The organism is Streptomyces sp. NRRL S-378, assembly GCF_000720645.1.
Classification (GTDB): Bacteria; Actinomycetota; Actinomycetes; order Streptomycetales; family Streptomycetaceae; genus Streptomyces.
Map to the genome: position 1 here is coordinate 1 of NZ_JOBX01000001.1, position 55,257 is coordinate 55,257.

A 55,257-nucleotide genomic window follows, 5' to 3' on the forward strand; every position below is an offset into this window, starting at 1 on the left:
TCACGTCGAGGAGCAGGACGTCCTTGACCTCACCCTTGAGGACACCGGCCTGGAGGGTGGCGCCGATGGCGACGACCTCGTCCGGGTTGACGCCCTTGTTGGCGTCCTGACCGCCGGTCAGCTCCTTGACGAGCTCGGCGACGGCCGGCATGCGGGTGGAGCCGCCGACCAGGACCACGTGGTCGATCTCGGACAGCTGGATGCCGGCGTCCTTGATGACGTTGTGGAACGGGGTCTTGCAGCGGTCGAGCAGGTCAGCGGTCAGCTGCTGGAACTGGGCGCGCGTGAGCTTCTCGTCCAGGTGCAGCGGGCCCTCGGCGGACGCCGTGATGTAGGGCAGGTTGATCGAGGTCTCCGTGGAGGAGGACAGCTCGATCTTCGCCTTCTCGGCGGCCTCGCGCAGACGCTGGAGCGCCATCTTGTCCTTGGACAGGTCGACGCCGTGGCCGTTGGCGAACTGCTTCACCAGGTAGTCGACGACGCGCTGGTCCCAGTCGTCACCACCGAGGTGGTTGTCACCGTTGGTGGCCTTGACCTCGACGACGCCGTCACCGATCTCCAGGAGCGACACGTCGAAGGTGCCGCCACCGAGGTCGAAGACGAGGATGGTCTGGTCGTCCTTGTCGAGGCCGTAGGCCAGGGCGGCGGCCGTCGGCTCGTTGACGATGCGCAGGACGTTCAGGCCCGCGATCTCGCCGGCCTCCTTGGTCGCCTGACGCTCGGAGTCGTTGAAGTAGGCCGGGACGGTGATGACCGCGTCCGTGACCTTCTCACCCAGGTAGGCCTCGGCGTCGCGCTTCAGCTTCTGCAGGATGAAGGCGCTCATCTGCTGCGGGTTGAAGTCCTTGCCATCCAGGTTGATCTTCCAGTCAGTGCCCATGTGGCGCTTGACGGAGCGGATGGTCCGGTCCACGTTCGTGACCGCCTGGCGCTTGGCCACCTCGCCGACGAGGACCTCGCCGTTCTTGGCGAAGGCGACGACGGACGGCGTGGTCCTGGCGCCCTCGGCGTTGGTGATGACGGTGGGCTCGCCGCCTTCCAGAACGCTGACGACGGAGTTAGTGGTGCCCAGGTCGATGCCGACCGCACGTGCCATTTCGATTCCTCCAGCTGACTTGAGTGGAACGGACTCAACCATGCCGCATCGCCGCGCATGCGTCAACAGAACTGAGTCGGGTCGGCTCAACCTTTAGCCGCCACTTACGCGCAACCTTGGGTTTTCCCGGCGGCGGGGCGGCCGGACGAGGGACCCGCGCCGCGCGGCACGCCGGGGTCGCGACGCCCGTGCGGCAGCGTGCTGGCATGCCGCTCACACTCACCGCCGCCCCACTACGGGTACGGGTACCCGCGGCCCCGCCGGCGAAGCGGGTGCTCGACCTCGTCGGGGCGGTGGCCCTGCTCGCCGCACTCGCCCTCCCGCTCGCGGCCGTCACCGCACTGCTGTGCGCGGTCCGGGGCGGCCGCGCCTTCGTACGGGAGCCCGCGGCCGGCCTCGCCGGGCGGCCGTTCCGGACCTGGCGCTTCGCCACGGCCGGGGCGGGGCGGACCGGCGCGCTCCTGGAGCGCTGCGCCGTCGACGGACTCCCCCAGCTGCTCAATGTGGTCCGCGGGGAGATGTCGCTGGTCGGCCCGCGCCCCGAGGCCCGTACGGACCGCCCCGACCGGCTCCTGGTACGCCCCGGAATGACCGGGTTGTGGCAGGTGGGGGCGCGCTCCGACCTCCCCTGGGAGGAGATGGCGCTGCTCGACCGGCATTATGTGGAGAACCACTGGCTCGGGATGGACCTCGCGATCCTTGCCCAGACCCCGCGGGCGGCCTACCGACAAAGGCTCGCCTGAGCGACACAGATCACCGCACGCTCAGCTACATTGCGGCGTCGGGAATGGGTAACCTCAAGCCTTGACTTCATAAGTTACCGCTTAGTAAGTGCCGCCCGAGGAGCCCTCCCATGCAACTCGCCGCGATCATCGTGTCGCTGGTCCTGACCGTGGTCGGCGTCGCGCTGCTCGCACGAGCCGTGGCGCAGATCTACCGCTTCGTGAAGATCGGCCAGCCCGTGCCGGCCGGCAGCCGCACGGACGACCCGAAGGCCCGAACGCTCACCCTCGTCCGGGAGTTCCTCGGCCACAGCCGCATGAACCGCTGGGGCATCGTCGGCTTCGCGCACTGGTTCGTCGCGATCGGCTTCCTGACGCTCCCGCCGACCCTGGCGCAGGCCTACGGCCAGCTCTTCCAGGCCGACTGGACGCTGCCGGTCCTCGGCGGCTTCCTGCCGTTCGAGCTGTACATCGAGTTCATCGGCCTGATGACCGTGGTCGGCATCCTGGTCCTGATCGCGATCCGCCTGCTCAGCCTGCCCTCGCGGGCCGGCCGCAAGTCGCGCTTCGCGGGCTCGAAGGCCTGGCAGGCGTACTTCGTCGAGTACATCATCCTCACCATCGGCCTCGCGATCCTGTGCCTGCGCGGCCTCGAGGGCGCGATCCACCACGTGGACAGCTGGGAGCCGGCGTACTTCATCTCGTACCCGCTGGTCATGGCCTTCGACGGACTCTCGGCGAGCGCCCTGCAGAACGCCATCTACTTCACCGCGATGATCAAGATCGGCACCTCGCTGATCTGGATGATCGTGGTCTCCCTGAACACCAACATGGGTGTCGCCTGGCACCGCTTCCTCGGCTTCCCGAACATCTGGTTCAAGCGCAACGCCGACGGCGCGTCCGCGCTGGGCGCGCTCCAGCCGATGACCAGCGGCGGCAAGGAGATCGACTTCGAGGACCCGGGCGAGGACGACGTCTTCGGCGTCTCTCAGGTCGAGCAGTTCTCCTGGAAGGGCATCCTCGACTTCTCCACGTGCACCGAGTGCGGCCGCTGCCAGTCGCAGTGCCCCGCCTGGAACACCGGCAAGCCGCTGTCCCCGAAGCTCCTCATCATGTCGCTGCGCGACCACGCGCACGCCAAGGCCCCGTACCTGCTGGCCGGCGGCGGCAAGACGATGGAGGGCGAGGAGAAGGCGTCCGAGGAGCAGCTGGCCGGTGTGCCGGCGACCGCGCTCGCCGAGGCCGAGCGCCCGCTGATCGGCACGGCCCTGGAGAACGGCGTCATCGACCCGGACGTGCTGTGGTCCTGCACGACCTGCGGTGCGTGCGTGGAGCAGTGCCCGGTCGACATCGAGCACATCGACCACATCGTCGACATGCGCCGCTACCAGGTGATGATCGAGAGCGCCTTCCCGTCCGAGGCGGGCACGATGCTCAAGAACCTGGAGAAGAAGGGCAACCCCTGGGGCCTGGCGAAGAAGCAGCGCGTCGAGTGGACGAAGGAGGTCGACTTCGAGGTCCCGATCATCGGCAAGGACGCGGAGGACCTCTCCGAGTTCGACTACCTCTACTGGGTCGGCTGCGCCGGCGCCCTGGAGGACCGGGCCAAGAAGACCACGAAGGCCTTCGCGGAGCTCCTGAACATCGCGGGCGTCAAGTTCGCGATCATGGGCGGCGACGAGAAGTGCACCGGTGACTCGCCGCGCCGCCTGGGCAACGAGCCGCTGTTCCAGCAGCTGGGCCAGGAGAACGTGGCCATGCTGAACATGGCGTTCGGTGAGGACGACGAAGATCCTTCGACCCGCAAGCCGAAGTCGGCGAAGCGGATCGTCTCGACCTGCCCGCACTGCTTCAACACCATCGCGAACGAGTACCCGCAGCTGGGCGGCGAGTACGAGGTCATCCACCACACGCAGCTGCTCCAGCACCTGATCGACGAGGGCCGGCTGACGCCGGTCACGCCGGTCGACGGCCTGATCACGTACCACGACCCGTGCTACCTGGGCCGCCACAACAAGGTCTACACGCCGCCGCGCGAGATCATGTCGGCCGTGCCGGGCCTGCGCCAGCAGGAGATGCACCGCCACAAGGAGCGGGGCTTCTGCTGTGGCGCCGGTGGCGCGCGGATGTGGATGGAGGAGCGGATCGGCAAGCGCATCAACAACGAGCGCGTCGACGAGGCCCTCTCCCTGAACCCCGACATCGTCTCCACCGCCTGCCCGTTCTGCCTGGTCATGCTGACCGACTCGGTCAACGGCAAGAAGAACGAGGGCCAGGCCAAGGAGTCCGTGCAGGTCGTGGACGTGGCCCAGCTGCTGCTGGAGTCCGTCAAGGCCCCGGGCCCGACGGAGGAGGAACTGGCAGCCCTGGCGGCCGAGGCCGAGGCGGAGGCCGCTGCGGCAGCCGCCGCGGCGGAGGCCGAAGCCGCGGCCGAGGCGAAGGCGGCCGAAGAGGCCAAGGCCAAGGCGGAGGCGGAAGCCCAGGCGAAGGCCGAGGCCGAGGCGAAGGCCAAGGCGGAGGCGGAGGCAGCGGCGAAGGCCGAGGCCGAGGAGGCGGACGCAGCGGCGAAGGCCGAGGCGGCTCCGGAGGCCGGGGCCGAGCCCACGGCGACCGCGGACGCCGAGCCGGAGACCGAGGCCGACGCCGGGACCGCGGCGGAGGCCGACGCCGGGACCGCGGCCGACGCGGATGCCGAGACCAGGGCAGCGACCGACGCCGACGCCGGGACCGAGGCGGCGACGGACGCCGGGGCCACGGCGGACGGGGCGGACGAGGCGAAGGCCGAAGGCGCCAAGTAGGCAGGCCCTGCACCCGCAGGCGGCACGACACACCGGAACGGCCGGCCCCACTCGGGGGCCGGCCGTTCCGGCGTCTCCGGCCGGCCTCCGGTCAGCCCCGGGCCGGCAGGACGGCGAAGCCGAGCCCCGCCGCACCGGCCGAGGCAGCGCCGCCACTGCTGGCGACGACCCGGGCGTGGCCCTGCGTCGGCTTCGGTGCGTCGACCGTGTACCTCTCGATCAGCCGGCCGCCGAAGTCGTACACCCAGCTGTTCCCGCCGCCCTTGCCGTCGATGACGACGAACTTCACGCGCTTGCCGTCGCGGACGAGCCCGTACGTCCAGCCGTCGTTCTGCAGGGCCGGACGCTGCAGGTCGGCGGAGCCGAGGACGTGCCCGTTCGGCGTGGAGATCACGGCGTACTTGGCGCGCGGGCCGTCCACCAGCTTGGCGATCCGCCCGTCCGGCATCCCGACCCGCACCGAGCTCTCCACCCTGACGTGCTTCCCGGCCTGCGGCACCGGCTTGGCCTTCGGCACCGGCTTCGGCGCCCCGTCCATCCACGACGTCACGGTGCCGTTCGGGCGGAGCACGACGTGCAGGCCGTTGCTCTGCCCGTACGACGCCGCTGCGCCCCGGCTGACCAGCGTGTCCAGCTTGGTGGAGCCCGTCAGGATGTCGGCCTCGAAGTGGCTCCTGCCGACCTTGTGGACCTTGGCCACGGACCCGTCCGCCAGCCTCACGGCCGTGACGAAGGTGCGGACGCCCTTCCGGTCGGCCGGGGGCTCGGCGAGCGGCTGGACGGGAGGCACCACCGGCGGCTGGGTCCGGGGCTCCACGCACGGCTCCACGGACGGCTGGACGGACCGCTCCACGGACGGCTGGACGGACGGCTCCACCGAACGCTGCTCGATGCCGGGCAGCACCTCCGGCTCCGGCACCGCCCGGGAGTCCGCGAAGGCGGATCCGACCGGGAGCGCCAGGACGGTGGCCGCGCCGGCGACGGCGGCGGCGGCGGCGGTACGGAGGGTGGTGGTGCGGTGGATGCTGCGCATGATGGGGGCTCTTCCTCGTGCTCGTTCGTACTCGTTCGTGCTGAGTGGAGGCGACGGACACGAAGCTACGGGCCCGATATGTGGGTACTCCGTAGAGAACGTAACGAAGAGCCGCAGAACGCTCCGCAAGTACGTAAACCGGACACGCGACAGAGGTGGTTCGGAGGTGGGGACAACCCCCCGGGGATCCCCTAGGGGATGTCACAGGTCAGCCGCAAAGGGTGCTTGTTCCCCCCGCCCGGCCACCGGGGCGCTCCGGACCAGGTACGTTCGATCACGTGGCTGGATTCAGGATCGGACGCGGCCGGGACGACAACCGCGGTCCGCAACAACCCCCGCAGCAGCAGCAGTCGTACGGTCAGCAGCAACCGCCGCCGTACGGCCGGCCGGCGTACCCTCCCGTCGGCGGGCCGCCACCGCAGCAGCAGTGGCCGCAGCAGAACGCCGGGAGCCACGGCGAGCCGGAGTACTTCGACCCGTACGGGCAGCAGCACCCGCCCGCGCAGCAGCCCCCGTACGGCCAGGGAGGCGGCGGGCACTACTCGAACGACAACCCCGGGCACACCCAGGTCTTCGCCGTCGGCGAGGACCCGTACAGCCAGGGCGGCACCTACCAGGCGGGCGCCCTCGCCGCGGCGCCGTCCGGTCCGCGGCTGCCGTGGAAGGAGCTGCTCCGCGGCATCGTGACGCGGCCCGGCCAGACCTTCCTCCAGATGCGCGACTACCCCGTCTGGGGTCCGGCGCTGACCGTGACCTTCCTCTACGGACTCCTCGCGGTCTTCGGCCTCGACGACGCCCGCGACGACGCGATCAACGCGACCCTGTCGAAGGCCGTCCCGATCGTGCTGTCCGCCGGTGTGGCCTTCGTCATCTGCGGTCTGCTCCTGGGCGCGGTCACGCACACCCTGGCCCGCCAGATGGGCGGTGACGGCAGCTGGCAGCCCACCGTGGGCCTGTCGATGCTGGTCATGTCCATCACGGACGCCCCGCGTCTGCTCTTCGCCGTGTTCCTCGGCGGCGACAACATGATCGTGCAGGTACTGGGCTGGGCCACCTGGGTCGCCGCGGGCGCGCTCTTCACCTCGCTGATCAGCAAGTCGCACGACCTGCCGTGGCCGAAGGCGCTGGGTGCCTCCGCGATCCAGCTGGTCGCCCTGCTGTCGATCATCAAGCTGGGCACCATCTAGCGGACACACGCATGCGAGGGGCCCCCGGCCATCAGCCGGGGGCCCCTCGCGCATGCGGTGGGACGAACCGCGATCAGGCGTCGAGGACCTGGCCCTCTCGCTTGACGACCGGCGGCTCGACCGACCAGGGGAAGTTGATCCACTCGTCGGTCTTCTTCCACACGTACTCGCACTTCACGAGGGAGTGGGACTTCTCGTAGATGACCGCGGAGCGCACCTCGGCGACGTGGCCCAGGCAGAAGTCGTGCACCAGCTTCAGCGTCTTGCCGGTGTCGGCGACGTCGTCGGCGATGAGGACCTTCTTGTCGGTGAAGTCGATCGCCTCGGGCACGGGCGCCAGCATGACCGGCATCTCCAGCGTGGTGCCGACGCCGGTGTAGAACTCGACGTTCACCAGGTGGATGTTCTTGCAGTCCAGGGCGTACGCCAGACCGCCGGCGACGAACACACCGCCGCGGGCGATGCTCAGGATGATGTCGGGCTCGTAGCCGTCGTCGGCGATGGTCTGCGCCAGCTCGCGCACGGCGGCGCCGAAGCCCTCGTAGGTCAGGTTCTCGCGTACGGAGTCGCTCATGCCTCGTGCCTCACCTGGGTGCGGTGGAAGTTCTGGAAGGAGCGCGAGGCGGTCGGCCCGCGCTGCCCCTGGTACCTGGAGCCGTACCGTTCGCTGCCGTACGGGAACTCCGCGGGCGAGCTGAGCCGGAACATGCACAGCTGCCCGATCTTCATGCCCGGCCAGAGCTTGATCGGCAGCGTGGCCAGGTTCGACAGCTCGAGGGTCACGTGCCCCGAGAAACCGGGGTCGATGAACCCGGCGGTCGAGTGCGTCACGAGGCCGAGGCGGCCCAGGCTGGACTTCCCCTCCAGCCGGGAGGCGATGTCGTCGGGCAGCGTGATGACCTCGTAGGTCGACGCCAGGACGAACTCACCGGGGTGCAGGATGAACGCCTCGTCCCCCTCGGGCTCGACCATCCGGGTCAGGTCCGGCTGCTCGACCGCGGGATCGATGTGGGCGTAGCGGTGATTCTCGAACACCCGGAAGTACCGGTCGAGACGCACATCGATGCTGGAGGGCTGCACCATCGCCTCGTCGAACGGGTCGATGCGAACCCGTCCGCTGTCGATCTCGGCCCGGATGTCTTTGTCAGAGAGAAGCACGCCCCGAGGATACGCAGAGCGCGCGGGCCTCCCCCAATCGAGAGGGACCGCCCGCGCGCCCGGCCCTACGTCTACCGCTTGACCGCACCACCGACAGGCACCGCCTGGCGCAGGCGCGCGCACCGCGGACACCGCAGCAGCCGCCCGGGCCCGATCCGGCCGGCACCGAGGTGCTGCAGCGGGAAGGAGGCGGTACTGAAAACGTGCCCTTCGGCACAACGGACGACGGTGTGCTCCATCGAGTCCCTTTCCCCAACGAGCCGTACTGCGACGAATCGCCACATTAGGGGATGATCGACACCCGCTCCAGCCGCCGCTCCGCCACCCCACGGTACGCCCCAACTCCCGCAGCCACACGCCTTGGTGCACACGACAGACAACAACGACCCCGCGGCGAACGCACCGGGGGTCGATCATGGGGTAGAGTGTGCAACGGTAGGGATCCAGGAAACTGGTCCACTGCGCGGATGTAGTTTAATGGTAGAACATGAGCTTCCCAAGCTTATAGCGCGGGTTCGATTCCCGTCATCCGCTCCATAATAAAGCCCCAGGTCAGCGACCTGGGGCTTTGTCATTGTCTAGACCTCTCCAACCCTGCCGTGCCCTCCGCGTGCCCCAACTCCCGCAAATGTCCTGGCCTCCGCCGCCCACACCCGCGATCAGCTGGGGGAAGCCGCAACAGCCTTCGAGCGGGCAGCCCGCTCCCACGTACGCGCCGAACGCGGCCACGACCGCGCCCTACGCCAAGCCGCCCGCGACGTCATCCACAGCGGACCCGCCCTCGGCCGAGGCGAGGACGGCGCCACAACCGCGATGCTGATCGACATGGCGTTCTTCCTCACCACGGCCGCCGCCACCTGGCACGCCAAGAGGAACCACGCAGGCCAGCCTCATCCGCCAGGCGGTACCCGACTGGGCCGAGCAGATTCTGGCCGAGCCCGGCTGGCCTGCGCTGGCCGCCACCCTCACAGAGGCCCGCAATGCCGGCCACGACCCGGCCGCAGTGCTCTCCGACGCCGCCCGCCACCGAGGGCTCGAACCGCCACCTCGATCAGCGAGGTCCGCGTCCGGGGCCTACGCCAACGAAGCCCGCATGGTCGGGGACCTCATCCCTCACATGACCGCCGAGGACCACTCCGAATACGAGCGGCTGTGCGCCATAGCTGCATCCGCCGGCGGCTTCTTCCTCCCCGACGAGGACTGACAGGCGACACCACCCGGAGCCAGCACTCTTCGTGCTGGCCCCGGTGGCATGCTCGCGCAGTGGGCGACTACACCGCGGCCCCGTCTCCGAGAACGCTGGCCTCCAACGCCCCTCGCAGAACGTGGGCGATCTCCTCGGGCTTGAGGTCGATTCCGTCGAGGCCCTCGACGGTCAGCGGGATCTCCTCCAGCGCGTACTCGCCGCGGCCCTCGGCGCTGAACTCGGGCCCGGTACGGTCCTCGAAGGACCAGGTCGCGATGCGGGCGAGGTAGAAGAGCTGGCGTTCGTCGTCGGACTCCATGGTGTGGAGGAGGCGGACGATGTCGGCCTTCCCGGCGATCTCCTCGTGGATCTCCCTGTGGAGGGCGGCCTCGCGGGATTCGTCGCTCGGCTCGACGCCGCCGCCCGGGAGCACCCAGTACTCAGGGACGTCGGGCTTGGTGCGGCGGATGACCAGCATCGTGTCGTCAGCGGTGACGAGGACGGCGCGGACTCGTTCCTTCATGTCGGTCTGTCTCCTTGCTTGTTGTCAGTCCCAGTGCAGCAGCCAGCCGCCGTCGACGTGGACGGATTGCCCAGTGATGAACGAGGCAGAGGTCACAGCACCCGCCCGGCACTCGGCTCGAGTCAGCACGGTCATGCCGAGTTTGACCCCGCCGCCCTACAGTTCCGCGAGGATCTGGCGGATCCCGTCGAGGGGGGAGGCTTCGGCGACGACGAACACGTCGAGGTCGCTCCACCCGTGCCGGTACTTGCAGCGAGCGCCGCTACCGGTGACGGCCAGCAGGTCGATCAGCGGCTGCGGACCGGTGGTGCGGTCGAGGAACTCGGCCAGGTAGGACTCCAGGTGGACCGGGAGCCCGAGCGCGTTGACCGGCATGGTGCTGGGCTGGTGCTCAGGCCAGCGGCGGTCAAGCGCGATGCGGTCCAGCCGGCGTTCCAGTTCCAGCCGCGGCCCGTCGTTGCCGATGGCGTCGTGGGCGATGGGGGCGATGGGGGCGATGGGGGCGATGGGGGCGATCCTGTCCGCACCCCGCGCCCTCTTGACGACGTCGCGCTCGGCGACGTCCTGGGCCCCGGCTGCGCCCCGCCGCGTGCGGGTGTCTTCGGAGGCGTCCAGGTAGGCGATGGTGAGCTGGGATCCGAGCATGCGGGCGAGTTCGGCGGTCGAGTCGAAGTCGTGCAGCGACTCGATGCTGACGGAGTCGAGGAAGTGGTGGGCCTGGCAGGACCGGTCCAGCGCGTCCACGATCAGCTCGGCCTGGACGACGGAGCCCAGGCGGTACGGGTCGGGGATGCCCGCCCGGCTGGCCGCGTCCTCGATGAGGTTCAGTGAACGGTGGTCCGCCCTCCCGGGACAGGGCCCAGTACCGCGCCTCGTCCGCGGAACCTTTGCCGAGATCATCACTGCGGCCGGGCGCGGGCCGCGGATCGACCCCCTCGACGTGATCAACGCCCGGACGCCGGCCTTCGCGAAGGAGGCCGCCCCTCTCGGCCCCGCCGACGTCGCGCACAGAGGTGCCGCCGGACGACGGGCGGAGCGACGCCGGCCCTCTCCGACCGGGGCATCCGGCCGCGGCACTCGTCGATCAGATGGTGGATCCGGCCCACTCCGCCAGCGGCTCAGACTGCCCATCTCCCGCAAATAGCACGCCCATTGACGGAACGGCCGAGCACGACACAAGTGATCATGTTCACGCTTATCGGATTTGATCACCGCCTCCACTTCCGTACATGATGACGCGTCAGACCGACCAACATGTGAGATGGGAAGTAAAAAGTGCAGATCAGCACCAAGATAAAGGGCGCGGTCGTCGCCGCCGGCTTCGTCCTGGCCGCTTCCGTTCCGGCCGTGGCCGCCACCTCTCAGGTGAGTGGTGGCACCTGGACGTACGGCACCAACAGCTCGGACATGGTGTATTCGAACTACTACCACCCGACCCGCTGCCACGGCTCGTCGGCGCAGGGCAAGTACCTCGCCCAGAGCGGCAACGTCGACAAGGACAGGACGTCCTACGCGTCGGCGCCCGAGGCCTGGAGCGGCAACAAGTCGTACTACCGGTCCAACTGCGAGTGACGTTTCCGCACCTCGCCGGCACAGCAGGAGACCGGCACGTCTCCCACCGCCGCCGGGCGTGCTTGCTTCACGCCTGATCCCGCGACTGTGCCCACGACCGCGTGATCACAACACTCCCAGCCAGGAACGGTATTCACCATGCAGTCCAACAAGCTCAAAGTGGCCGCCGCGGCCGCCCTCTTCGTGATGGGAGCGGCCGTTCCGGCCGCTGCCACGCAGTCCGACGTCAGCGGTGGAACGTGGTACTACGGGACCAGCGGTAACAACGTCTACTCGAACTACTTCCACGTGAAGAACTGCCACGGTTCGTCCGCCCAGGGCGCCTACCTCGCTCAGAGCGGCAACGTGGACGCGGGCAAGACGTCCTATGCGTCGGCGACGAAGGCCTGGAGCGGCAACAAGTCGTACTACCGGTCCAACTGCAACTGACCTGCGCCGTCGTAACAGGGCCGCGTAGGGCGCGACGTGGTGTGGGAGAGGCCTGGCCAAGAGGCCTCTCCCATACCTCCGACCCTACCTGTTGCGGAATTCTTCCTTCCGACCACTCTGTCTGGGCAATCGATGCTGCATCGAAGTATTAAGTTCATCTACGCCGCCGTGCTCGCATTCTCCGCGCTGGTGGCGTTCTTGTTCATCAGGGGGTTGGACGAGCAGTACGTGCTGGGACACTCCGCGGTGGTCTGGGTGACCGATTCCAATGATTCGACGACCGCAGCGAGCGTCGTCGCGCACATCGAGTCCTTCGCCTCCAAGAACCAGGTCAGCGTGGCCCGCGACGTACCCGACTTGCGGAACCCGGACGGCATACGCCACCTGTACATGGCGACGGGAGCCCCGGAGTCCCTCGCCGGGTCCTGGCTGAAGCAGGGATATCCGTCGTTCGGCCGTGACTACCTCACACAGGTGCACGAACTCGCAGACATCGCACAGCGAGACCCCCGCGGCTTCTACTACGTCTTCGGAACGCACGACACCGCCGACGCACTGGCACGCGAGCTGTCGGCGCTGGGTCTGGACGCGAGCGTCCACCGCCCCCTCTCGTTCGAGCAGCTGACGACCATGTACTCGGACGACGTCCTCGTCTGGGCGGTCGCGGTCGTGGCACTCGCCGCCATGACGATGACTGGCGCCGGTGTCCTGCTGAATGCCAAGTCGTACGGTGTACTGCGGCTCCAGGGAATGTCGTTCACCGCCATCCTCCTGCGTGACCTGCGGCAGCTCACGATGTTCGGCGCGATCGCCACGAGTGTGACGGGCACCGGCGCCCTCGTCTTCCTCGGCCTGTACAACCGCTGTGCGTGGCTCGGCGTGTTCGGAGCGGTGACGCTGTCCGTCGCCGGCTTCCTCGTGCTCCTCATCCTGGCCACGCACGCCGCGATGCTGGCCATGACCTTCAAGACCGGTGTCCTCCAGGCCATCAAGGGCGAACTGCCCGCGCGAGCTGCCACGACATGTGCCTACCTGATCCGCCTCCCCGCCATCCTGCTCGCCTTCTCCATCGCAGGATCGACGGTGATGGCCGGCCAGGACGTCCTGTCCAGGGAGGACAGCCGACGCCTGTACGCGGAGGTGGGGGACACCTCGGCGATCCGTCTCAACGGCAGCGTCAACGGCGACGCGATCAAGAAGATGGAGAAGCGCGTGGGCGCATGGCTGCGCCACGCCGACGCCCAGGGTGAGCTGATCGTGGCCGGGCGCCGTGAACTGCGCGACCTGGCACCGCAATCCCAGGTTCCGCAGGGCGAGATGCTCATCGTCAACGAGACCTTCCTGGCCCGCCAGACCATTCGCGACACCGCCGGCAATCGCTACGCTGCCGCGCCCCGGAAGGGGAAGGGCTCGGACGACGTACCGGTACGGCTGATCGTGCCCACGTCGTTGAGCCGGTACGCGCCGGAACTGGCGGCGGAGGTACCCGGCACGCTCAGCCCGGAGGCGCCGGAGCGCATCCGGCCCGAAAAGGTACAGACACTGGAGTCCGGCACCGGACAGGAAGTCTTCGGCTACAACCCCGGTGACCAGGTGCACACCGCGGCGCTCAACACCCGGGAAGACCGCTCGCTCGTCCGTGACCCGGTACTCCTGGTGATCCCGAACGGATCGTCCTACCTCACCGACAACGCCTACAGCTCCTTCGCCACTCAGGGCGGTGTGGTCTTCCCCGATCCTGCCGACATCCAGGCGGGCATCGAGGCGAACAAACTGCAGAGCGAGGTCATCGCGATCCGGCCGATCGGCCACAACGCAGCCCTCCAGCGGCGTGACGCGATCAATGACTTCCGCATGAACCTGTTCAACCTCGGCATTGCCATCGCCGTCCTGGTCATCACCGGCATCGGTGTCTGCATCGTCTACACGCGCAAGAACGCGCAGGCCATCTTCGTCAGGCACATCAGTGGCTGGCGTTTCGTCTCCAGTCATCGCACCGTCCTCGGCGTGGAGGCGCTGCTCGTCCTCGTCCTCGCCGCGTGGCTCCCGTACAGCGTGTGGCGGGAGAACCAGGAACTGCGCGATTTCGCTGCGATGGGGATTCCTGCGCCCAACCAGCAAGCGGAGATCACCGCGACGGACCTGGGACTCACCGCCGGCCTGGTGGCCGTCTCGGCGGGCGCCGTACTGCTCGCCCTCGCCGCCTTCCACCGCCGCATCGTCAAGGAGGGGGCGGCGGAGGGATGACGTCCTCCACCGACGCCCGCAGGCCCCTCACCTCAGCAGGAGTATTTCCGTGATCAAGATTGAGAACCTCTCCAAGTCGTTCGGACGCCGAACCCTGTGGTCCGGCGTCAACCTGGACATCGAGAGGGGACAGACGCTCGCGTTCGTCGGCCCCAGCGGATCGGGCAAATCCACCCTGCTGAATTGTCTCGGGCTCCTGGAAGCCCCGAGCGCGGGCGGGATCGTCTACGAAGGCAAGGACATCACCCGGTTCGGTCGCCGCAGCACCAGGAGATTCCGGCGCGATGTCCTGGGCTACCTCTTCCAGAACTACGCCTTGATCGAGAACGCCACCGTGGCGGACAACCTCCGCGTCGCGATCAAGCCCGGCCGGGGCAGCTCGAACCGTCCTGGAGCCGCGATCGACGAGGCCCTTCAGCGGGTCGGTCTCGCGGGACGCGGGAAGGAAAAGATCCATGTGCTCAGCGGAGGCGAACAGCAGCGAGTGGCCCTGGCCCGGCTCATGGTGAAGCAGCCGGAGCTCATCCTGGCCGACGAGCCGACGGGCGCACTCGACCATGCCAATACCGTCATGGTCGTCGACATCCTCCAGGAGATGAGCAAGGCGGGGTGTGCCGTGGTCATCGCCACGCACAACGACTACGTCCGCGACCGCTGCGACTCGGTCTTCACCGTGGCGTCAACCACGGCGAACACCGCGCCCGTACGCTGAGACCGGCTGTTCTCCCACCGCCGCCCGGGCCGCCCCCAGGGCTCCGGCGGCCGGGTCATCGGCGCGGCCTTCGTCCCCTGCGTCACGGCCGCCGGGGGGGCCTCGGCGCGGCACCGTGTCGTCCTGCATCGCCAAGGCCACCGCCCGACAGCGGGGGCGATACGTTCCCCGGCCGGTGCGCGGCCGCGTCAGCGTGTCGGCGTGGGGGCGGGCGGTGGCGCCACGAGGATGTGGCCGACGTTTCCCGGGAGCTCCCGCGAGTACCGTGGGAGGGGCATCCGGGCCGCACCGGCGGATGGGGATGACAGGCGTGTCGACATCGAGTCACGAAACGTTCGGCGCACCCTGCTGGGTGAGTCTCATGGCCCGCGACGTCGGTGCCGCCCAGGCCTTCTACAGCGCAGTCCTCGGCTGGCGCTTCGGTAACGACCGGCTCGGCGGGGGCTTCGCCGTCGGCTTCAGCGACGGGATCCCGGTGGCGGGCCTCGGTGCCGTGCCCGCCGGTGTCACCGTCCCCGTCGCCTGGACCCCGTACTTCGCCGTCGACGACGCCGACGCCACCGCGTCACGCATCCTGGAGCGCAGCGGCACCGTCGCCGTCGGCCCCCTGGCCTTCGGTACGGGACGGGCGGCGCTCGCCTCCGACCTCGACGGCGCGGTCTTCGGGATCTGGCAGGGCGACGCCATCCCCGACTGGGGTATGGGCGGCGAGGCCGCACCGGCCTGGCTGGAACTGCGCACCAGGAACGCCTTCGACGCCGCCATCTTCTACGGCGAGGTCCTGGAATGGGCCTGTGCCCAGGCCGGGTGCTGCGAAGTCGCCTACGTGGAGGAGGACAACCGCATCCTGCTCCGCCACGGGGGCCGTACGGTGGCCCGCCTGCACGGCGGCACGCTCGCGCAGGCCCCCGACCCGGGACTCCGGCCGCGCTGGCAGGTCCACTTCCGGGTGCCCGACCTGGAGACCGCGGTGAAGGCAGCGACCGGGCTGGGCGGCAGCACCGTGTCCGTGGCGGACTCCGGGCCCGGCCCCCACGAGATCACCCTGCGGGACCCCGAGGGCGCGCTCTTCGGCATCGTCGGACCGGACGACTCCGTGCCCTTCTGATGCCCGCCCGCCCGCCCCGCCCCCGCCCTCTGCCTTTCGGCAGAGAGCGGATCGGCCGCAAGGTCCATGCCGGCGCGGAATCCGGCATCGATACTGGTCGGCGTGGTACCCATCAGCCCTCCGCCCCGCCCCGCCCGCGTCCGACCGGTCGCGGAGCCGGCCGGCATCGGCCTCGTCGGCCTGGGCGTCTACGGGGCCGTCGGCCACCTCGGGTTCCTGCCGTACCCGCTCCTTCAGCTCGTCGCCCTCGCCGCGGGCGCCGGACTGTTCGCGCTGCGCCGCCGGTGGCCCCGGGCCGTGCTCCTGTCGCTCGCCGCGCTGACCGGGCTCGTACCGGCCGTCGGACCCGTCACGGCGGCCGCCGCCTACTCCGTCGCCCGCCGGACGGCCGGGCCGCGCCGACGGGCCCGGCTGCTCGCCGCCGCCGCGGTCCTCCTCGTGGTCGGCGCGACGGTGGCCGGCCCTCGGCTCGGCCCGGGGTCGGCGGCGTACGGGCTGGCCCTCGGCCTGGTGCTCGCGCCGACCGCCGTGATCGTCCCCGGTCTGGTCGGCACGGCGCAGGGGCAGCAGGGCCGCCTGCTGCGGGCGCTGCGCGAGCGCGGCGACGCGGCGGAGCGGGCCCGCCGGCTGGCCGACAGCGAGGCCCGGATCCACGAGCGGTCCCGCATCGCCGCCGAGATGCACGATCTGGTGGGCCACCGGCTCAGCCTGGTGTCGCTGCACGCCGGCGGGCTGGAACTGGCGCTGGAACGGGCCGCCCCGGAACTGCGCGAGGAAGCCGTCCTGGTGCGGCGCACCACCCGCGACGCCATGCGCGAGCTGCGCGGGGCGCTCGGCGTGCTCGGACCGCTCGCCCGCGACACCGGGCCCGACGCGCTCACCGACGCGACCGGCACCCGCGCCGACATCGAGGCCCTGGTCGCGCAGTCGCACGACGGGGGCATCGCGGCACGCCTCGAGTGGACGGGACCGGACCTCGACGCCCGCCCCGCGCCGGTCCGCCGGGCGGTGCACCGCGTCGTACGGGAGGCCCTGACCAACGTGCACCGGTACGCGCCGGACGCGCACGTCACCGTGACGGTCGTGCACGACGGCGCGCAGGTGCGGGTCACCGTGCGCAACGGGGCGCGGCCCGGCCCACCGGCGCCCGTGGAGGAGCTGGGCACCGGACGCGGCCTGACCGGACTGCGCGAGCGGGTGGAACTGCTCGGCGGGACGTTCGGGGCGGCCGCGCTGCCGTCCGGCGGGTTCCGGGTGGACGCGGCCGTGCCGGCCGAACCGGCCGGCGATCTCCCCGCGGCCGGCGATCTCCCCACCGGCCCCGCCGCCCGCGGCGGCGGCCCGGACACCCCGCGCCCACCGGCCGGCCCGGTCCCGGCGGGCGCGGGGCCCGACGGGCGGCGGACCGCCGAGGTGCTGACGCTCGGCTTCGGGCTGGCGGCGCTTTCCGCGCTCATGGTCGTCGGGACCGCCTTCGTGTACGCCGCCCAGCCGTCCGGCCGCTCCGGCCCGGCCCCGCTGCCGCGCGTCGGCATGACCTACGGGGAGGTGGCGGGACTCGGCGTGCAGGACAACGGCGCGGTGCGGGCCGCGGCCACCGGCCACGAACCGCCGCGCCCGCCCGGTACGGCCGGCTGCATCTACCCGTTCAACGGCGCCACCGAGCGGCGGCCCGGCAGCCTGCTCGTCGCCCGCTACTGCTTCGACGCCGCCCAGCGGCTGATCGCCATCGACCGGTTCGACGTCCCGTCGGTCCGGGACGCCACACCCTGGGAGATCCCGTGACCGAGCCCGCCCGTCCCCTCCGCGTGCTGCTCGCCGACGACGAGACGATGATCCGGCACGGGGTCCGCCTGATCCTCCGGCACGCGGGCGACATCGACGTCGTCGCCGAGGCCGCCAACGGACGGCAGGCCGTCGAACTCGCGGCCGTCCACCGGCCCGACGTGGCACTGGTCGACATCCGGATGCCGGTGTGCGACGGCCTGGCCGCGATCGCACCGCTGCTCGCCCTCGATCCGGCGCCGCGCGTGGTGATGCTGACGACGTTCGGCGACGAGGACAACGTCCTGAGGGCGCTGCGGGAGGGCGCCGCGGGCTTCCTCCTGAAGGACGAGGGACCGCAGGAGCTGATCGGCGCGGTGCGGGCGGCGGCCGCCGGCGACTCCGTGCTCTCCCCGGGCGTGACCGGGTCGGTGATCGCCCGGATGCTGCGCGGCGGCGACCGCGACGGCTCCGGCCCGGCCTCCACGGACGAGCGGATCGCGCGGCTCACCGTGCGGGAGCGGGAGGTCCTCTCGATGCTCGGGGAGGGGCTGTCGAACCAGGACATCGCCGGACGGCTCGGCATCGGGATCGGCACGGTGAAGACGCACGTGGGCGCGATCCTGGAGAAGACCGGCTCGGCAAGCCGGGTGCAGGCGGCCCTCCTCGCCCACCGCACGGGCCTGGCCTCCTGACGGGCCCCTGACACCGGACGTCCTCCTCCGTCCGAAGAGGGAGGCGGCGGCGCCGCGGCTGGGCCCGAAGGCAGAGCCGACGGGCCCGGCACCCTCCCTCGGACAGAGCTCGACTCCAGCCTCCAGCAGGATGTTTACGCAGGTCAGGGCCGCGAGCATGGATGCGTCCCCCGGTCCGCCCGCCCTTTGGGGCGCGGACCGACGCAGCTCGCACCCGAGGCGGAGTCCCCCTATGCCGCAGCTCTCTCCCTGCCCCGAACCGGCCGCCCGCGCCACCGCTCTGACCAAGGTGTACGGGAAGGGGGAGACCCGCGTGACCGCCCTGGACGCGGTGACGGTCGACTTCGCCCGCGGCAGGTTCACCGCCGTCATGGGCCCCTCCGGCTCCGGCAAGTCCACGCTGATGCACTGCCTGGCCGGACTGGACGCGGTCACCTCCGGCTCCGCCCGCATCGGCGGCACCGAGCTGTCGTCGCTGACCGAGAGGCAGCTGACCGCCCTGCGCCGGGACAAGGTGGGTTTCGTGTTCCAGGGCTTCAACCTGATGCCCACCCTGACCGCGCTGGAGAACATCACGCTGCCGCTGCGGCTCGCCGGACGCCGTCCCGACCCCGCCTGGCTGGACGCCGTCGTCGCCACGGTCGGGCTGGCCGGCCGGCTGGGCCACCGCCCCGCCGAACTCTCCGGCGGGCAGCAGCAGCGGGTCGCCGTGGCGCGGGCGCTGATCTCCCGCCCCGAGATCGTCTTCGCCGACGAGCCGACCGGGAACCTCGACTCGCGCTCCGGCGCCGAGATCCTCGGCTTCCTGCGCGACTGCGTACGGGAGTTGGGGCAGTCGGTGGTGATGGTCACCCACGACCCGGCGGCCGCCTCGTACGCGGACCGGGTCCTGTTCCTCGCCGACGGCCACGTGGTCGACGAACTGCACGAGCCGACCTCCGCGGCCGTGCTCGACCGGATGCCCGGACTCGAGAGCGGGGGGCGCGGCGCGGGCCGCCACACCCGCTGACGGCTCCGCCGCCCCTCCCGCTCCCCTCCCCTCCCCTCCGCGCCCGTACCCGTACCCCTCACCCCGCACCCCGAAAGCTCCCCATGCTGCGAACAGCCCTGCGCAACGTCCTCGCGCACAAGGCCCGTCTGGCCATGACCGTCCTGGCGGTCTGTCTCGGTGTCGCGTTCGTCTCCGGCACCCTCGTCTTCGCCGACTCCTCCGCCGCCGCCCACCGCGCCGCCGCGTCGAAGAGCTTCGCCGGCATCGCGGTCAGCGTGACCCCGAAGCACTCCCCCGACGCGCCACCCGGCGAGGACCCCGCGGGCGTCCTGGACGACGCGCTCGTACGGAAGCTGGCCGGCGTACCGGGTGTCGCCTCCGTACGGCCCACCGCCGACGGGTCGGCCACCCTGTCCGGCTCGGACGGCACCCCGCTGCGGGCGGGCAGGGCCCGGGCGAACCTCGGCGCCGCCCACGTGCCGGACGGGAACGGCGAGGACGGGCGGTATCCGCTGGTCGAGGGCCGCGCTCCGCGCAGCGGCGAGGAGATCGCCGTCGACAGCGGCACCGCCGCCGCCGGCCGCTTCCGCCTCGGCGACCCGGTCAGGCTGGCCACCGACGGGCCGGTCATGACCAAGCGGCTCGTGGGCATCGTCGCCACCGGGGACACCCGGGTGACCGCGGGCGGCACCCTCGCCCTGTTCGACAGGACCACCGCCCAGCAGTTGTTCGCCGCCCCGGGCCGGTACACCGGGATCGACCTGACCGCCACGCCCGGCACCGGCCAGGCCGAACTCTCCGCCCGGGTCGCCGCCGTGCTCCCCGCCGACCGGGCCGAGGCCACCACGGGCGCCGCCCAGGCAGCACAGCAGGCCCTCTACGTCGGCACCCTGACGCGGGGTCACACCAAGCTGCCGCTGGTCTTCGCCGGGGTCTCGCTGTTCATCGGCTCCTTCCTCATCGTCAACACCTTCACGATGCTCGTGACCCGGCGCACCCGCGAGATCGCCCTGCTGCGGGCGCTCGGCGCCTCCCGCCGCCAGGTGGCCGGCTCCGTGCTCGCCGAGGCGGCGCTCCTCGGCCTCGTCGCCTCCGCCCTCGGCTTCCTGCTCGGGCTCGGCGTCGCCGCCGTGCTGCCCGGGCTGCTCGGCACCGCGCAGGACGCCCTGCCCGACGGGCCGTTGGTGATCGGCCCGCGGCCCGTCGTGGCCGCGCTCGGCGTCGGCGTGGGCGTCACGGTGCTCGCCGCCTGGCTGCCGTCCCGCAGGGCGGCGAAGGTCGCGCCGGTCGAGGCGATGCGCTCGGTCCAGCAGCCGCCCTCCGCCGCGCGCTCGCGGATCCGTGCGGCCGCGGGGCTGGTCCTGCTCGTCCTCGGCGCGGGGCTGCTGGTGTCGCTGAGCGGGGCGAAGGACGCCTCGGCGCAGAACCTCCAGGACGCGATGCTCGCCTGCGGTGTCCTCGTCGTCGCCCTGATCGTGCTCGCGCCGCTGCTGGCCGCACCGGTGATCCGGCTGGCGGGACGGCTGACCGGCCGCTTCGGGGCCGTCGGCCACCTCGCCCGGGAGAACGCGCTGCGCGACCCGCGGCGCACCGCGGCCACCGCCTCCGCCCTGATGATCAGTACTGCGCTGGTGGCCGGACTCGCCGTCGTCGGGAACTCCACCGCGCAGGCCCTGGACCGTCAGGCCGCCGCGGGCCTGGGCGCCGACTACGTGATCGGCACCCGCACCCCCACCACGGGCATCGACCCCGCCGCCGTCGGGCGGGTCGCCGCCACCGCCGGGGTGCGGACCGCGGCGGCCGTCGCGGACGTGTCGCTGTTCGTCGGCGGCGGGGTCCGGCAGATCGCCGGCGTGGACCCGGCCACCGTGGAGGCGGTCATGAAGCTCGACTTCGTCGACGGCTCCGCGAAGGAGCTGGGGCCGGGCCGGATCGCCGTCTCCTCGACCCTCGCCCGGGAACAGGGGATCGGCGCCGGCGGCCGGCTCGACGCGCACATCGGACGCGGCCGGGACCCGCGCCCGTACACGGTCGTCGGCGTGTACCGCGACAACCCCGTCGCCGGCGACGCGCTCGGCGACCTCGGCGAGGTGCGCAGCGCCGGCTTCCTGCCCGGCTCCGCCCAGCGGATCCTCGTACGCACCGACGACGGCGGGGCCTCCGACGCGATGGGCAAGCGGCTGCGCACCGCGGTGGGCGACAACCCGCTGCTGAAGGTCCAGGACCGGGCGGCCCTCGTCCACGAGGCCGCGGGCAGCGTCGGCGAGTTGCTGACCCTGATGTACGGACTGCTCGCGATCGGCGTGGTGATCAGCGCGCTGGGCATCGTGAACACCCTGGCCATGTCGGTCTCGGAACGGACCAGGGAGATCGGTGTGCTGCGCGCCATCGGAATGGACCGGGCCGGAGTCCGGCGGATGATCCGGCTGGAGGCCGTGATCGTCTCCTCCTTCGGCACCCTGCTGGGGCTGGCGGGCGGGGTGTTCAGCGCCTGGGCGGTCGGCTCGCTGGCGAACGGCGCGATGGCGCAGTACTCGCTCGTCCTCCCGTGGGGGACCCTGCTGCTGGTGTGCCTGCTGTCGCTGGTGATCGGCGCGGCCTCGGCGGTCGTCCCCGCCCGCCGGGCGGCGGCGCTGAGCCCGCTGCGCGCCGTCGCCTGACGAGCTCGTGCATGGTGGGCGGTGCCTCGGCGGCGTCACCTGGAGAGCCCAGCTGAACAGGCGGGTCCGGCACGGGTCTGGATCCAATGGCAGGGCGTGGCCGTCCAGCCCGCGCCCCGCCCCTGCCCAGTCGTCCCCGGGAGTGCCATGAGTGAGCCGTCCCCGTCCCCAGGCGACCCGCCCGGCACGGCGCCGACCGCGCACCCGACCGCGGGACCGGGCGGCGGATCCCGCGGGGGGCGCATCGCGAAGAGCACCCTCTCGGCGGTACTGATCACGCTGACGTGCATCCTCGTACCGATCTCACTGCTCACCGTCTGGGTGCACGACATCGTGCTGGACACCGACCGGTACGTCTCCACGGTCAAGCCGCTCGCCTCGAACGCGGCGATCGAGGAGGCCGCCGTCCACCGCATCACGGAGGCGGCCGACGTACGGGTGGACGGCTCCCGGGTCACGGCCGACCTGGCGAAGTGGCTGGAGTCCCAGGGGCTGCCGCCGCGCGTGGGCGCGGCGGTCAAGGCACTGGGCCCCCAACTGGACTCGGCCGCCGACCAGGTCGTCTCCAAGGTGGCGACCCGGTTCGTCGAGAGCGACCGCTTCGAGAACGTGTGGACCGTGGCCAACCGCGCCGCCCACAACGCCGTGGTGCACGCGCTCACCGGCGAGGGCCGCGGTGCGGTCGGGGTCGACGGCGGGACCGTCACCCTCGACGTCGGGGAGGCCGTCGACAAGGTCAAGGAAGAGCTCGTGGCCGCCGGGGTCTCCCCGGCGGAGAAGATCCCCGAGGTCAAGAAGCAGATGGTGCTCTTCCAGAGCGACGAGCTGGGGCAGATCAGGGGTGCCGTCCACCTCCTCGACGTCCTCGGCAACTGGCTGCCGGTCCTCACGGTCGTCCTCGGCGCGGCCGGCGTGCTGCTCGCCCGGCGCCGGCGCCGGGCCCTGGTGACCACCGCGCTGTGCGCCGCCTTCGCCTGCCTGCTCGTCGCCATCGCCCTGGTGCTGGGCCGCCGTTACTACCTCGACCACCTCCCCCCGGAGGTCCAGTCCCCGGCCGCGGCGGCGGCCGTCTTCGACACGCTGGTGCGGTTCCTGCGGGTCAGCCTGCGGACCGCGATCGTCCTGGGCATCGTCGTGGCGCTCGGCGCCTACCTGTCGGGCGCCGGCCGCCTGCCGCGCGGCGTGCGCGGCAGGGCCGACCGTACGGCCGACTCCGCGGCGCTCTGGGGTGCCGGGCACGGGGTGCGCACCGGCGGTACCGGCCGGTGGGTGCAGGCACACCGTCAGGCGCTCACGGTGGGTGCGCTGGTCGTGGTCGCGCTCGTGTTCGCGCTGTGGAACCACCCGACCGTGCTGACGGTGCTGTTGCTGGTGCTGACCCTGCTCGTGGTGCTCGCCGTACTGGCCCTGCTGGCGGCCGGCGGCCGCGTCGACGACGGCGCGGGGGCGGGCGCGGGCGCTGGTCCCGGTGCCGGTCCCGGACCGGCTACGGGTACGGGTACGGGTACAGGTCCGGGCGGTCCACCGGGGCGCGGATGAGTGCGGCGGACCCCGCCCCGGGTGGGGCGGGGTCCGCCGGCTCGGTCCGGGTGCGGCTCAGGCCAGGATCCTGGCCTTGGCCCGGTCGAACTCCTCCTGGGTGATGTCGCCCTTGTCCTTGAGCGCGGAGAGTTTGCTCAGCTCGTCCGCTCCGCCACCGCCGCCGCCACTGCTGACGGCCGCCTGCTGGACGTACGAGCGGAAGGCCGCCTCGTTCTCCTTCATCTGCTTCGCGTCCCGTTCGTGCATGCTGCGGCCGCGCGCGATCACGTAGATGAACACGCCGAGGAAGGGCACCAGCAGCACGAGGATGAGCCATCCGGCCTTCCCCCAGCCGTGCAGGCTGTGGTCACGGAAGATGTCCGTGATGATTTTGAAGAGCAGGAAGAACCACATGACCCACAGGAAGAACCACAGCATCGTCCAGAAGAGGTTGAGAAGTGGATAGTCGTCCATGCCCGACTCCGATCATGCACGTGGTACTTCATTGATACAGGCGGCTCCGACACTCCGCATGCGGAGCGAATGGCGCATCTTTTGCACCCGTCAGCGTGACGGGGCAACCATGGACGCATGAACCGTCCTTTCCCGGTTACCGGAGGAAGGGTCAGTACACCGACGGGGAAAAGCCGATGGTGCTTGACCTGATCGTCATCGGGCTGATCATCACGCTCTACCCGCTGCCCGTCATGGCCTTCGTACTGGTGGTCTCCGCGCCCCGCGGAGTGTGGAAAGGCCTCGCCTTCATCCTCGCCTGGCTCGGCTGCCTGGTCGCCGTGATCACCATCGTGCTGCTGCTGACCGGCGGCGAGCCCCCGCCGCCCCGCTCTCCCCCGGCCACCGCCGGCCTGGTGGTCCGACTGGCCGTCGGCGTCGGGCTCGTCGCCTACGCCGAGCACCGCCGCCGCCGGGCCCCCGAGAGGCCGGGGTCTCCGGCGGAAGGGGACACGCACGCCCTCACGTCCCGGATGGACCAGGCGTCCGCCTGGTCGGCGGCCGGGCTCGCCGTGCTCCTGCAGCCATGGGGCATGGTCGGCGCGGCCGCCGCCACCGTCATCGAGGCGAACCTCTCCCAGGGCGGTACGTTCCTGGCCCTGTTCGGCTTCTGCATTCTGGCCTCCGCCACGCTCCTGGGGATGGAGCTGTTCATGGTGTTCGCCCCCGAGCGGGCGGCGCTGGCGCTCACGGGCATGCGGGCGTGGCTGTCGGACCACAAGGACCCGGCGATCGTCCTCGCCTGTCTCGTCCTCGGCCTGTGGCTGGTCGGCAGGAGCCTCTACGACCTCACGCGCTGACGACGGGCCGCCGCACGCCGGCACGCCGGCACTCCGGTCGCAGGATGCGGGCCGGGCCGTTCTCCTGAAGGCATGGAACGCAACGCAGCCCGTCACCGCCGGCGCGTCCTGCTGGGCCACTGCCTGCGCGCGACCGGCTCGGCGGCCCTGCTCACGGCGCTGTACTACCTGGCTCCCCTGGAGGGCGGGTTCGGCGTCCTGACGGTCCTGACGCTCGTGCTGGGGCTTGCCGCGTTCGGCCTGCTGACGGCCTGGCAGGTCAACGCCATCACCCGGGCGGAGTATCCGCGGCTGAGGGCGCTCGAAGCCATGGCCACCGCCGTTCCCCTGTTCCTGTTCGTGTTCTCCGCCACGTACGTCATGCTCTCGGAGAGCATCCCGGCCACCTTCTCGGAGGCCCTGAACCGCACGGACGCGCTGTACTTCACGGTGACGGTGTTCGCGACCGTGGGCTTCGGGGACATCGTCCCGGTGACCGGGACCGGACGGGTGCTGACCACCGTGCAGATGATCGCCGACCTGGTCGTGGTGGGCGTGATCGCCAAGGCCCTCTTCGGCGCGATGAAGATCGGGATCCGCAGGCGGGGCGGACCGGGCCGCGGGGGGCCGCCGCTCGTGGACGACGAGGAGTCCTGACGCGCGGAAGGACCCCGCCGGGAGAACCGGGCGGGGTCCTTGCGCACGTCGGCCGGGGACCGGTGGCCGCTCACCCCGTCGTCAGCACTTGAGACCGGACGACGCGGCCGTCGTGGCCTGGTCCAGCGACTGGATCTGCGGCTGCAGCTGGGTGAGCGCGTCCTTGCCGGTGGTGTCGCCCGGCAGGTCCTCGTAGCCCTTCTTCAGGTTCTCGGCGGCGGACTGGACCGCCTCGCGCTCCGCGTCCTTCAGCTTGCTCGCGTTCTCCTTGACGTTCTCCCAGTCCTCCTGGACGGCGTCGTAGGCGTCCTTGATCTGGTCCTTGGTCGCGACGGCGGGGTTCAGGGCCTTCAGCTTGGCGTTGTCGGCCTTGAGGGCGTTCAGGTCGGTGCACAGGTCGGCCGCGGCCTCCGTGGCCTCCTCGGCGGGGGAACTGTCGTCGGAACACGCACTGAGGCCGAACACCGCGCTCAGGCAGAGCACGCCGACCACCGGGAAACGCTTCATGGAGGGGGCCTTCCTCGATCAGGCACATCAGGCGTACGGGACCTTCCGGTACTACGACAAAATATGCACAACCGGACACGGTCCGCATCCGCACCGTTCCGCCCCGCCACCGCCGCCCCCTCTAGGCGGCGGGCTGGATGTTCTGGTTCAGGTGGAAGAGGTTGCCCGGGTCGTACGTCCGCTTGACCTCGGCCAGACGGTCGTAGTTCCCCTTGTAGTTGGCCCTGATCCGGCTCTGGTCGTCCTCGGCCATGAAGTTGATGTAGCCGCCCTCCTCCGAGTGCGGGGCGGTGGCCTCGTAGTAGTCACGGACCCAGGCGATGTTCGCCTCGTTGTCCGCGGGGTCCGGCCACATCCCGGCGATGACGGTGGCGAAGTTGGCGTCGCGGTAGGCGAAGGCCGTCTCGTCCGGCCCCACGCGGTGGCAGGCACCGTTGATCGGGTAGATGTGGACCGTCGAGTTCACGGCGGGCAGCTTCGGACCGTGCACCAGGTGGGCCTCGATCGCGGAGTCGGTCAGCTCCGTCACGAAATTGGCCTTCCAGTAGTGCTGCAGGCCCGGCGGCACGAGCGCGTCGAAAGCGCTGTTGAGCGCCGGGTACGGCATGGGGCCGACGTGCTCCGCGACCACCGGGGCGAAGTCGTGGAAGGCCTTCAGCGCCTTCTCGCCCTCGTCGAGCGGCCCGGCCCAGCACGCCACGATCAGGGCGAAGGGATCGCCGTGCCGGTCCTCCGGGATGAACGGGAGCGGCGGGGCGAGCTGGAAGGCGGGGAAGCCGCCCAGCTGCTCCGGGGCGCCGGCGATGTGCTCGGCGAAGGAGCGCAGCACGGTGGCGGCATCGTCCAGCTCGAAGAGCATCGGCCCGCCGTAGATGTCCCTGACCGGACTGAGCCGGTACTCGAACGAGGTCACCACGCCGAAGTTCCCGCTGCCGCCGCGCAGCGCCCAGAAGAGGTCGGGGTTCTCCTCCTCGCTCGCCACGAGGACCCGGCCGTCCGCGGTCACCACATCGGCCGAGACCAGGTTGTCGCAGCTCAGGCCCAGCCCGCGGCACAGGTAGCCGATGCCGCCGCCGAGGGTGAGCCCGCCGATGCCGGTGGTCGAGATGATCCCGCCCGTGGTGGCCAGCCCGTAGGCGTGGGTCGCCGCGTTGAAGTCGCCCCACGTGGCGCCGCCCTCGGCACGCGCCGTGCGGCGCGCGGCGTCGACGCGTACCCCGCGCATCCCGGACAGGTCCGCGACCACGCCGTCGTCGCAGGTGCCGAAGCCGGGCACGCTGTGACCCCCGCCGCGGACCGCCAGGTCCAGCCCGTTCTCCCGCGCGAAGTCGACCGTCGCCATGACGTCGCCGGCGTTGGCGCACCGGACGACGGCGGCCGGCCTCCGGTCGATCATGGCGTTGTTGACCGCGCGGGCCTCCTCGTAGGTCTCGTCGCCGGGGGTGACCACCGCCCCGCGTACGCGTTCCCGCAGCTGGTCCATCGAGAGCTTGCCCATGACCATCGCTCCTCGTCCTTCGTACCTCTCCAGCGCCCTGCGCGGACGCGTGCGCCGGATGCTGCCGCTACGGCCCCAGATGACTGAAGCCCACCTCGAAGTGCTCGACCCCGAGGACCTGCTGGCCCTCCCGGCGCGCGGTCTCCTCGCGGATCCGGTGGGCGAGCTCCTCGCTGTCCCGCATGCTCTGCTCGTCCTCCCACAGGGTGAGCGACTTGGCCTCCCCGGTGGCCCGGTCGACCAGGTAGTAGACGCCCAGGAAGCCGGGGGCGTCCTTCACCTGCCGGACGATCTCCTCCGAATGCGCGCCCAGGTCCCCCTCCGCGGGGACGGGTGATCCCTGGTAGGTGCTCAACCTCGCGAACATCTGCGGCAGTCCTTCCTGGCCCGGCCGCCGTCGGGGGACAGGCAGCTCCACGACCAGCGTGCTCCGGCAGACCGCGCGGCGCATGCCGGAGCGGCGCGACAATGGTGGCGGGGGGACGCGTCTGCCGGTGCCGTTGCGGAGAGGCGGGACGTCGAGGTGACCTACATTGCTGTGACCGCCCTGAGCCATGTCGGGCTGATCCGCGAGCACAACGAGGACAGTCTCGCCATCGGTCCGTGGACCCTGTGCGGGACCGTGACCCAGAGCCCCCAGACGCTGGTGTTCCCCTTCGGCAGACCGCTCGTCGTCGCGGTCGCCGACGGGCTCGGCGGGCAGCCGGCCGGGGAGGTGGCCAGCGAACTCGTGGTGCGCCAGCTCTCCTCGCTCGGCCCCTCGCTGGACTGCGCCGAGGCCGTCGGTGACGCACTGGAGCTCTGCAACGACGCGGTGTACGCGGCCGCCGAAGGCCGGCCGGACCTGACCGCCATGGGGACCACGGTGGCAGGCACCCTCGTCCTGGCCGAGTCACTGCTGGCGTTCAACGTGGGCGACAGCAAGGTGTTCCACGCGGGGCGCGACGGACTGCGCCAGGTGAGCGTGGACGACAGCCCGCCGCCGACACCCGGGCACCGCACCACCTCCGCCGTCACCCAGGTGCTCGGCGGCAGCCGCGGGCGCACGGCGATCACCCCGCACATCGGGACGTTCACGCCGGCCGAGGGCGACCGCTACCTGGTGTGCAGCGACGGGCTGACCGACCCGGTGCCGGACGAGGTGATCGAGGAACTGCTGCGGGTGCACGACGACGGCAGGGCGGCCTTCGAGCTGTGGAAGGCCGCGATCGACGCCGGAGGCCCCGACAACATCACCCTCGCACTGGTGCGGATCGGCTCCTGACGCGGCATTCAAGCATCACCCATCGAGCTTCCGGGCCGCTCATAGTATTTCCGGACCGGAGGCCGAATGGGCGACGCCAGAATTACCGGAAGGAAAGATGTTCCCGGCCCCGCGCTTTTCCCTGTGCTACGGTGACGGCAGTTGCGGTTGAGGTCCCCAAAAAGCCTACAGTGCTCTCACCTGATCGTCCGGTGGGCGCACTTTTCATTTCCGGTTCAGATTTCCGGTCGGGGCAATCATCTCGGCGACGCCGGGTCCGCACAGTGCGGCCCGGGCACTGCCCCAAAGGAGTAATCTCATGGCATCCGGCACCGTGAAGTGGTTCAACGCGGAAAAGGGTTTCGGTTTCATCGAGCAGGAGGGCGGCGGCGCGGACGTCTTCGCCCACTACTCCAACATCGCCACGTCCGGCTTCCGTGAGCTCCAGGAGGGCCAGAAGGTCACCTTCGACGTCACGCAGGGCCAGAAGGGCCCGCAGGCCGAGAACATCGTTCCCGCCTGACGCCCTCGCCGGCAGCGACGGCGACGACGACGCGAATCGCCCGGCCGCGCGGCCCGCACCCAGGGGTGCGGGCCGCGCGCCCGTTTCCGCGCACCGTCTAGAATCGGCCGCCGCCGCGGCGGAAGCACCACCCGGAACCGGGCTCGCTTGCTAGAGTCCCTGCCCATGTCGATCCCTGACGACCTGCTCCACGACATCGCCGCCATGGTCGAGTCGGAGCAGACCAATCAGATGTCCCTGACGGTCGTCGTGAACGGCGCCGTCATCACCGGCCGCCTCGCCCCCGAACACGTCTGGCGCGAACGGGTCGCCGAGGTCCTGCGCGACTCCGAGCAGCTGGGCCCGTTCGCCGAGGTCTTCAGCTCCGCCACCGCGACCACGGCCAAACGGCCCGCGGGGCCGCCCTCACACCTGCACTTCCACGTGGCACGCATCCTCCAGGGCCCGGTGGGCATCCCCGAGACCGGCGGGATGTACCGGATCGCCCTGAGCGACGTCAGCGCCTGGACCGTCGGGGACTTCAGCTACTTCGACAAGTAGCCGCGCCCCGCCGCGTTCCCGCACGACGCCGCACCGCACACGGTCCGCCTGCGCATCCCCATGCCGGGCCCTGGAGGTACGGGGCGAGGACGGAGCGGCGTCGGAGCTGTCGGAGAGCTGTCGGAGCTGTCGGGGCTGTCGGAGCCGGTACGGGCGCTGCCACGGTGGCTCGCCGCCTTCCCCGGCGGCGCCACCGTGGAGGCGGCCGCGGGCGGGCCGGCGGCCGCCCGCGCACACCGGCCGAGGCCCTCGGCCCGGCGCTGCCGACCGGCCCGGGCCGCTCCGGGCGGCGCGGACCCGACCCCCGCCGCGTCCACATCCTGGACGACTACGCTCGATTCATGAACGCAGAAGCCGACGCCCTCACCACCGTGAAAGACGCTGACCGGAAGCACGTCTTCCACTCCTGGTCGGCGCAGGAGCTCATCGACCCGCTCGCCGTCGCCGGCGCCGAGGGGTCGTACTTCTGGGACTACCAGGGCAACCGCTACCTCGACTTCTCCAGCGCCCTGGTCTACACGAACATCGGCTACCAGCACCCCAAGGTCACCGCGGCCATCCAGGAGCAGGCGGCCAGGCTCTGCACCGTCGCGCCCGGCTTCGCCGTCGACGTGCGGTCCGAGGCGGCCCGGCTGATCGCCGAGCGCACCCCGGGCGACCTCGACAAGATCTTCTTCACCAACGCAGGGGCCGAGGCGGTGGAGAACGCCGTCCGCATGGCCCGGCTGCACACCGGGCGTCCGAAGGTGCTGTCCGCGTACCGCTCGTACCACGGCGCCACCTCCACCGCGATCAACCTGACCGGCGACGCCCGCCGCTTCGGCAACGACTCCGCGACCGCCGGCGTCGTGCACTTCTGGGGGCCCTTCGCCTACCGGTCGCCCTTCTACGCGGCGACGGAGGCCGAGGAGTGCGAGCGGGCCCTGCGCCACCTGGAGGACACCATCGTCTTCGAGGGCCCGCAGTCCATCGCGGCGATCATCCTGGAGACCGTCGGCGGTGCCCCCGGCGTCCTCGTGCACCCCGACGGCTACCTGGCCGGGGTGCGGGCACTCTGCGACCGCTACGGCATCGTCTTCGTCCTCGACGAGATCATGGTCGGCTTCGGGCGCACGGGGAAGTGGTTCGCCTCCGAGCACTGGGACGTCACACCCGACCTGATCTGCTTCGCCAAGGGCGTGACCAGCGGCTACGTACCGCTCGGCGGTGTTGCCATCTCGGCGGCCATCGCCGAGACCTTCGCCCGCCGGCCCTACCCGGGCGGGCTGACGTACTCCGGGCACGTGCTGGCCTGCGCGGCGGCCGTCGCCACCATCGGCGTCATGGAGGAGGAGGACGTCGTCGAGCAGTCCGCCCGCACCGGCTCCGAGCTCCTCGGGCCCGGCCTGCGCGCGCTCGCCGAGCGCCACCCGTCGGTCGGGGAGGTCCGCGGCCTCGGCACGTTCTGGGCCCTGGAGCTCGTCCGCAGCAAGGAGACGCGCGAGCCGCTGGTCCCGTACAACGCCGCCGGGGCGGACAACGCGCCGATGGCGGAGTTCGGGGCCGCCTGCAAGAAGGGCGGGCTCTGGCCGCTCGTCGCGGGCAACCGGATCCACATCGCGCCGGCCTGCAACATCTCGCCCGAGGACGTGGCGAAGGGGCTGCGGATCCTGGACGAGGCCCTGACGGTGGCTGACGCGCACACCGTCTGACCTGCGCTTCTGTGGGGTCGCCCAATCCGTTGGTGTCGGTGTTAGGAGGATCCGTGCGGTGGTCAACCCGCTGCGCGCGTGCTGCAATCCGTGCAGGCCACCAATGCCTGAGCAGGCCGAGCACCACCTACGGACCGGGATGCACGTCAGTCCCGGGGCGGCCCCCTCGGGGCCGAACGGCGGGGAGCGGGACGACCGCTGGACGCCGGGCGTACGGGATCCAGAAAGACGGACTCCGTGTTCCCGAGTACCCGAAGGAAGACAGCATGAGCAAGCACGTCCTGGCCCAGAACCAGTACGGCAAGGCCGAGAACCGCATCGTCAAGGTCACCCGCAAGGGCAACGACGGTTCCTGGCACGAGATCCGCGACCTCAACGTCTCGGTCGCGCTCCGCGGTGAGTTCCGCGACGTCCACCTCACCGGCGACAACGCCAACTGCCTGCCGACCGACACCACCAAGAACACGGTGTACGCCTTCGGCAAGGAGCACGGCATCGAGTCCCCGGAGGCCTTCGGCATCCTGCTCGCCAAGCACTTCGTCTCCTCGCAGGCACCGATCCGCGAGGCCCAGATCCGCATCGAGGAATTCGCCTGGGAGCGCATCCCGGTCCCGACGCGCAAGGAGCAGCACTCCTTCGCCCTCAAGGGCCAGGAGGTGCGCACCGCGCAGATCACGTACAGCGAGACGACCGGCCTCCAGGTCATCTCGGGCCTGAAGGACCTGACGGTGATGAACTCGACGAACTCCGAGTTCCACGGGTACATCAAGGACAAGTACACGACGCTCAAGGAGGCGTACGACCGCATCCTGGCGACCAAGGTCACCGCGCGCTGGGCGCACTCGGCGCTGGCCGCCGACGACCCCGGGTACGACTGGGACCAGGCGTACAAGAAGGTCCGCAAGAACATGCTGGAGGCCTTCGCGGAGACGTACTCGTACTCGCTCCAGCAGACCCTGAACCAGATGGCCGAGCGGGTGCTCGACAACTGCCCCAAGGTCAACGAGGTGCGACTCAACCTCCCCAACAAGCACCACTTCCTCGTCGACCTGGAGCCCTTCGGCCTCAAGAACGACAACGAGGTGTACTTCGCGGCGGACCGCATGTACGGCCTGATCGAGGGCACCGTCCACCGTGACGGCGTGCAGCCGGTCATCGCGACGTCCGACTGGATCGTGGCGTAACGCGCCGATCTCCGCGCCGGTCGTGAGCCGGGTCCGGACCGCGTCGCGGGGTCCGGACCCGGTTCCGCGCTACGCGTCGGGCAGCTCGTCCTGCGGCCGGCCCACGAGGAGGTTCCAGCGCCCGGCCCGTCCGGTCAGGGTGGTCACCCACTCCGGCCGCACGTCGAGGCGCCAGAAGGCCGCCGCCGGAAGCTCCAGGGCGTGCACCACGGCCGCCCGTACGACGGCCTGGTCGACCTCGACGCGGTACGTGCCCGGGGCCAGGCCGGCCAGCTCCGCCCCGACCCGGGCGATCAGCGCGTCCACGGACTCCCCGCCCGGCGGCGCGTACCCGGGGTCCGTCAGCCACGCGTGCAGGGCCTGCGGTGCCTGCGCGGCCACCTCGTCCAGGGTGCGGCCGGCCCACTCCCCGGTGTCCGGCCCGCGCAGGCCCTCGTGGCCGGGACACGGCCGCGGATGGCCGAAGCGGCCCTGGCGGGCAGCCGTGTCCAGTGGGGGGCGCACGAGATGGACGCGCACCGACTGACTCTTCATGAGGGGAGCCTAAGCGCGGTACCGTCATGAACGAGACAAGTCCATGACGACGGTACGGCGGAAGCACCGGTGAGAATCCGGCACGGTCGCGCCACTGTGAATCCTCCCGGAGGGGAGGCAAGTCAGACCCGCCGCCGTCGTCGAGCGCACCACTGACCGGGACGCGTGTTCCCTCTGGAGGTTCTGCAATGGCCAACTCCGTCGTGCCCACGACGAACGCCCCCGCCCTCACTCCTCTCTCGCTCTCCGCGCTCGCCCCCTGGGCGGCGTTCGTCGGCGTCCTGATGCTCGTCCTGCTCTACTTCGTCGGCGCCGAGCAGGGCGCCACCGCCGTCTTCGAGGGCGAGACGATCCACGAGTGGCTGCACGACGGCCGCCACCTGCTCGGGTTCCCCTGCCACTGATCCGCTTCCCCGGCCACCGCCCTCCGGCGTCCCCGGCCGTGCGGACCACGGTGTGGACGACTTTCGGCCTGGCCTTCGGTTTTCTAGCCGACCGGGCCCTTGTGTCCGCTCCCGCGCCCAAGGAGGCTGTGCAGCCGACGAGTTGACGATGAAAGGCCGATGGTCCATGGCGACGGCGATCAGGGAATGGCGGGGCTGGACGGGTGCCGCACCCTTCTGGCTGAATTCCTTCCTGCTGCTCCTGGCCCCCTGCTGCGCCATCACGCTGTTCGGCCAGATCGGCATCATCGCCGCGCTGGCGGCGCTCGGCGGTCTGGCCCGCCATCTCTGGTACGGCGACTACGGCCATCCGGCCATGCACCTGGCCGCCGCGCTCATGGGGGCGGGCACGGCGGCCGTCGTCATGTGACCTCTCCGGCCGGGGCCGCCGGGCGCCGCCGGACCCACCGCCGGCGCCGTCGGGCCCTCACCCGTTCGGGCGTATCCGCGCCGCCCCCGGCGGCCAGTGGGCCCGACCGGCGCGAACTGCGAAGACTCCCCGATCGTGCGACGACACGCCCGTGACTCCATGTCAGTCTCTCGTGTTTCACGGTGTGCCGATGGGCAGAGGAAGTGTCCACTGCTCACATGACCCGGCCGCACGAGCCGGACAGGAGGGAATCCATGCCCCGCGCCAAGTGGGTCGTCGCCTCTCTGACGGTGGCTCTGCTGGCCACCACCGTCGTGGTGTTGCAGCGGACCGAGGGCGGCGCGCCCGCAGCCGCGACCACCGACGACGCACTGCCCTCGCGGGCGCTGGGGCTCTCCGGCCACCGCCGTCTCGTACGGGAGCTGGAACAGTCCGGCGGGAGCGACCCCGGTGAGGTGACCCGGCCGCGCAGGGTGGCCGCCGCGGGGCCGCTGAGAACGGTCTCCGGGCCCCTGCGGGCCGCCCGGCCGCTGCGGTTGCGCATCCCGAGCCTGGGCGTCGACGTGCCGTTCGGCGGGGACCGCGAGGAGGCGGCCTGGGACTCCGGAGGACCGGCGCCGGGCGCTGCCGGAACGGCGGTGGTCACCGGAACGGGCCTGCGGCTGGGGGAGTTGCGCCGGGGTCGGACCATCGAGATCCCGCGCGCGGACCGCCGTACCGCCGTGTTCACCGTCGTAGGGGTCTCGCCCGGCAGGGCGCCGGGGCGCGAGGAGTCTCCCGGCCACGCCCAACTGCGGGTGATCGGCGGGGAGACCGCCGTACTGGCCCGCCTGACCGGGCACCGCAGCAGCAGTTGACCCCTGGCGGCCTGTCAGCCGAGGGGAGTCTCTTCGTCCCCCGGTCGGAGGCTTCTGGGGGTCCGTACGGGAGTCCTCCGGCGTGGCGGGGCACACCCCTCGCATGACCTGGAGGCAACACGCACGCACGGCACTGACGAGGGCGCTCACCGCAGCCTGCGTCGTACTGCTGTGCGTGTTCGGTGCCGGTCCGGCAGGAGCGGCCGCCGCGGAGCACCGCCCGGCCTCCTCGGCCCCCGCGGAGCCCACCGCTCCCGGCGAGCCCGCCGAGCCCACGGAGGGCCAGTCCGATCCCGCGGCCGATCCCGAGGCACGCGCGGCCGTCCGTGCGGCCGCGCGCGGGCCGGCCTGTGTGCAGCGGATCCCGCTCGCCCTGTTTCACGTGAAACAGGGCGACGCCCCGGGGCGCGGGCCCCGAGGGGAGGCGGCCGAACCGGCCTTGTCCCTGCGGACGGTGCGGAGTGTGGTGCTGCGCTGCTGAGCGGACCGAGTCCCCAGCGCATCCCCCCACACCCCCTGAGCACCGTGAGGTTCCGCCATGCCCATCGACCCGTACGCCGCACTGAACGCCATGCTCCGCGCCGAGGTCACCCGCTTCGCGCCGCCCGTGCGCCAGGCCGAGCCGCCCGCCCCGCCGAAGACCCCGGCCCCGTCCGTCGAGGACGAGGGTGATCCGCAGCGGACCGCGGCCGGCGGCCCGGCCGCCTGACAGCCGCGCGGACAGGGAACGGCGCCGGCTCCCCCGCCCCTGACCAGGGGGCGGGGGAGCCGGCGCCGCTGTGAGCCCGGCCGGGCGGCCCCGCTCAGTCCTCGTGCGTGTAGTAGCGGTAGAAGGCGGTGGCGCCGACGCCCACGGCGACCGCCAGACCGATCACGACCGATTTCAGGATCGACTCGTCGGTGAGGCTGTGCAGGTAGCCCACCGCGATACCGCCGAAGGCCCCGTAGGCGGCGGCGTGGAGTTCGCGCATCATCCGCGGGCCGACCCTGGCGAGACCGAACATGATCGCCGCGAAGACCACGCCGCAGAGGATCCCGTAGAAGACGTTGGCCGCGGTGACCGGGCCCTCCTGGCGCTCGATGAACGCGCACCAGACGCCGTAGACCAGTCCGAGGAGCAGTGGCCTCACGTAGGCGCCCTTGCTCAGGTGGGTCATGTCCGCCATCTGCCGGTGCTGCCGGGGGGCAGCGTGTGCCGCATGTGCCATGACGGGCTCCTCTCTCCCATCCTCCAGGGCACACCCGCTGCCTCCGCCCGGCAAGTGGATCAGGGGACCGGCGCTCAGGGCGTGCGCACCGCCACGGCGTCGATCTCGAAGAGCATGCCGGGCAGGGCCAGGGCGGCGACCCCGATGAGGGTCTGCGCGGGAAGTTCGGTGCCCCAGGTGGCGTGCAGGTGCTTCAGGAGCACCTCCAGCTTCCGCTGGTCGTGGTCGACGACGTAGGTGCCGATGCGGACCACGTCGGCGGGGCCGAGACCGGCTGCGGCGAGGGCGGTGCGGAGGTTGGCGAAGGCCCGTTCCACCTGGTCGGCGAAGTCGTCGGAGACGACGTGGCCGCTCTCGTCGGAGCCGTACTGGCCGGCTATGAAGACCTGTTCGCCGGGGGCGGAGACAACGTGGCTGTAGCCGTAGCCGGTCGGGGTGTGGAGTCCTGCGGGGTTGATGATGCTGCGCGTCATGCCGAGCTCCCTGTATCCGTGTCCGTACGCGGAGTGTCTGCTGCTACTGCGCGGCGAGCCAGGCACGCAGCCGCTGCGGGGCCTCGGGGGCCTGCCGTTCGGCCTGCTGCCGGATCTCGTCGAGGTTCTGGGCCGCGAGCGCCTTGCGCCAGGCCAGTTCGGCCCGGGCCATGGCCTGCGCGATGGCACAGTCGGCGGCGTCCGCGCCCTCGGCCGCCGGCGCGCCCGCACCGGGCCCCTGCCGACGGATCTCCGCGCACCGGAAGGCCTCCTCGGGCCCCTCGACGGCGGCGACCACGTCCATGAGCGAAACGGCGGCGAGCGGCCGCGCCAGCCGGAAGCCACCACGCGGTCCGGGGCTGGAGGTGAGGATGCCCGCCCGGGCCAGCGCCTGCAGCTGCTTGTTGAGGTAGGCCGCGGGCAGGTCGTGCCAGGCGGCGAGCCGCGCCGCCGACACCGCGCGGTCCGGCCCGCTCCAGGCCAGGTTGACGCAGCTGTGCAGCGCCCACTCGACGCCCTCGCTCATCCTCATAATCTGGATATTAGATGTCCAGAATAAGGGGCGCAAGGATCCCACGCCGTCGGGGGACCCACCACCCGACCGCAGCAACACCGCTCGCGCCCCGGCCCGTCCCCGCTTTCCCTGGTGACGTGCGCAGCATCCTGTCGGCGGTTCTCCTCGTGCTCGTGGCCCTCCTCGTGCCCGCGAGCGCCGTCGCGTACTGGGCCGACCGCGAACTGGGCGACGCCGACCGCTACACCGCGGCCATGTCCCCGCTCGCCGAGAACCCGGCCGTGCAGGAGGTCGTCGTCACCCGGACCGCCCGTGCTCTCACCGGGCAGATCGACGCGGGCCCCTTCCAGGCGGGCGTGGACGCCCTGCTCGGCGAGGCCCTGCACTCCTTCGCCGACACCCCCGCCTACCGGACGGCCTGGGACGCGGCCAACCGCGCCGCCCACGCCGCCTTCTTCAACGCGCTCACCACCGGCCAGGGCAACGCCGTCACCATCGACCTCGCACCCGTCATCGACCGGATCAAGAGCGAACTCGTCTCCGACCAGGTGCCCTTCGCGGACCGCATCCCCGTGACGCGGCTGTCCGTGGAGGTCATGGAGTACGACAACCTCGGCGCCCTCCGGAAGGGGTTCCGCATGCTCCAGATCGCCGGCGTCTGGCTTCCCGTCCTGACCCTGGCCCTGGCCGTGTCGGCCGTCGCGGTGGCCGTCCACCGGCGGCGTGCCGTGATCGCCACCGGACTGGGTCTGGCGGTGGGGGCCGGACTGCTGTGGCTCACGGTGGAGGTGTGCCGCCGCCTCACCCTGGACGATCTGCCCGCCGACATCGACCGGGCCGCGGCCGGCGCGGTGTACGACGCCCTCACCGCCTTCCTGCGGACCACCGCCTGGGTCGTGCTGCTGATCGGGCTCGCGGCGGCCCTGGCGGCATGGGTGACGGGACGACTACGCCGCACCCCATAAGCTCGGAAGGTACAACACGCGCAGAACGACGCAGAAGAGCGCAGAAGAACCGATTCGCGAGCGGCGGCACGGAAGCGGAATGAGCACCGAACGCACCGAACACATATCGTCGCGGCGAGCCCGGCACCATCCGCTGGCTCCGCCCGCCTGGCTGCTCGAAGGGCTGAGGCCGACCACCGCGCCCGTCCCCTGGGCCGCCGCGGCCCGGGCGGCGCTCGCGCTGTCCGTCCCGCTCGCCGTCGGCTTCGCCCTGAACGAGCCCGAGTACGGCGCGCTCGCCTCCATGGGCGCCCTGTCCGGGGTCATCGGCGACACCGCCGACGCCTACCGGATGCGCGTCCTGAACATCGCCGTGCCGCAGTTCTTCGGCGCCGTCGGCGTGGCCCTGGGCACCCTCGTCTACGGCCACGGCTGGGTGGCCGTCGGCGTGCTCACCCTCATCGCCCTGATCTCCGGGATGATCTCCTCCATCGGCACGGTCGCCTCCGTGTCCGGGCTGCTGCTCCTGCTCAACGCCGTGGTCGGCGCCGGGCTCCCGATGCCGCAGCCCTGGTGGACGGCCCCCCTGCTGCTGAGCGCGGGCGGGCTGTTCGTCCTCGCACTGACCCTGCTGGGCTGGCCCCTGCGCGGCCACCGGCCCGAACGGGCAGCGGTCGCCGCCACCTACCGGGCCCTGGCAGACACCCTGGAGGCCGCCGGAGGCCCAGCCGACCTCTACGACGAGCAGCGCCGCCGGGTCACGCAGGAACTCAACCAGGCCTACGACCTGATCCTGGGCCGCCGGGCCCGGGTGCACGGGCGCAGCCCGTCAATCGTCCGCATGCTCGCCCAGCTCAACGTGGTGATCCCGCTGGTGGAGGCCGCGCCCGCCGCACACCTGCGCGGCCGCCCTCTGCCGCCGGGGATCCCCGCCGCCGTACGGGAGCTCGCCGTGGCCGTCGAGGAGGGCCGCACCGGGACACCCGTACTGGACCTGCCCCCCGCCCGTACCCCCGCCGAGCGGGCCCTCGACGCGGCCCTGCGCCACGCCGCGGCCGTCGTGCACCTCGCCGAAGCGGACCCTTCGAACGTGGACGACCGCCTCGGCCGGCCCGCCGCCCTCAGGGTGCGCGCGAAGCGGGCGGTGCGCGACATGATGCTGTCCGAGGCCTCCTGGCGCTACGGACTGCGGCTCGCCCTCTGCATCGGCCTCGCGCAGTCGCTCGTATCGGTGGTCGAGGTCGAGCGGTCCTACTGGATCGCGCTGACCGTCACCTTCGTCCTCAAGCCCGACTTCGGTTCGGTGTTCTCCCGGGCCCTGCTGCGCGCGCTCGGCACCGCGATCGGACTGGTCGTCGCCGCCGCCGTGCTCGCCGAGGTACCGCGCGGCTGGTGGGACGTACCGGTGATGATGGTGCTCGGCGCACTGATCCCGGTCTTCTCCGCCAAGGGGTACGCCTTCCAGACCGCCGCGATCACCCCGGTGATACTGCTGCTCTCGGACCTGCTCAGCCACCAGGGCTTCGACCTGATCCGCCCCCGGCTGCTGGACAGTCTGATCGGCTGCGCGATCACGCTGACCGCCGGGTACCTGCTGTGGCCCGAGAGCTGGCACACCCGGATCGGGGACCGGCTCGCCGACACCGTCGACGACGCCGCCCGCTATCTGGAACGGGCTTTCGCGCCGGCCGCCGACGACGCCGCCCTCGCGGCGGCGCGGACCGCCCGGCTCCAGGCCCGGCGGCGGCTCTACCGCGACCTGTCCGGCGTACGCAGCGAGTTCCAGCGGGCACTGACCGAGCCGCCGCCGACCGGCACCCGGGCCGCCGTGTGGTGGCCGCTGGTCGTCGCCGTGGAACGGATCGTGGACGCCTCCACCGCCGCCCGCGTCCGCGTCAACCACGGCGCCCCGCCCCCGGCCGCGGAAGAGGTGGCAGGGCTCGCCCGGCAGCTGCGCGAACTGGCCGGCCGCGTCCGCAGCAGCACCACCCCGGTACGGGTCGAGGGCGAGCCGGAGGGCGACGGGTCGGGCGTCCTGGCCCCCGTCCACCAGGAGCTCGCGGCAGCCCGGGCCATCACCCAGCCGGAGCGCTGACCGGGCCGGGAGGGGCCGGACGGGGGAGCATCGGAGCATGTACCGCGCCCCGGCCGTCCTGGCCCTCGCCCTCGTCCTGGCGGGGTGCGCCGACGTGGAGGGGCTGCAGAGCGAGGGCGACCTGGGCACGGTGCACGCCCCCCAGAGCCTGTGGAAGGACATCCGCCCCGGTCCGCCCGACCCCGCCCAGAGACCGGGCACGGCCGCCGTCGTCCCGGGCCTGCCCGAGGTCGCGGACCTGAGCATGCGCGGGGTGAACCCGGTGAGCGTCGTGCGCGCCGACGTCACCTCCGCCACCGAACAGGACGGCGGCACGGGCCGGCTCGTCGACCCCCGGGCCGTCCAGCGGCTCGCGCTCTGTACACAGGCTGTGGACGGCGGCCCCGACTGCCCGGTGCGTCCCGCGGTCTTCCACGACCTGACGGGCAACGGCCGGGAGGAGCTGATCACCGCCCTGGACCTCGACGGCCGGCTCAGCGAGCTGCGCGTCTACACCGTCCAGGACGACGGCAGGATCGCCCGGATCCTGTCCCGGCGGGCGGTGCTGGAGGGAGTGCAGGTGGCCGCCGAACACCTGGCGATCCGCGAACCGACGTCGAACCCCGCCTACGTCGCCGTCTCCGACTACGTGTGGGACCCGAAGGCCGGGATCATGAACCTCAGCCAGCTCACCCTCGACGACTGCGCCCCCCTCACCGGCGTCCCGCTCAGCCCGGACGCGCAGCGATGCACGCGCTGAGCAGCCTCCGCTGGAAGATCGCCCTGACCACGACGGCGGTGTGCTGCATGGTCGCCGCCGCCCTCGGGGTCCTGGTGCACAACGTGGTCGCCCGGCAGATCGTCGGCGAGGTCCGCAAGGACGCGGACACCGCCCTGGAGCACGCCCTCAGCCACTACGAGTACGGCACCACGCACGGCGACGTGAACATCGTCCTCGACCCTCCCCAGCTTCCCCGCCCGCTGCGCGACCTGGTCGCCCGGGGCGACACCGGCAGCATGGTCGGCTCGCTGAACGGCAAGCCCGTCATGTGGGCCGCGGCCCCCGCGGACCGGCAGGCCCTCGCCGTCTGGATCCCGTTCGAGGGCACCCGCAACCGGCTGCGGGACATCGACACCGCGATCCTCGCCTCCGCCGCGCTGGCCGCCGGGGTGGTGGCGCTCGCCGGCCTCTTCCTCGCCGACCGGATCAGCCGACGGCTGGCGACCACCGCCGCCGTGGCCCGCCGGATCAGCGCCGGGGACCTGGACGCCCGCGTGGGATTCCCCTCCCGCGCGGACGAGCGGCGGGCGGGCCGCCGCTCCCGCGACCGGGACGAGGTACGGGACGTGGCGCAGGCCCTGGACCTGATGGCCGGATCGCTCCAGGAACGTCTGGAGGCCGAGAAGCGCTTCACGGCGGACGTGGCGCACGAGCTGCGGACCCCGCTTACCGGCTCACTGGCCGCGGCGGCCCTGCTGCCCGAGGGCCGCCCCAAGGAGATGATCAACGACCGGCTGAAGGCCCTGCACCTGCTCACCGAGGACCTGCTGGAGATCTCCCGGCTGGAATCGGGTGTGGAGCGGGCCGATCTCGCCCGGGTGGAGCTCGGCCGGGCGGTGGAGCGGGCCGTGGCGGGAGCCGGGCCCGCCGTCTCGGTGCGGGTGATCCGCGACGCGGCGGTGCTCACCGACCGGCGGCGCCTGGACCGCATCCTGACCAACCTGCTGGTCAACGCACACAAGCACGGCCGGCCGCCGGTCGAGGTGACCGTGGACGGGCCGGTGGTGACGGTCCGCGACCACGGGCCCGGCTACCCGCCGGAACTGATCGAGCAGGGCCCGCAGCGCTTCCGGACCGGAGACCCCGGACGCGGGCGCGGCCACGGACTGGGGCTGACGATCGTGGCGGGCCAGGCGGCGGTCCTGGAGATCGCGCTGAGCTTCGCCAACGCCCCGGACGGAGGCGCGTTGACGACGCTCAGGCTTCCCGTCGGGCGTCTGCCGGACGGAAGTTGACCGGTCGGGGCGATGCGGGCCGTGTTGCACATGAGGGATGTTTCACGTGAAACACGGCCCAACAGGCCACGGATCAGACGCCGATGTTCTTTCCGTCCTTGCGCCAGACCGAGACCACGGCCGGGCGGACGATCTTGCCGGGGCCGTCGGGCCACACCGACTGCGGCTTCTCGACGGACGCGCCGTCGATCTCGCCCGGGTGCTGGACGGCCACCAGGACGCGCTTGTCCTGGATCACCGGGCCGCAGGTCTCGGCGCCGCGCGGCACGGTGAGGAACTGCTTCAGCTCGCCCCGGCGCTCGCCCGCCGTCGCGACGCCGAACAGGCCGTCGTGGGAGCCGAGCTGGTTGCCGTCGGTGGAGATCCACAGGTTGCCGTGCGGGTCGAAGGCCACGTTGTCCGGGCAGGAGATCGGGCTGACCTTGTCCTTCGGGAAGCCCGCGAAGTAGGTCGACGGGTCGTTCGGGTCGCCGGCGACGAGGAAGAGCCGCCAGGCGAAGCCGTCGCCGGCCGGGTCGTCGAAGTTCTCGGCGAGCTCCAGGATCTGGCCGTGCTTGTTCAGGTTGCGCGGGTTGGCCTCGGTGGCGCCTTCCTTGCCCGGCTTGCCGCGATCGGTGTTGTTGGTCAGCGCGACGTAGACGCGGCCGGTGCGCGGGGAGGGCTCGACGTCCTCGGGGCGGTCCATCTTGGTGGCGCCCACCTTGTCGGCGGCCTGGCGCGTGAAGACGTACACCTCCTCGGCGGTCATGCCCTCGACGTGCGAGACGTTGCCGGTGGCCAGCTTGATCCACACACCGGAGCCGTCGAACTCACCGTCGGAGGGGAGTTTGCCGGTACCGTCGAGCTCGGCGGCCGGGGTGTCACCGGTGAGCTTGGCGACGTAGAGGGTGCCCTCGTCGAGCAGGGTGAGGTTGTGCTCCTTCGCCGCGCGCGAATTGCCCTTCTTCATCCGCTTCGACGAGACGAACTTGTAGAAGTAGTCGAAGCGCTCGTCGTCGCCCATGTAGACGACCGGACGGCCGTCCTCGGTCAGACGGGGCTGCGCGGCCTCGTGCTTGAAGCGGCCCAGCGCGGTGCGCTTGCGCGGGACGGAGTTCGGGTCGTACGGGTCGAGCTCGACGACCCAGCCGAAGCGGTGCGACTCGTTGGGCTCCTGGGCCACGTCGAAGCGCTTGTCGAAACGCTCCCACTTGCGCTCGGTGGCACCCGAGGTCACGCCGTAGCGCTTCAGACGGGCGGCGGCGGTGGGGTCGGTGACCTGGCCGGCGTTGCCGAAGTACTGGTTGAAGTTCTCCTCGCCGTGGAGGGTGGTGCCCCACGGGGTGGTGCCGCCGGCGCAGTTGTTGAGGGTGCCGAGCACCTTGGTGCCGGTGGGGTCGACGGAGGTCTTCAGCAGGGCGCCGCCCGCGGCCGGCCCGGCCATCCGGAACTCGCTGGTGGCCGTCAGGCGGCGGTTGAGCTGGTGGCGGGTGACGGCGGTCAGCTTGCCGCTGCGGTGGTCCTCCTGGACGACGACCACGGACAGGCCGTGCGCGGCCCAGGCGATCTCGACCTGCTCACGGGTCGGGTTGGCCGGGTCGTAGCCCTTGAACATCAGGACTTCGTCCGTGTACTCGTGGTTGGCCACGAGGAGCTGCTGGCGCTCGTAGTCCCCGCCGAGCGGGAGGAGGCTCAGGAAGTCGTTGTTGTAGCCGAACTGACCGGCCTGCGCGGCGGCGGTCTGCTTGTCGGCGTTGAAGCCCGGGGCACCCTTGACGATCGGGTCGCCCCAGCGGATGACCACGTTCTGCTCGTGGCCCTCGGGGACGGTGACCTTGTCGTCGGTGTTCGGCGCGACGGCCTTGAATCGCAGGCCGCGGGCGGCCTCGCCGCCCTTGGCCGCACCGGCGGCCGCGGCCTCGGCGCCGGTGGCTGCGTTGGCGGTCTGCCCCGGGGTGCCGAGCGCGACCGCGGAGCCGGCGGCGGTGGCGACCGTCACGACGGCGGCGGAGCGCAGCATCGAGCGGCGGGAGTAGGCGCGGGCTATGACATCGCCCGCGTACTCGTTGTCACTGGTGTTCGGCACCTCGTGGAAGCAGGCGTCACCACAGCGGTAACGACAGGTGAGAGCGGACCGGCCGCTGCCATGCGGGTTGCCGATGAACGGCAGGAGCTTGCGCACGAGTGTCCTCCGAGTAGCTGCGTGGGCGCCGACAACGTGTCGGGACGATCCAGCCGCGACGGTAGGCCCGGGTTGCGCCGAAGCGGCGGCGCTGGGATGAACGATGGGTGAACCCGGCACGTCGGAGCGGCAGTTCGGGAACGGGCTGAGAGCCCCTGGGAGACGGGCGCCACGAAAGGTGCCCCTGCCGAAGATCCAGCCGGGCGGCCGATAACCTTACGTGTCCACTCTGGGCAGGGATCAACCGCGCAGCACGGACAAATGACGCACGCACTCATGCGAAAGGCCTGGCCCATGGGTATTCGGAGCTTGTTGCGCAAGGTGTTCGGACGGTCTGCGGAACCGGTTCCGGAAAATTCGGACGCCACTTCGGCGGCTGTCCCCAACCAGGCGGAACGCAACCCCTTGGATGCGGCCGCCGAACTCGTGGCGGCGTCCTTCGACAACCCGACGGTTCCCCCGCAGTCCACGCGGGACCGCGAGCCCGGCACGGTCCTGACGGCCCCCGCCCCGGCCGCCGACCCCACGGTCCCGGAGGCCCGCCGCCCGTCGCCTGCGGCGAAGCCCGACGGAGGAACCCCGGCCGCAGAGCCGGACGCACCGCAGGCGGAGGCGCAGGCCGAGGCCCCGGCGGAGCCCGCCTCCGAGCCGCAGGCGCAGGCAGAAGCCCCGGCGGAGCCGCAGGCAGCCGCCGGCGCGCCGCAGGCGCAGGACGCAACCCCGGCGGAGCCGGACACCACCCCGGCGGCAGAGCCGGTCGAGGCGGCCGCACCGCAGGCCGAGGCCCCGGTGGAGCCGGAAACCCTCGCTGAGGTGGCGCCCGAGGCGAAGCCCGACGGAGGAACCCCGGCCGCAGAGCCGGACGCACCGCAGGCGGAGGCGCAGGCCGAGGCCCCGGCGGAGCCCGCCCCCGAGCCGCAGGCGCAGGCCGGGACCGCCGAGGCCGCGCAGGCAGAAGCCCCGGCAGAGCCGGAAACCCTCGCGGCGGAGCAGCCCGAGGCGGCGGCGCCGCAGGCGCAGGACGAGACCCCGGCCGAGCCGGAGGCCACCCCCGCGGCGGAGCCGCAGGCAGAGGCCGACGAGCAGGGGCCCCAGGCGGCAGCCGACGCCGCGGCGGAGCCGGCCGAGACGGCCGCGCCGCCGGCCCAGGACCAGCCGGAGACCGAGCCCGCGCCGCAGGCAGAGGCAGAGGCGCCGCAGGCGGACGCCGACGCGCCGCAGGCGCAGGACGAAACCCCGGCCGAGGCCGCCGCTCAGGTGGGACCGGCTCATGCGGCGGCAGCCGTTCGGCGGCGGGCGCCCGAGGTGGCCGCCGCGTACAAGGCCGCCGGCCAGGTGCTCCGCAGCAAGGGCAAGGCCGGCGCCCGCGCCAAGGTCTACCTCGTCCTCGACCGCTCCGGGTCGATGCGCGGGTTCTACAAGGACGGCAGCGCCCAGTACCTCGCCGACCACGCCCTCGCCCTCGCCGCGCACCTGGACGACGAGGCGACCGTGCACACCGTGTTCTTCTCCACGGAGGTGGACGGCACCGCCGACCTGTCCCTCGACACCCACTACGGCTCCTGGGTCGAGGGCCGCCACGCCGAGCTCGGCCGGATGGGCCGCACCAGCTACCACGTGGCCGTCGAGGCCGTCGTCGCCCGCTACCGCGAGGACGGCGGCGAGGGCCCGGCCCTGGTCGTCTTCCAGACGGACGGCGCCCCCGACAACCGCCAGCCCGCCCGGCAGGCGCTGACCGACGCCGCCGCCGCGGCCCCCGGCATCCACTGGCAGTTCGTCGCCTTCGGAGACCACGACTCCAAGGCCTTCGACTTCCTGCGCAAGCTGGACGCCGAGAACGCCGGCTTCTTCCACGCCGGGCCCGCCCCCACCGAACTGACCTCCGCGGCCCTCCTCAAGGGCGTCCTGGAGCAGTTCTAGACGGGGCGGAGGCCGAAACAACAGAAGGGGCCCGGGGTCGTAGACCCCGGGCCCCTTCGCACGGCTACCCCTTAGCGCGCAGCGTCCGGGTGAACCGACTCCGCCACCGGCTTGGCGTCGGACGCCTTCGTCTCGACCGGCTTGCGCAGCGCGATGTTCAGCTCACGCAGACGGGCCTCCTCCAGGACCGTCGGCGCGCCCATCATCAGGTCCTGCGCGTTGCCGTTGAGCGGGAAGGCGATGGTCTCGCGGATGTTCGGCTCGTCGGCCAGCAGCATCACGATGCGGTCCACGCCGGGGGCGATGCCACCGTGCGGCGGGGCGCCGAGGCGGAACGCGCGCAGCATGCCCGCGAACTCGCGCTCGACGGTCTGGGCCTCGTAGCCCGCGATCTCGAAGGCCTTCAGCATGACCTCGGGCTCGTGGTTGCGGATCGCGCCGGAGGACAGCTCGATGCCGTTGCAGACGATGTCGTACTGCCACGCCAGGATGTCGAGCGGGTCCTTCTCCTCCAGGTCCTTCATGCCGCCCTGCGGCATGGAGAACGGGTTGTGGGAGAAGTCGATGCGGCCGGTCTCCTCGTCCTTCTCGTACATCGGGAAGTCGACGATCCAGCAGAAGCGGAAGACGTTGTCCTCGAAGTGGCCGGCGCGCTTGGCGGCCTCGACGCGGACCGGTCCCATGATCTTGGAGACCTCGTCGAACTCGCCCGCGCCGAAGAACACGGCGTGGCCGGGGACCAGGCCCAGGCGCTCGGTGAGGACCTTGACGTTCTCCTCGGTGAGGAACTTGGCGATCGGGCCGGTCAGCGAACCGTCCTCGCCCACGCGCACCCAGGCCAGGCCCTTCGCGCCCAGCGAGACCGCGAAGTCGCCGAGGCCGTCGAAGAACTTGCGCGGCTGGGCGGCGGTGTCCGGGACGGCCAGGGCGCGCACGTGCTTGCCGGCGAACGCCTTGAACTCCGAGGCCTCGAACACGTCGGTGATGTCGACGAGCTCCAGCTTGGCGCGCAGGTCGGGCTTGTCGTTGCCGTACTTCAGCATCGACTCGCGGAACGGGATCCGCGGGAACGGCGAGGTGACCTCGCGGCCGCCGCCGAACTCGGTGAAGAGCTCGGTCATCAGGCGCTCGATCGGCTGGAAGACGTCCTCCTGCTCGACGAAGGACATCTCCACGTCGAGCTGGTAGAACTCGCCCGGCGAGCGGTCGGCGCGGGCGTCCTCGTCGCGGAAGCAGGGCGCGATCTGGAAGTACCGGTCGAAGCCGGAGATCATCAGCAGCTGCTTGAACTGCTGCGGGGCCTGCGGCAGGGCGTAGAACTTGCCCGGGTTCAGGCGGGACGGCACCACGAAGTCACGGGCGCCCTCGGGGGAGGTCGCGGTGAGGATCGGGGTCGCCATCTCGTTGAAGCCGAGCGCCACCATCTTCGAGCGGATCGAGGCGATGACCGCCGAGCGCAGCATGATGTTGCGGTGCATGCGCTCACGGCGCAGGTCGAGGAAGCGGTACTCCAGGCGGCGCTCCTCGTTCACACCGTCGTCGGTGTTGATCGTGAAGGGCAGCGGGGCGGCCGCGCCGAGCACCTCGACCTCAGAGACCTCGATCTCGATCTCGCCGGTCGGCAGCTCCGGGTTGATGTTGTCCGCGCCGCGGGAGACGACCTTGCCGTCGATGCGGACGACGGTCTCCTTGGAGACGCTGCTGAGGGCCTCGTTCGCGGCGGTGCCGGGGCGGGCGACCAGCTGCGTGATGCCGTAGTGGTCACGCAGATCGATGAAGAGGATGCCGCCCAGGTCTCGACGGTTGTGCAGCCAGCCGCTCAGTCGGACGTCGGCGGCGACGTCAGAGGCGCGGAGCTCGCCGCAGGTGTGGGACCTGTACCGATGCATCAGTCATCCAGTTCTACGCGATACCAGGGTGGATTCAACCGACCCAAGGTTACCGTCCGGGACGATGCCGGGTCGGGCACTGTGGCCCGCCTGCGCAAATACGCCCGGCAGGGCGCGAACAGGCACGTATCGGATGCGACCTGTAAAGATGACCGGGTGCGTACCGAGGATGTCCTGGCCGCCGTCGCGACGGGTCTGTGGCGATGGGACAACGCCTCCGGGACGGTCTCCCTCGACGGGGAGGCCGCCCGGCTCCTCGGGCTGCCCGCCGAACCGGTGGTCCTGCCGGAGGTCGCCGTACGGTCCCGTTTCCACCCGGTGGACTGGAACGAGATCAACGGGATCGTCAACCTGGCCGTCGCCGAGGGCACCCTCGCCGAGGCCCGGCTGCGGATCATGGACGTGGACGGGCGGGTCCTGCGGACGGTGCGCAGCCGCTCCAAACCGCTGGAGCGGTGGTCGGCCGACGGGAGCCCGGACTACGAGCTGATCGGCACCATCCAGGAGATCGCCGAGCCGCAGCCGGGCACCACGGCCGCGCACACGCCCATCACGGGCGACTGGCGGCGCTCCCGGGAGGCCTTCCTGCTGGACGCGGGCCGGGCGCTGGCGGAGGCCCGCTCCACGGCGGAGGTGCTGCGGGTCGCGGCCTCGCTGTCGATGCCGGGCTTCAACCCCGACGGGCTGGCCGTCTTCGGCGTGGCCGGGGACCGGCTGTCCGTCATCGGACACCACGGGCACGACGCCGGGGACGAGGGCCCCTTCACGGACATGCCGCTGGAGACGGACTACCCGGCCGCGGAGGTGGTCCGTACCGGCCGGGCGATCTACCTGGCCTCCCCCGAGGACTACAAGCGGCGCTTCCCGGCCACCTGGCCGCTGGCGCAGCGCTTCGACCGTGTCTCCTGGGCCTTCCTGCCGCTGATCGTGGCCGGACGGACCATGGGGGCCTGGATGGCCGCCTTCAAGCAGCCCGCGTCCTTCTCCCCCGACGAGCGGTCCGTCCTGACGACCGTGGCCCGGATGCTGGCCCAGGCCCTCCAGCGGGCCGGGGTGGCCGAATCCGAGCGGGAGCTCACCACCGGCCTGCAGCGGTCGATGATGCCGCAGCTCGGCCCGGAGATCCCCGGCATGCGGATCGCCGCGCGCTACGTCCCCACCGGCGGCGGGCTCCAGGTCGGCGGCGACTGGTACGACATGATCCCGCTGCCGTCGGGCCGGTTCGCCCTGGTCATCGGCGACGTTCAGGGGCACGACGTCCGGGCGGCCGGGCTGATGGGCCAGCTGCGGATCGCCGTACGGGCCTACGCGTCCGAGGGCCACCGGCCGGACGCGGTGCTCTCGCGCGCCTCCCGCTTCCTCGCCGGGCTGTGCGCCCCCCAGGAGTCCGCCGCGGAGGAGGACCAGGACGCCCGGAGCCCGCGCTTCGCGACCTGCCTGTACGTGGAGTGCGACCCGCAGACCGGAATGCTGGAGGTGGCCCGCGCCGGCCACCCCGACCCCGCCGTCCGGATGACCGACGGCACCGTCCTCATGCGGCCCACCGCCGGCGGGCTCCCCCTCGGGATCGTCCCCGACACCGACTACCCGACCACCCGGTTCACGCTGGAGCCGGGCGAGACGATGATGCTCTGCACCGACGGGCTCATCGAGACCGGCGGGCACGACCTCGACACCGGCTGGGCCCGGCTGCGCGCGGTCCTGGAGGCCGACACCCACGAGGCCGGCGGCCACGAGGACGGGCACCTCGAAGCACTGGCCGACCTGCTGGTCCAGGCCGTGCACGGACCGTCCTCGCACCACACCACCGGCCCGCTGGCCGATCGCCGCGAGGACGACATAGCCGTGGTCCTGCTGTGCCGCGAGGGCGCGTCCTGCGGCTGCGGCACGCCGGTGGCGCACCCGGCCCGCCCGGCCCGCCGCACGATGCTGACCGTGGCCCAGGCGGAACCGGAACGCATCGCCGCTGCCCGCCGGCAGGTGAGGGAGCTGCTGCACGACTGGGCCGACGAGGAGCAGCTGGACTCGGTGGTGCTGATGGTCTCCGAGATGGTCACCAACGTCCTGGTGCACACGGACGGCGACGCCCTGCTGGTGGCGGAGGCGGTCGGCGAGCTGGGGGAGCGGCGGCTGCGGGTGGAGGTCGCGGACTCCAGCGACGAGCTCCCGCACAAGCGGCACCCCGGCGAGATGGCGTCCAGCGGCCGTGGGGTGCTGCTGATGGAGATGCTGGCCGACGCGTGGGGCGTGGACCCGCGCGGCGAGGGCAAGTCGATCTGGTTCGAGCTGTACGAGCAGTCGAAGCGGCCGGACGCGTAGTCGGCGTACGGCCCGGGGCGGCCGCGGGGCCGCGGGGTGGGATGACGCCGTGCCGAACTCCCTCCTCCGCGAGCCGGTGCGGCGGCTCGCCGCCTGGTGCGCCGTCGTCCTGCTGGCCACTGCGGTCCTCGCCGTCGGCGTATGGCTGTGCACCGTCCCCCGGACCGTCGTCACGCCCGTGCTGCCGGCGGTGCCGGGCACGGCCCTGCTCGGGCCGACGCACCGCCGTCTGGTGGGGATGGGGGTGAACCGCCTACGCCGAGGCGGAGCCGGCGCCGCAACCGGCGGACCCCGCCTGACGGATTCCGCCTGCGGGACCCCGCCCGACGGGACCCCGCTACGACGGCACGGGCCGCGCCCCCGGAAAGGGGGCGCGGCCCGTTTCTGCGTCGCTGCCCGTCGGCGTCAGTCCTCGTCCGCCTGGCCGGCGCCGCGGTGGCCGAGACCGGTGCGGGCGGTGGTGGGGATGCGGCCGAGCCGGCCCGCCTGGAAGTCGTCGAAGGCCTGCTGGAGCTCGTGCTTGCTGTTCATGACGAACGGCCCGTAGTGCGCCATCGGCTCGCGGATCGGGAGCCCGCCGAGGAGGACGATCTCCAGGTCCGGGGCGTTGGAGTCCTGGGACTCGTCCGCCCGCACGGTGAGCGATCCGCCCTCGCCGAAGACGGCCGTCTGCCCGGTGTGGACGGGCCTGCGGTCCTCGCCGACCGACCCGCGCCCGGCCATCACGTACGCCAGGGCGTTGAAGTCCTCGCGCCACGGCAGGGCGATCTGTGCTCCCGGCGCGACGGTCGCGTGGATCATCGTGATGGGCGTGTGGGTGATGCCGGGGCCCTCGTGGCCGTCGATCTCACCGGCGATCACCCGGAGCAGCGAGCCGCCGTCCGGGGTGGACAGCAGGGTGACCTTGCCGCCGCCGATGTCCTGGTAGCGCGGGGGCATCATCTTGTCGGAGGCCGGCAGGTTCACCCACAGCTGCAGGCCGTGGAAGAGCCCGCCGCTGACGACGAGGGACTCCGGCGGCGCCTCGATGTGCAGCAGGCCCGAGCCTGCCGTCATCCACTGCGTGTCGCCGCCGTTGATGACGCCGCCGCCACCGTTGCTGTCCTGGTGGACGAAGGTGCCGTCGATCAGGTACGTGACGGTCTCGAAGCCGCGGTGCGGGTGCCACGGGGTGCCCTTCGGCTCGCCCGGTGCGTACTCCACCTCGCCCATCTGGTCCATCATGATGAACGGGTCGAGGTACTGGTAGTTGATGCCGGCGAACGCGCGCCGCACCGGGAATCCCTCACCCTCGAACCCACTGGGAGCGGAGACGACGGCCAGCACCTTGCGCGGGACGGCGGCCTGCGGCTCGGCCACTCGCGGAAGCGTCAACGGGTTCTCAACAGTCACTGCGGGCATGGTCAGGACCTCCTTCTGATCCGAGTTTAGTTGAAACTCGAACTTTCTGCCACACCCCACGGAACAGCAAAGGGTCCCGGGGCATTCCCCCGGGACCCTGATGCTTGGGACCTGCGGCTACGGCGTGACGACCACCGAGTTGATCGGCGTGAGGTTCGTCCACCACAGGTCGTCCTGGTACATCGTGTAACAGGTCCCCGTGCCGCTCCAGCCGGTGCAGAGCTTGAACTTCCAGCCGTGCGTCTGGTTGTTCTTCACGTAGTGCCAGTTGACCTGGTTGCTCAGGTTGTAGGTCCCCGCGTTCCGGAACTGGTGGGTCGGGGGCGTGTCGAGGGCCGCACCCGCTGCCCAGATGCACGCGTTGCCGGACCAGCAGCCGTAGAAGGGCTGGTCGGACGCGGACGCCGGGGACGCCGCCAGGACCCCCGTACCCAGCGCCATCACCCCCGTGGCCGCGATCGCCGCGAGCTTCGTGCGTATCGACGTGCGTGACATCGCAGTCTCCCTTTCCGTAGGAGCGGGATTCCCCCCGCGGCACCGATACTCGGCAGGCGCCGGCACGGGCGCGATGTTTTCGGGCGTCGCCGAAACGTTCAGCCGCCGCTGTGCAGCAGGTCCACGCCCAGGCCCGTCGCCGAGTGCAGAACCGCCTTGCCGTCCCGCCGGGTGGTGATCAGGCCGGCGGCACGCAGGGTCCGGGTGTGCTCCGACACCGACGGCAGGCTGATGTCGAGGTCCCGGGCCAGCTCACTGGTGGTGCGCTGCTGGACCAGCAGCTTCAGCACGGCAGCCCGGGTACGCCCCAGCAGCGCGTCCAGCGCACCCTCCGCCGGGCCCGGGCCGGCCAGCGGCAGCGGGGTCATCGCGGGGTACAGCAGCACATGGCGCCCCGAGGGGTGATCGGCGAGCAGCGGTCGACCCGTCCAGAACGGCGACGGCATCAGCAGCAGGCCCCGCCCCGCCAGCCGGACCTCGTACGCCGGGTCCCGGTCGACCTCGAAGGCCGTGCCGGTCCAGCCGGCCGCCGGGTGCGTGCTCGCCAGCGCCGCCCTGATGCCGTGGGCGGCCAGCAGCCGGGTGCGCCAGGCCACGTCCGCCTGGAAGGACTGCCGGATGCGCGGCCAGTGCGGGGCGACGAGCACCTCGTACGCGGACCGCAGCCCGCTGTCGAGCTGGTCCCACGCCTCGCGGTCCTGCCCCCACAGCGCACGCAGCCAGGACCCGCCGCCGGGGGCCCGGGCGGCGACGCGGCCCAGCTCCTCGGGGGCGAGCCGCGCGCCCGCCTCCCTTACGGCCGCCAGCCCTTCCTCCAGGGTGCGCGCGTACGGCTCGACGAACTGCGGGTTGTCGCCGTCCGGGCGCAGCAGGTCCAGCAAGGGGCGCACCCTGCCCGGCAGCCCCTGCGTGGCACGGGACCGCCAGCGGCCGAAAACCGCCGTCTCGTCGGTGCGCTGCCAGGCGACCAGCGCCATGGCCAGCTCCACCATCGGCAGCGGCTCGCGCGCGAAGGTGACGTTGAACAGGTCCTCGGCGGTGAAGTGCACCCTCAGCATTGCGCCCGCCCCCGTCAGGTCCGGCGTCTAGCCGTACATGCGGCGCATCGCGAAGTCGACCATCTGCTCGACCGCCTTCGCGTCGAAGACCATGCGGTGGTCGCCCTCCATGTCGAGGACGAAGCCGTACCCGGTCGGCAGCAGGTCGATCACCTCGGCGCCGGTGATCACGAAGTACTTGGACTCCTTGCCGGCGTACCGGCGCAGCTCCTTGAGCGTGGTGAACATGGGAATGACCGGCTGCTGCGTGTTGTGCAGCGCCAGGAAGCCGGGGGTGTCGCCGCGCGGGCAGTACACCTTCGACGTGGCGAACACCTGCTGGAAGTCCTCGGCGGAGAGGGACCCCGTGGTGAAGGCCCGCACGGCGTCCGCGAGGGACGGCGGGGACGGCTCCGGGTACAGCGGCGCCTGCTGCGCGTAGCCCTGCGGGGGCTGCTGCGCATACTGCTGCTGGGCACCCGGGTTCTGGTCGTAGCCGTACATGGGCCGAAGCCTACCGAGCGCCTGCGCCCGTACCGGCCGGTACCGGCCACCGATCCCCTGCGGGGTGCGGTCAGGAGGCCCTGAGCGAGGCCACGAAGGGGCCCCAGGCCGCGGCGCTGACCATGACCACCCCGCCGTCGGGCCGCTTGGAGTCCCGGACGGGGACGAGCCCGGCGAGGCCGTCAGCCACCTCGACGCAGTCGCCGCCCGTGCCGTTGCTGTAACTGCTCGTGCGCCAGGTCGCGGCGCTCAGGTCAATCCCGCTGCTTGCCATCTCGGTAGTCCTCTGCCGCGGCGTCGAGGAGGGCCAGGGACGCCTCCGGCGGCAAGGCGGCGGCCCTCAGCAGATCGTAAGACCTGCGGTACTCCTTCACGAGGGCGGGAAAGTCGATGAGTTGGCCGCTGTGCAGGCTCTCCACGTAGACCACGGGTGGCGCGTCCGGGAAGGTCATCAGCTTGGCCATTCCCATCATGAGGGTGTGCGCGGCGGTCGTTTGCGGGACGACTTGCAGAATGGACCTGGTCCGGCGGACCACAGCCGCGATGTGCTCCAGCAGCTCCGCCATCTGCGGCGCGGGCAGGGCCGGGCGGCGGATCACCGACTCGTCCAGAACGGCCCAGAAGTCGGGCGGGCATTCCCCGTCGAAGAGCTTCGCCCGCCCCATCCGGGCGGCCACCAGCTTCTCGATCGTCCCGTCGGTGGCCCGGGGCATGGCCGCGCGGCTGATCGCCCGCGCGTAGGCGGGGGTCTGGAGCAGCCCCGGCACAAGCATCGGGGCCCACTCCTCGATGGTCTCCGCAAACGGCTCCATCTCCGCTACATCCGCGAAGTACTCCGCGTGCCCCGACTGCCTCGCGCGGCGCGCGTCTTCACAGCGGCGCTCGAAAAAACCGTCCGTCCCCAGCCGCGCGTCCACGTGCCGGGCCAGGTCCAGCGGCATCCGGCGCTCCCCGCGCTCGATCTGGCTCAGGAACGGCACACCCCGGAAGCTGCCCTCGGCCAGCTGGTCGAGGGTGAGCCCGGCCGCTTCCCGCTTGTAGCGGAGTTCAGCGCCGTAGAACGACGGCACGTTCGCCGACGCGTCCGGGTCCTTGCGAGCCGGCACAACCCACCACCGCCATTTGCCACTTGTCCAGCGCAACCGGAATGCCTTCCCAAGGTACGCGGCAGGACGCCAGCCTGTGAGGACTTCGTCACACTCCGCACAGGAACGGCAGCACCATGAGCGACCACCCCCACGACCGCGAAGCCGCCGCGGCCCTCGACGCGCTGCGCGGCGCGCTCGCCGCGCACGGGATCACCCTGCCCTCACTGGACCTGCACCTGCCCTCCTACGCCGGGCGGTACGGCACGCCGCCCCTCATCACCCTCGGCAACTGCAACGCCGCCACCGCACAGCGGCTGGCCGCCGCCCTGGCCGGCGGCCGGTGAACACGCTCACGGTCCGCCTGCTCGCCACCCCGCAGGCGGCCCCGATGCTCCGGCACGCCGTGCGCGAGCACCTCGGTCCCGACGGCCACCCCGATGCCGAGCTGTGCGTCACCGAGCTGCTGGCCAACG

General features: G+C 71.7%; 55 protein-coding genes, 1 tRNA gene, 2 pseudogenes and 1 riboswitch (1 of these 59 only partly in view). Of the genes and pseudogenes, 35 read left to right on the forward strand and 23 right to left on the reverse strand.

Translation table 11 applies throughout. From position 1 onward, the window contains the following. A partial coding sequence (locus IH80_RS0100005) for an Hsp70 family protein (protein ID WP_030956539.1) occupies positions 1-1,096 on the reverse strand: 1,096 nt, incomplete at its 3' end. 206 nt (positions 1,097-1,302) lie between these two features. Here IH80_RS0100005 and IH80_RS0100010 point away from each other — a divergent pair. Both IH80_RS0100010 and IH80_RS0100015 read left to right on the forward strand, forming a co-directional pair. After that, positions 1,303-1,839 (forward strand): sugar transferase, encoded by a 537-nt coding sequence (locus IH80_RS0100010; RefSeq protein WP_030956540.1) that lies wholly within the window; start codon positions 1,303-1,305, stop codon positions 1,837-1,839. Positions 1,840-1,949: 110 nt separating this feature from the next. Next, a pseudogene (locus IH80_RS0100015) lies at positions 1,950-4,172 on the forward strand ((Fe-S)-binding protein); the annotation flags it as partial. 535 nt (positions 4,173-4,707) lie between these two features. On the opposite strand, the gene IH80_RS40500 reads toward IH80_RS0100015, so the two are convergent. Further along, positions 4,708-5,649: a hypothetical protein gene (locus IH80_RS40500; protein WP_051808571.1), complete on the reverse strand. Its 942-nt coding sequence runs from the start codon at positions 5,647-5,649 to the stop codon at positions 4,708-4,710. A 278-nt stretch (positions 5,650-5,927) separates the two neighbouring features. Here IH80_RS40500 and IH80_RS0100025 point away from each other — a divergent pair, with 278 nt between their 5' ends. Beyond that, positions 5,928-6,836 (forward strand): Yip1 family protein, encoded by a 909-nt coding sequence (locus IH80_RS0100025; RefSeq protein ID WP_030956552.1) that lies wholly within the window; start codon positions 5,928-5,930, stop codon positions 6,834-6,836. Positions 6,837-6,909: 73 nt separating this feature from the next. Here IH80_RS0100025 and IH80_RS0100030 read toward each other — a convergent pair whose 3' ends face one another. The 3 genes from IH80_RS0100030 to IH80_RS45580 form a co-directional block, all read right to left on the reverse strand. Next, positions 6,910-7,410, reverse strand: a complete 501-nt coding sequence (locus tag IH80_RS0100030; RefSeq protein WP_030956553.1) for a phosphoribosyltransferase — start codon at positions 7,408-7,410, stop codon at positions 6,910-6,912. Then, positions 7,407-7,994, reverse strand: coding sequence for a dCTP deaminase (gene dcd, locus IH80_RS0100035; RefSeq protein ID WP_030956554.1), 588 nt, complete (start codon positions 7,992-7,994; stop codon positions 7,407-7,409). Before dcd ends, IH80_RS0100030 begins: the two co-directional genes overlap by 4 nt. Positions 7,995-8,065: 71 nt before the next feature. After that, positions 8,066-8,278 carry a hypothetical protein gene (locus IH80_RS45580; protein WP_076044107.1) on the reverse strand — a complete coding sequence of 71 codons (213 nt, stop codon included), beginning with the start codon at positions 8,276-8,278 and terminating at the stop codon, positions 8,066-8,068. A 179-nt stretch (positions 8,279-8,457) separates the two neighbouring features. Here IH80_RS45580 and IH80_RS0100040 point away from each other — a divergent pair. After that, positions 8,458-8,531 (forward strand) — tRNA-Gly (locus IH80_RS0100040). 102 nt (positions 8,532-8,633) lie between these two features. Further along, positions 8,634-9,089 (forward strand): annotated as a pseudogene (locus IH80_RS45585) (mobilization protein); the annotation flags it as partial. 176 nt (positions 9,090-9,265) lie between these two features. Here IH80_RS45585 and IH80_RS0100050 read toward each other — a convergent pair. Both IH80_RS0100050 and IH80_RS0100055 read right to left on the reverse strand, forming a co-directional pair. Further along, the gene (locus IH80_RS0100050) at positions 9,266-9,703 is read right to left on the reverse strand and encodes an NUDIX hydrolase (RefSeq protein ID WP_030956555.1); all 438 of its coding nucleotides are present in this window, start codon (positions 9,701-9,703) and stop codon (positions 9,266-9,268) included. Positions 9,704-9,859: 156 nt separating this feature from the next. After that, positions 9,860-10,603, reverse strand: a complete 744-nt coding sequence (locus tag IH80_RS0100055; protein WP_030956556.1) for a hypothetical protein — start codon at positions 10,601-10,603, stop codon at positions 9,860-9,862. A 375-nt stretch (positions 10,604-10,978) separates the two neighbouring features. Between IH80_RS0100055 and IH80_RS0100060 the strand changes: the two genes are divergently transcribed. The 10 genes from IH80_RS0100060 to IH80_RS0100105 all read left to right on the forward strand — a co-directional run bounded on the left by IH80_RS0100060 (position 10,979) and on the right by IH80_RS0100105 (position 23,420). Continuing rightward, positions 10,979-11,275 carry a lactococcin 972 family bacteriocin gene (locus tag IH80_RS0100060; RefSeq protein WP_037878411.1) on the forward strand — a complete coding sequence of 99 codons (297 nt, stop codon included), beginning with the start codon at positions 10,979-10,981 and terminating at the stop codon, positions 11,273-11,275. 138 nt (positions 11,276-11,413) lie between these two features. Further along, entirely contained in the window at positions 11,414-11,704 is a 291-nt protein-coding gene (locus IH80_RS0100065; protein WP_030956561.1) for a lactococcin 972 family bacteriocin, read from the forward strand. Positions 11,705-11,836: 132 nt separating this feature from the next. After that, a complete protein-coding gene (locus IH80_RS0100070; protein ID WP_158943230.1) occupies positions 11,837-13,951 on the forward strand; it encodes a hypothetical protein in 2,115 nt (704 codons plus the stop codon). A gap of 49 nt (positions 13,952-14,000) precedes the next feature. Next, entirely contained in the window at positions 14,001-14,663 is a 663-nt protein-coding gene (locus IH80_RS0100075) for an ATP-binding cassette domain-containing protein (RefSeq protein WP_030956565.1), read from the forward strand. Positions 14,664-15,024: 361 nt separating this feature from the next. Next, positions 15,025-15,771 carry a VOC family protein gene (locus IH80_RS0100080; protein ID WP_037878412.1) on the forward strand — a complete coding sequence of 249 codons (747 nt, stop codon included), beginning with the start codon at positions 15,025-15,027 and terminating at the stop codon, positions 15,769-15,771. Between the two features lie 102 nt (positions 15,772-15,873). After that, a complete protein-coding gene (locus tag IH80_RS0100085) occupies positions 15,874-17,556 on the forward strand; it encodes a sensor histidine kinase (RefSeq protein ID WP_234432066.1) in 1,683 nt (560 codons plus the stop codon). Next, positions 17,553-18,230: a response regulator gene (locus tag IH80_RS0100090; RefSeq protein ID WP_030956569.1), complete on the forward strand. Its 678-nt coding sequence runs from the start codon at positions 17,553-17,555 to the stop codon at positions 18,228-18,230. The genes IH80_RS0100085 and IH80_RS0100090 overlap by 4 nt, the downstream gene beginning before the upstream one ends. A 232-nt stretch (positions 18,231-18,462) precedes the next feature. Beyond that, positions 18,463-19,239, forward strand: a complete 777-nt coding sequence (locus IH80_RS0100095; protein WP_030956571.1) for an ABC transporter ATP-binding protein — start codon at positions 18,463-18,465, stop codon at positions 19,237-19,239. An 83-nt stretch (positions 19,240-19,322) separates the two neighbouring features. Further along, positions 19,323-21,881, forward strand: coding sequence for an ABC transporter permease (locus IH80_RS0100100; protein WP_030956573.1), 2,559 nt, complete (start codon positions 19,323-19,325; stop codon positions 21,879-21,881). Positions 21,882-22,028: 147 nt separating this feature from the next. Then, a complete protein-coding gene (locus IH80_RS0100105) occupies positions 22,029-23,420 on the forward strand; it encodes a hypothetical protein (RefSeq protein WP_234432067.1) in 1,392 nt (463 codons plus the stop codon). Between the two features lie 57 nt (positions 23,421-23,477). Here IH80_RS0100105 and IH80_RS0100110 read toward each other — a convergent pair whose 3' ends face one another. After that, positions 23,478-23,876, reverse strand: coding sequence for an SHOCT domain-containing protein (locus tag IH80_RS0100110; RefSeq protein ID WP_030956576.1), 399 nt, complete (start codon positions 23,874-23,876; stop codon positions 23,478-23,480). 176 nt (positions 23,877-24,052) lie between these two features. Between IH80_RS0100110 and IH80_RS0100115 the strand changes: the two genes are divergently transcribed. Then, positions 24,053-24,715 (forward strand): GAP family protein, encoded by a 663-nt coding sequence (locus IH80_RS0100115; RefSeq protein ID WP_030956577.1) that lies wholly within the window; start codon positions 24,053-24,055, stop codon positions 24,713-24,715. Positions 24,716-24,787: 72 nt separating this feature from the next. Beyond that, a complete protein-coding gene (locus IH80_RS0100120) occupies positions 24,788-25,351 on the forward strand; it encodes a potassium channel family protein (protein WP_037878413.1) in 564 nt (187 codons plus the stop codon). 81 nt (positions 25,352-25,432) lie between these two features. On the opposite strand, the gene IH80_RS0100125 is transcribed toward IH80_RS0100120, so the two are convergent. The 3 genes from IH80_RS0100125 to IH80_RS0100135 all read right to left on the reverse strand — a co-directional run bounded on the left by IH80_RS0100125 (position 25,433) and on the right by IH80_RS0100135 (position 27,723). Beyond that, on the reverse strand, positions 25,433-25,858 hold the full coding sequence (locus tag IH80_RS0100125; RefSeq protein WP_030956580.1) for a hypothetical protein: 426 nt from the start codon (positions 25,856-25,858) through the stop codon (positions 25,433-25,435). A 121-nt stretch (positions 25,859-25,979) separates the two neighbouring features. Then, positions 25,980-27,356: an FAD-binding oxidoreductase gene (locus IH80_RS0100130; protein ID WP_030956581.1), complete on the reverse strand. Its 1,377-nt coding sequence runs from the start codon at positions 27,354-27,356 to the stop codon at positions 25,980-25,982. A 67-nt stretch (positions 27,357-27,423) separates the two neighbouring features. Further along, a complete protein-coding gene (locus tag IH80_RS0100135) occupies positions 27,424-27,723 on the reverse strand; it encodes a hypothetical protein (protein WP_030956582.1) in 300 nt (99 codons plus the stop codon). 156 nt (positions 27,724-27,879) lie between these two features. Between IH80_RS0100135 and IH80_RS0100140 the strand changes: the two genes are divergently transcribed. The 5 genes from IH80_RS0100140 (at position 27,880) to pucL (ending at position 32,537) form a co-directional block, all read left to right on the forward strand. Then, a complete protein-coding gene (locus IH80_RS0100140) occupies positions 27,880-28,620 on the forward strand; it encodes a PP2C family protein-serine/threonine phosphatase (protein WP_030956584.1) in 741 nt (246 codons plus the stop codon). A gap of 298 nt (positions 28,621-28,918) precedes the next feature. Further along, entirely contained in the window at positions 28,919-29,122 is a 204-nt protein-coding gene (locus IH80_RS0100145) for a cold-shock protein (RefSeq protein ID WP_030030412.1), read from the forward strand. 165 nt (positions 29,123-29,287) lie between these two features. Then, positions 29,288-29,662 carry a hypothetical protein gene (locus IH80_RS0100150; RefSeq protein ID WP_030956587.1) on the forward strand — a complete coding sequence of 125 codons (375 nt, stop codon included), beginning with the start codon at positions 29,288-29,290 and terminating at the stop codon, positions 29,660-29,662. Positions 29,663-30,003: 341 nt separating this feature from the next. Further along, positions 30,004-31,353: an aspartate aminotransferase family protein gene (locus IH80_RS0100155; protein ID WP_030956588.1), complete on the forward strand. Its 1,350-nt coding sequence runs from the start codon at positions 30,004-30,006 to the stop codon at positions 31,351-31,353. Between the two features lie 266 nt (positions 31,354-31,619). Continuing rightward, positions 31,620-32,537 (forward strand): factor-independent urate hydroxylase, encoded by a 918-nt coding sequence (gene pucL / locus IH80_RS0100160; RefSeq protein WP_030956589.1) that lies wholly within the window; start codon positions 31,620-31,622, stop codon positions 32,535-32,537. 69 nt (positions 32,538-32,606) lie between these two features. Here pucL and IH80_RS38665 read toward each other — a convergent pair whose 3' ends face one another. Continuing rightward, complete coding sequence (locus IH80_RS38665; protein WP_037878414.1) at positions 32,607-33,071, reverse strand: histidine phosphatase family protein; 465 nt, start codon at positions 33,069-33,071, stop codon at positions 32,607-32,609. Next, positions 33,071-33,222: riboswitch (cobalamin riboswitch) on the forward strand. It overlaps the preceding gene by 1 nt. Positions 33,223-33,259: 37 nt before the next feature. On the opposite strand from IH80_RS38665, the gene IH80_RS0100170 reads away from it, so the two are divergent. The 5 genes from IH80_RS0100170 (at position 33,260) to IH80_RS44490 (ending at position 35,450) form a co-directional block, all read left to right on the forward strand. Further along, complete coding sequence (locus IH80_RS0100170; protein WP_030956593.1) at positions 33,260-33,475, forward strand: CbtB domain-containing protein; 216 nt, start codon at positions 33,260-33,262, stop codon at positions 33,473-33,475. A 166-nt stretch (positions 33,476-33,641) separates the two neighbouring features. Next, on the forward strand, positions 33,642-33,884 hold the full coding sequence (locus tag IH80_RS0100175; RefSeq protein WP_030956595.1) for a hypothetical protein: 243 nt from the start codon (positions 33,642-33,644) through the stop codon (positions 33,882-33,884). A 254-nt stretch (positions 33,885-34,138) separates the two neighbouring features. Continuing rightward, complete coding sequence (locus IH80_RS40505) at positions 34,139-34,741, forward strand: class F sortase (protein ID WP_051808575.1); 603 nt, start codon at positions 34,139-34,141, stop codon at positions 34,739-34,741. A 103-nt stretch (positions 34,742-34,844) separates the two neighbouring features. Beyond that, entirely contained in the window at positions 34,845-35,222 is a 378-nt protein-coding gene (locus IH80_RS0100185) for a hypothetical protein (RefSeq protein WP_030956597.1), read from the forward strand. Between the two features lie 57 nt (positions 35,223-35,279). Continuing rightward, positions 35,280-35,450 (forward strand): hypothetical protein, encoded by a 171-nt coding sequence (locus IH80_RS44490; protein WP_158943232.1) that lies wholly within the window; start codon positions 35,280-35,282, stop codon positions 35,448-35,450. 94 nt (positions 35,451-35,544) lie between these two features. On the opposite strand, the gene IH80_RS0100195 is transcribed toward IH80_RS44490, so the two are convergent. The 3 genes from IH80_RS0100195 to IH80_RS0100205 form a co-directional block, all read right to left on the reverse strand. Further along, positions 35,545-35,949, reverse strand: a complete 405-nt coding sequence (locus tag IH80_RS0100195) for a hypothetical protein (protein ID WP_030956599.1) — start codon at positions 35,947-35,949, stop codon at positions 35,545-35,547. Positions 35,950-36,023: 74 nt separating this feature from the next. Continuing rightward, the gene (locus tag IH80_RS0100200; RefSeq protein ID WP_030956601.1) at positions 36,024-36,422 is read right to left on the reverse strand and encodes a RidA family protein; all 399 of its coding nucleotides are present in this window, start codon (positions 36,420-36,422) and stop codon (positions 36,024-36,026) included. A 43-nt stretch (positions 36,423-36,465) separates the two neighbouring features. Beyond that, positions 36,466-36,948 carry an RrF2 family transcriptional regulator gene (locus tag IH80_RS0100205; protein ID WP_030956606.1) on the reverse strand — a complete coding sequence of 161 codons (483 nt, stop codon included), beginning with the start codon at positions 36,946-36,948 and terminating at the stop codon, positions 36,466-36,468. Between the two features lie 125 nt (positions 36,949-37,073). Between IH80_RS0100205 and IH80_RS0100210 the strand changes: the two genes are divergently transcribed. The 4 genes from IH80_RS0100210 to IH80_RS0100225 all read left to right on the forward strand — a co-directional run bounded on the left by IH80_RS0100210 (position 37,074) and on the right by IH80_RS0100225 (position 41,970). Beyond that, complete coding sequence (locus IH80_RS0100210; RefSeq protein WP_030956607.1) at positions 37,074-37,901, forward strand: hypothetical protein; 828 nt, start codon at positions 37,074-37,076, stop codon at positions 37,899-37,901. 79 nt (positions 37,902-37,980) lie between these two features. After that, positions 37,981-39,975, forward strand: a complete 1,995-nt coding sequence (locus IH80_RS0100215) for an FUSC family protein (RefSeq protein ID WP_078906232.1) — start codon at positions 37,981-37,983, stop codon at positions 39,973-39,975. Between the two features lie 37 nt (positions 39,976-40,012). Continuing rightward, the gene (locus IH80_RS0100220) at positions 40,013-40,714 is read left to right on the forward strand and encodes a hypothetical protein (RefSeq protein WP_037878417.1); all 702 of its coding nucleotides are present in this window, start codon (positions 40,013-40,015) and stop codon (positions 40,712-40,714) included. Continuing rightward, the gene (locus tag IH80_RS0100225) at positions 40,702-41,970 is read left to right on the forward strand and encodes a sensor histidine kinase (protein ID WP_037878421.1); all 1,269 of its coding nucleotides are present in this window, start codon (positions 40,702-40,704) and stop codon (positions 41,968-41,970) included. Before IH80_RS0100220 ends, IH80_RS0100225 begins: the two co-directional genes overlap by 13 nt. 73 nt (positions 41,971-42,043) lie before the next feature. Here IH80_RS0100225 and IH80_RS0100230 read toward each other — a convergent pair whose 3' ends face one another. Next, positions 42,044-44,131, reverse strand: a complete 2,088-nt coding sequence (locus IH80_RS0100230) for a PhoX family protein (RefSeq protein ID WP_030956613.1) — start codon at positions 44,129-44,131, stop codon at positions 42,044-42,046. 405 nt (positions 44,132-44,536) lie between these two features. On the opposite strand from IH80_RS0100230, the gene IH80_RS45590 reads away from it, so the two are divergent. Beyond that, positions 44,537-46,051: a VWA domain-containing protein gene (locus IH80_RS45590; protein ID WP_037878423.1), complete on the forward strand. Its 1,515-nt coding sequence runs from the start codon at positions 44,537-44,539 to the stop codon at positions 46,049-46,051. Between the two features lie 71 nt (positions 46,052-46,122). On the opposite strand, the gene aspS is transcribed toward IH80_RS45590, so the two are convergent. Continuing rightward, positions 46,123-47,940 (reverse strand): aspartate--tRNA ligase, encoded by a 1,818-nt coding sequence (gene aspS / locus IH80_RS0100240; RefSeq protein ID WP_030956616.1) that lies wholly within the window; start codon positions 47,938-47,940, stop codon positions 46,123-46,125. 156 nt (positions 47,941-48,096) lie between these two features. On the opposite strand from aspS, the gene IH80_RS0100245 reads away from it, so the two are divergent. Beyond that, on the forward strand, positions 48,097-50,259 hold the full coding sequence (locus tag IH80_RS0100245) for a SpoIIE family protein phosphatase (protein ID WP_030956617.1): 2,163 nt from the start codon (positions 48,097-48,099) through the stop codon (positions 50,257-50,259). A 405-nt stretch (positions 50,260-50,664) separates the two neighbouring features. On the opposite strand, the gene IH80_RS0100250 is transcribed toward IH80_RS0100245, so the two are convergent. The 6 genes from IH80_RS0100250 to IH80_RS0100275 all read right to left on the reverse strand — a co-directional run bounded on the left by IH80_RS0100250 (position 50,665) and on the right by IH80_RS0100275 (position 54,802). After that, positions 50,665-51,660, reverse strand: coding sequence for a pirin family protein (locus IH80_RS0100250; RefSeq protein WP_030956618.1), 996 nt, complete (start codon positions 51,658-51,660; stop codon positions 50,665-50,667). A 117-nt stretch (positions 51,661-51,777) separates the two neighbouring features. Continuing rightward, the gene (locus IH80_RS38675; protein WP_051808577.1) at positions 51,778-52,155 is read right to left on the reverse strand and encodes a hypothetical protein; all 378 of its coding nucleotides are present in this window, start codon (positions 52,153-52,155) and stop codon (positions 51,778-51,780) included. A 98-nt stretch (positions 52,156-52,253) separates the two neighbouring features. Continuing rightward, positions 52,254-53,213, reverse strand: coding sequence for an ArsR/SmtB family transcription factor (locus IH80_RS0100260; RefSeq protein WP_030956621.1), 960 nt, complete (start codon positions 53,211-53,213; stop codon positions 52,254-52,256). 27 nt (positions 53,214-53,240) lie between these two features. Then, a complete protein-coding gene (locus tag IH80_RS0100265; protein ID WP_030956623.1) occupies positions 53,241-53,696 on the reverse strand; it encodes an SseB family protein in 456 nt (151 codons plus the stop codon). Positions 53,697-53,766: 70 nt separating this feature from the next. Beyond that, on the reverse strand, positions 53,767-53,970 hold the full coding sequence (locus IH80_RS0100270) for a DUF397 domain-containing protein (RefSeq protein ID WP_030956625.1): 204 nt from the start codon (positions 53,968-53,970) through the stop codon (positions 53,767-53,769). Continuing rightward, positions 53,951-54,802, reverse strand: coding sequence for a helix-turn-helix domain-containing protein (locus IH80_RS0100275; RefSeq protein WP_030956626.1), 852 nt, complete (start codon positions 54,800-54,802; stop codon positions 53,951-53,953). Before IH80_RS0100275 ends, IH80_RS0100270 begins: the two co-directional genes overlap by 20 nt. Before the next feature lie 116 nt (positions 54,803-54,918). Between IH80_RS0100275 and IH80_RS0100280 the strand changes: the two genes are divergently transcribed. Then, positions 54,919-55,128 (forward strand): hypothetical protein, encoded by a 210-nt coding sequence (locus IH80_RS0100280; RefSeq protein ID WP_030956627.1) that lies wholly within the window; start codon positions 54,919-54,921, stop codon positions 55,126-55,128. After that, positions 55,125-55,257, forward strand: partial view of an ATP-binding protein gene (locus tag IH80_RS0100285; protein WP_030956628.1) — the beginning only. Its footprint extends 275 nt past the window's final position; the window shows 133 of its 408 coding nt (coding positions 1-133); its start codon is at positions 55,125-55,127; its stop codon lies beyond the right edge, outside the window. Before IH80_RS0100280 ends, IH80_RS0100285 begins: the two co-directional genes overlap by 4 nt.

What these genes read in the sequence shown, in the direction of transcription:
- IH80_RS0100010 (WP_030956540.1), top strand. Translation starts at nt 1,303, where the DNA reads ATGCCGCTCACACTCACCGCCGCCCCACTACGGGTACGGGTACCCGCG.
- IH80_RS40500 (WP_051808571.1), bottom strand. Translation starts at nt 5,649, where the DNA reads ATGCGCAGCATCCACCGCACCACCACCCTCCGTACCGCCGCCGCCGCC.
- IH80_RS0100030 (WP_030956553.1), bottom strand. Translation starts at nt 7,410, where the DNA reads ATGAGCGACTCCGTACGCGAGAACCTGACCTACGAGGGCTTCGGCGCC.
- IH80_RS45580 (WP_076044107.1), bottom strand. Translation starts at nt 8,278, where the DNA reads ATGTGGCGATTCGTCGCAGTACGGCTCGTTGGGGAAAGGGACTCGATG.
- IH80_RS0100050 (WP_030956555.1), bottom strand. Translation starts at nt 9,703, where the DNA reads ATGAAGGAACGAGTCCGCGCCGTCCTCGTCACCGCTGACGACACGATG.
- IH80_RS0100055 (WP_030956556.1), bottom strand. Translation starts at nt 10,603, where the DNA reads ATGATCTCGGCAAAGGTTCCGCGGACGAGGCGCGGTACTGGGCCCTGT.
- IH80_RS0100065 (WP_030956561.1), top strand. Translation starts at nt 11,414, where the DNA reads ATGCAGTCCAACAAGCTCAAAGTGGCCGCCGCGGCCGCCCTCTTCGTG.
- IH80_RS0100070 (WP_158943230.1), top strand. Translation starts at nt 11,837, where the DNA reads ATGCTGCATCGAAGTATTAAGTTCATCTACGCCGCCGTGCTCGCATTC.
- IH80_RS0100080 (WP_037878412.1), top strand. Translation starts at nt 15,025, where the DNA reads ATGGCCCGCGACGTCGGTGCCGCCCAGGCCTTCTACAGCGCAGTCCTC.
- IH80_RS0100095 (WP_030956571.1), top strand. Translation starts at nt 18,463, where the DNA reads ATGCCGCAGCTCTCTCCCTGCCCCGAACCGGCCGCCCGCGCCACCGCT.
- IH80_RS0100100 (WP_030956573.1), top strand. Translation starts at nt 19,323, where the DNA reads ATGCTGCGAACAGCCCTGCGCAACGTCCTCGCGCACAAGGCCCGTCTG.
- IH80_RS0100105 (WP_234432067.1), top strand. Translation starts at nt 22,029, where the DNA reads ATGAGTGAGCCGTCCCCGTCCCCAGGCGACCCGCCCGGCACGGCGCCG.
- IH80_RS0100110 (WP_030956576.1), bottom strand. Translation starts at nt 23,876, where the DNA reads ATGGACGACTATCCACTTCTCAACCTCTTCTGGACGATGCTGTGGTTC.
- IH80_RS0100115 (WP_030956577.1), top strand. Translation starts at nt 24,053, where the DNA reads ATGGTGCTTGACCTGATCGTCATCGGGCTGATCATCACGCTCTACCCG.
- IH80_RS0100120 (WP_037878413.1), top strand. Translation starts at nt 24,788, where the DNA reads ATGGAACGCAACGCAGCCCGTCACCGCCGGCGCGTCCTGCTGGGCCAC.
- IH80_RS0100125 (WP_030956580.1), bottom strand. Translation starts at nt 25,858, where the DNA reads ATGAAGCGTTTCCCGGTGGTCGGCGTGCTCTGCCTGAGCGCGGTGTTC.
- IH80_RS0100130 (WP_030956581.1), bottom strand. Translation starts at nt 27,356, where the DNA reads ATGGGCAAGCTCTCGATGGACCAGCTGCGGGAACGCGTACGCGGGGCG.
- IH80_RS0100135 (WP_030956582.1), bottom strand. Translation starts at nt 27,723, where the DNA reads ATGTTCGCGAGGTTGAGCACCTACCAGGGATCACCCGTCCCCGCGGAG.
- IH80_RS0100145 (WP_030030412.1), top strand. Translation starts at nt 28,919, where the DNA reads ATGGCATCCGGCACCGTGAAGTGGTTCAACGCGGAAAAGGGTTTCGGT.
- IH80_RS0100150 (WP_030956587.1), top strand. Translation starts at nt 29,288, where the DNA reads ATGTCGATCCCTGACGACCTGCTCCACGACATCGCCGCCATGGTCGAG.
- IH80_RS0100155 (WP_030956588.1), top strand. Translation starts at nt 30,004, where the DNA reads ATGAACGCAGAAGCCGACGCCCTCACCACCGTGAAAGACGCTGACCGG.
- pucL (WP_030956589.1), top strand. Translation starts at nt 31,620, where the DNA reads ATGAGCAAGCACGTCCTGGCCCAGAACCAGTACGGCAAGGCCGAGAAC.
- IH80_RS38665 (WP_037878414.1), bottom strand. Translation starts at nt 33,071, where the DNA reads ATGAAGAGTCAGTCGGTGCGCGTCCATCTCGTGCGCCCCCCACTGGAC.
- IH80_RS0100170 (WP_030956593.1), top strand. Translation starts at nt 33,260, where the DNA reads ATGGCCAACTCCGTCGTGCCCACGACGAACGCCCCCGCCCTCACTCCT.
- IH80_RS0100175 (WP_030956595.1), top strand. Translation starts at nt 33,642, where the DNA reads ATGGCGACGGCGATCAGGGAATGGCGGGGCTGGACGGGTGCCGCACCC.
- IH80_RS40505 (WP_051808575.1), top strand. Translation starts at nt 34,139, where the DNA reads ATGCCCCGCGCCAAGTGGGTCGTCGCCTCTCTGACGGTGGCTCTGCTG.
- IH80_RS0100185 (WP_030956597.1), top strand. Translation starts at nt 34,845, where the DNA reads ATGACCTGGAGGCAACACGCACGCACGGCACTGACGAGGGCGCTCACC.
- IH80_RS44490 (WP_158943232.1), top strand. Translation starts at nt 35,280, where the DNA reads ATGCCCATCGACCCGTACGCCGCACTGAACGCCATGCTCCGCGCCGAG.
- IH80_RS0100195 (WP_030956599.1), bottom strand. Translation starts at nt 35,949, where the DNA reads ATGGCACATGCGGCACACGCTGCCCCCCGGCAGCACCGGCAGATGGCG.
- IH80_RS0100200 (WP_030956601.1), bottom strand. Translation starts at nt 36,422, where the DNA reads ATGACGCGCAGCATCATCAACCCCGCAGGACTCCACACCCCGACCGGC.
- IH80_RS0100205 (WP_030956606.1), bottom strand. Translation starts at nt 36,948, where the DNA reads ATGAGCGAGGGCGTCGAGTGGGCGCTGCACAGCTGCGTCAACCTGGCC.
- IH80_RS0100215 (WP_078906232.1), top strand. Translation starts at nt 37,981, where the DNA reads ATGAGCACCGAACGCACCGAACACATATCGTCGCGGCGAGCCCGGCAC.
- IH80_RS0100220 (WP_037878417.1), top strand. Translation starts at nt 40,013, where the DNA reads ATGTACCGCGCCCCGGCCGTCCTGGCCCTCGCCCTCGTCCTGGCGGGG.
- IH80_RS0100225 (WP_037878421.1), top strand. Translation starts at nt 40,702, where the DNA reads ATGCACGCGCTGAGCAGCCTCCGCTGGAAGATCGCCCTGACCACGACG.
- aspS (WP_030956616.1), bottom strand. Translation starts at nt 47,940, where the DNA reads ATGCATCGGTACAGGTCCCACACCTGCGGCGAGCTCCGCGCCTCTGAC.
- IH80_RS0100250 (WP_030956618.1), bottom strand. Translation starts at nt 51,660, where the DNA reads ATGCCCGCAGTGACTGTTGAGAACCCGTTGACGCTTCCGCGAGTGGCC.
- IH80_RS38675 (WP_051808577.1), bottom strand. Translation starts at nt 52,155, where the DNA reads ATGTCACGCACGTCGATACGCACGAAGCTCGCGGCGATCGCGGCCACG.
- IH80_RS0100260 (WP_030956621.1), bottom strand. Translation starts at nt 53,213, where the DNA reads ATGCTGAGGGTGCACTTCACCGCCGAGGACCTGTTCAACGTCACCTTC.
- IH80_RS0100265 (WP_030956623.1), bottom strand. Translation starts at nt 53,696, where the DNA reads ATGTACGGCTACGACCAGAACCCGGGTGCCCAGCAGCAGTATGCGCAG.
- IH80_RS0100270 (WP_030956625.1), bottom strand. Translation starts at nt 53,970, where the DNA reads ATGGCAAGCAGCGGGATTGACCTGAGCGCCGCGACCTGGCGCACGAGC.
- IH80_RS0100280 (WP_030956627.1), top strand. Translation starts at nt 54,919, where the DNA reads ATGAGCGACCACCCCCACGACCGCGAAGCCGCCGCGGCCCTCGACGCG.